This window comes from Kitasatospora azatica KCTC 9699 (genome assembly GCF_000744785.1).
In the GTDB taxonomy this organism is placed as follows: Bacteria; Actinomycetota; Actinomycetes; order Streptomycetales; family Streptomycetaceae; genus Kitasatospora; species Kitasatospora azatica.
The window spans coordinates 2,117,498-2,173,654 of sequence record NZ_JQMO01000003.1; the positions used below are offsets into that span (position 1 = coordinate 2,117,498).

Annotated in this window: 58 protein-coding genes (2 of these 58 only partly in view); 41 read left to right on the top strand and 17 right to left on the bottom strand. The window is 70.8% G+C overall.

Going from position 1 to position 56,157, the window contains the following annotated elements:
• The 6 genes in view from BR98_RS20055 to BR98_RS20080 are tightly spaced (at most 54 nt apart) and all read left to right on the top strand, a layout consistent with a single transcriptional unit that may run on beyond the window.
• Positions 1-454, top strand: the 3' portion of a protein-coding gene (locus BR98_RS20055) for an SCO2524 family protein (protein ID WP_035846545.1). It extends 1,382 nt beyond the left edge of the window; 454 of the gene's 1,836 nt are visible here — the last part of the coding sequence; its start codon lies beyond the left edge, outside the window; the stop codon is at positions 452-454.
• Positions 455-457: 3 nt separating this feature from the next.
• Positions 458-1,378, top strand: a complete 921-nt coding sequence (locus BR98_RS20060) for an SCO2523 family variant P-loop protein (protein ID WP_035846547.1) — start codon at positions 458-460, stop codon at positions 1,376-1,378.
• 29 nt (positions 1,379-1,407) lie between these two features.
• Positions 1,408-2,364, top strand: coding sequence for an SCO2522 family protein (locus tag BR98_RS20065; protein WP_035846549.1), 957 nt, complete (start codon positions 1,408-1,410; stop codon positions 2,362-2,364).
• Positions 2,361-3,335, top strand: a complete 975-nt coding sequence (locus BR98_RS20070) for an SCO2521 family protein (RefSeq protein ID WP_035846551.1) — start codon at positions 2,361-2,363, stop codon at positions 3,333-3,335. The genes BR98_RS20065 and BR98_RS20070 overlap by 4 nt, the downstream gene beginning before the upstream one ends.
• Before the next feature lie 28 nt (positions 3,336-3,363).
• Positions 3,364-4,290 carry a phospholipase D-like domain-containing protein gene (locus tag BR98_RS20075; RefSeq protein WP_035846553.1) on the top strand — a complete coding sequence of 309 codons (927 nt, stop codon included), beginning with the start codon at positions 3,364-3,366 and terminating at the stop codon, positions 4,288-4,290.
• A gap of 54 nt (positions 4,291-4,344) precedes the next feature.
• Positions 4,345-5,628 carry a geranylgeranyl reductase family protein gene (locus tag BR98_RS20080; RefSeq protein ID WP_198042248.1) on the top strand — a complete coding sequence of 428 codons (1,284 nt, stop codon included), beginning with the start codon at positions 4,345-4,347 and terminating at the stop codon, positions 5,626-5,628.
• Between the two features lie 38 nt (positions 5,629-5,666).
• Here BR98_RS20080 and BR98_RS20085 read toward each other — a convergent pair whose 3' ends face one another.
• Both BR98_RS20085 and BR98_RS20090 read right to left on the bottom strand, forming a co-directional pair.
• Complete coding sequence (locus tag BR98_RS20085; protein WP_051969964.1) at positions 5,667-6,449, bottom strand: hypothetical protein; 783 nt, start codon at positions 6,447-6,449, stop codon at positions 5,667-5,669.
• 21 nt (positions 6,450-6,470) lie between these two features.
• Positions 6,471-7,049: a TetR/AcrR family transcriptional regulator gene (locus BR98_RS20090; protein ID WP_035846557.1), complete on the bottom strand. Its 579-nt coding sequence runs from the start codon at positions 7,047-7,049 to the stop codon at positions 6,471-6,473.
• Positions 7,050-7,218: 169 nt separating this feature from the next.
• Between BR98_RS20090 and BR98_RS20095 the strand changes: the two genes are divergently transcribed.
• Entirely contained in the window at positions 7,219-8,661 is a 1,443-nt protein-coding gene (locus tag BR98_RS20095; RefSeq protein ID WP_051969965.1) for an MFS transporter, read from the top strand.
• A gap of 18 nt (positions 8,662-8,679) precedes the next feature.
• Here the strand turns inward: BR98_RS20095 and BR98_RS20100 are convergent, their stop codons facing one another.
• From BR98_RS20100 to BR98_RS20110, 4 genes are all read right to left on the bottom strand, one after another.
• Positions 8,680-9,093, bottom strand: coding sequence for a hypothetical protein (locus BR98_RS20100; RefSeq protein ID WP_051969966.1), 414 nt, complete (start codon positions 9,091-9,093; stop codon positions 8,680-8,682).
• A 130-nt stretch (positions 9,094-9,223) separates the two neighbouring features.
• A complete protein-coding gene (locus BR98_RS42060; RefSeq protein WP_267886080.1) occupies positions 9,224-9,349 on the bottom strand; it encodes a hypothetical protein in 126 nt (41 codons plus the stop codon).
• Positions 9,346-9,552, bottom strand: coding sequence for a hypothetical protein (locus tag BR98_RS20105; protein ID WP_035846559.1), 207 nt, complete (start codon positions 9,550-9,552; stop codon positions 9,346-9,348). Before BR98_RS20105 ends, BR98_RS42060 begins: the two co-directional genes overlap by 4 nt.
• A complete protein-coding gene (locus BR98_RS20110) occupies positions 9,549-9,857 on the bottom strand; it encodes a hypothetical protein (protein WP_157537850.1) in 309 nt (102 codons plus the stop codon). Before BR98_RS20110 ends, BR98_RS20105 begins: the two co-directional genes overlap by 4 nt.
• Before the next feature lie 121 nt (positions 9,858-9,978).
• On the opposite strand from BR98_RS20110, the gene BR98_RS20115 reads away from it, so the two are divergent.
• From BR98_RS20115 to BR98_RS39450, 3 genes are read left to right on the top strand one after another with little or no spacing between them, the layout of a single operon-like run.
• Positions 9,979-10,821, top strand: coding sequence for a helix-turn-helix domain-containing protein (locus BR98_RS20115; RefSeq protein WP_035846563.1), 843 nt, complete (start codon positions 9,979-9,981; stop codon positions 10,819-10,821).
• An 8-nt stretch (positions 10,822-10,829) separates the two neighbouring features.
• Positions 10,830-11,009 carry a DUF397 domain-containing protein gene (locus tag BR98_RS20120; RefSeq protein WP_324606683.1) on the top strand — a complete coding sequence of 60 codons (180 nt, stop codon included), beginning with the start codon at positions 10,830-10,832 and terminating at the stop codon, positions 11,007-11,009.
• 10 nt (positions 11,010-11,019) lie between these two features.
• Positions 11,020-11,190, top strand: a complete 171-nt coding sequence (locus tag BR98_RS39450) for a hypothetical protein (protein ID WP_157537851.1) — start codon at positions 11,020-11,022, stop codon at positions 11,188-11,190.
• A gap of 53 nt (positions 11,191-11,243) precedes the next feature.
• On the opposite strand, the gene BR98_RS20125 is transcribed toward BR98_RS39450, so the two are convergent.
• A complete protein-coding gene (locus BR98_RS20125; protein ID WP_063774811.1) occupies positions 11,244-11,828 on the bottom strand; it encodes a hypothetical protein in 585 nt (194 codons plus the stop codon).
• 180 nt (positions 11,829-12,008) lie between these two features.
• Between BR98_RS20125 and BR98_RS36470 the strand changes: the two genes are divergently transcribed.
• Positions 12,009-12,746, top strand: coding sequence for a hypothetical protein (locus BR98_RS36470; protein WP_051969967.1), 738 nt, complete (start codon positions 12,009-12,011; stop codon positions 12,744-12,746).
• A 243-nt stretch (positions 12,747-12,989) separates the two neighbouring features.
• Entirely contained in the window at positions 12,990-13,349 is a 360-nt protein-coding gene (locus tag BR98_RS20135) for a cupin domain-containing protein (protein WP_035846567.1), read from the top strand.
• Positions 13,350-13,395: 46 nt separating this feature from the next.
• Here BR98_RS20135 and BR98_RS20140 read toward each other — a convergent pair whose 3' ends face one another.
• The 3 genes from BR98_RS20140 to BR98_RS20150 all read right to left on the bottom strand — a co-directional run bounded on the left by BR98_RS20140 (position 13,396) and on the right by BR98_RS20150 (position 15,903).
• Positions 13,396-13,938 carry a hypothetical protein gene (locus BR98_RS20140; RefSeq protein ID WP_035846568.1) on the bottom strand — a complete coding sequence of 181 codons (543 nt, stop codon included), beginning with the start codon at positions 13,936-13,938 and terminating at the stop codon, positions 13,396-13,398.
• The gene (locus BR98_RS20145) at positions 13,935-15,095 is read right to left on the bottom strand and encodes a helix-turn-helix domain-containing protein (RefSeq protein ID WP_035846571.1); all 1,161 of its coding nucleotides are present in this window, start codon (positions 15,093-15,095) and stop codon (positions 13,935-13,937) included. The genes BR98_RS20140 and BR98_RS20145 overlap by 4 nt, the downstream gene beginning before the upstream one ends.
• Before the next feature lie 127 nt (positions 15,096-15,222).
• Positions 15,223-15,903, bottom strand: coding sequence for a peptidylprolyl isomerase (locus BR98_RS20150; protein WP_035846573.1), 681 nt, complete (start codon positions 15,901-15,903; stop codon positions 15,223-15,225).
• A 124-nt stretch (positions 15,904-16,027) separates the two neighbouring features.
• On the opposite strand from BR98_RS20150, the gene BR98_RS20155 reads away from it, so the two are divergent.
• Both BR98_RS20155 and BR98_RS20160 read left to right on the top strand, forming a co-directional pair.
• Entirely contained in the window at positions 16,028-17,323 is a 1,296-nt protein-coding gene (locus BR98_RS20155; protein ID WP_063774812.1) for an MFS transporter, read from the top strand.
• A gap of 56 nt (positions 17,324-17,379) precedes the next feature.
• Positions 17,380-18,315, top strand: coding sequence for a DMT family transporter (locus BR98_RS20160; RefSeq protein ID WP_035846575.1), 936 nt, complete (start codon positions 17,380-17,382; stop codon positions 18,313-18,315).
• A 7-nt stretch (positions 18,316-18,322) separates the two neighbouring features.
• Here the strand turns inward: BR98_RS20160 and BR98_RS20165 are convergent, their stop codons facing one another.
• Positions 18,323-18,730, bottom strand: a complete 408-nt coding sequence (locus tag BR98_RS20165; protein ID WP_035846577.1) for a PIN domain-containing protein — start codon at positions 18,728-18,730, stop codon at positions 18,323-18,325.
• Positions 18,727-18,960 carry a type II toxin-antitoxin system VapB family antitoxin gene (locus BR98_RS20170; RefSeq protein WP_035846580.1) on the bottom strand — a complete coding sequence of 78 codons (234 nt, stop codon included), beginning with the start codon at positions 18,958-18,960 and terminating at the stop codon, positions 18,727-18,729. Before BR98_RS20170 ends, BR98_RS20165 begins: the two co-directional genes overlap by 4 nt.
• 491 nt (positions 18,961-19,451) lie before the next feature.
• On the opposite strand from BR98_RS20170, the gene BR98_RS20175 reads away from it, so the two are divergent.
• The 20 genes from BR98_RS20175 to rarD all read left to right on the top strand — a co-directional run bounded on the left by BR98_RS20175 (position 19,452) and on the right by rarD (position 42,465).
• Complete coding sequence (locus tag BR98_RS20175; protein WP_014137597.1) at positions 19,452-19,811, top strand: NADH-quinone oxidoreductase subunit A; 360 nt, start codon at positions 19,452-19,454, stop codon at positions 19,809-19,811.
• Positions 19,812-19,857: 46 nt separating this feature from the next.
• Entirely contained in the window at positions 19,858-20,412 is a 555-nt protein-coding gene (locus BR98_RS20180) for a NuoB/complex I 20 kDa subunit family protein (RefSeq protein WP_035846582.1), read from the top strand.
• A 35-nt stretch (positions 20,413-20,447) separates the two neighbouring features.
• Complete coding sequence (locus BR98_RS20185) at positions 20,448-21,113, top strand: NADH-quinone oxidoreductase subunit C (RefSeq protein ID WP_407639534.1); 666 nt, start codon at positions 20,448-20,450, stop codon at positions 21,111-21,113.
• Positions 21,113-22,441 (top strand): NADH-quinone oxidoreductase subunit D, encoded by a 1,329-nt coding sequence (locus BR98_RS20190; RefSeq protein WP_157537852.1) that lies wholly within the window; start codon positions 21,113-21,115, stop codon positions 22,439-22,441. The genes BR98_RS20185 and BR98_RS20190 overlap by 1 nt, the downstream gene beginning before the upstream one ends.
• 35 nt (positions 22,442-22,476) lie before the next feature.
• Complete coding sequence (nuoE, locus tag BR98_RS20195) at positions 22,477-23,196, top strand: NADH-quinone oxidoreductase subunit NuoE (protein WP_051969968.1); 720 nt, start codon at positions 22,477-22,479, stop codon at positions 23,194-23,196.
• Positions 23,196-24,560: an NADH-quinone oxidoreductase subunit NuoF gene (nuoF, locus tag BR98_RS20200; protein ID WP_035846591.1), complete on the top strand. Its 1,365-nt coding sequence runs from the start codon at positions 23,196-23,198 to the stop codon at positions 24,558-24,560. The genes nuoE and nuoF overlap by 1 nt, the downstream gene beginning before the upstream one ends.
• Entirely contained in the window at positions 24,557-27,013 is a 2,457-nt protein-coding gene (locus BR98_RS20205) for an NADH-quinone oxidoreductase subunit G (protein ID WP_035846593.1), read from the top strand. Before nuoF ends, BR98_RS20205 begins: the two co-directional genes overlap by 4 nt.
• Complete coding sequence (gene nuoH / locus BR98_RS20210) at positions 27,013-28,398, top strand: NADH-quinone oxidoreductase subunit NuoH (protein ID WP_035846595.1); 1,386 nt, start codon at positions 27,013-27,015, stop codon at positions 28,396-28,398. The genes BR98_RS20205 and nuoH overlap by 1 nt, the downstream gene beginning before the upstream one ends.
• A 6-nt stretch (positions 28,399-28,404) precedes the next feature.
• Positions 28,405-28,995, top strand: a complete 591-nt coding sequence (nuoI, locus tag BR98_RS20215; RefSeq protein WP_035846597.1) for an NADH-quinone oxidoreductase subunit NuoI — start codon at positions 28,405-28,407, stop codon at positions 28,993-28,995.
• Complete coding sequence (locus tag BR98_RS20220; protein ID WP_035846599.1) at positions 28,992-29,840, top strand: NADH-quinone oxidoreductase subunit J; 849 nt, start codon at positions 28,992-28,994, stop codon at positions 29,838-29,840. Before nuoI ends, BR98_RS20220 begins: the two co-directional genes overlap by 4 nt.
• Positions 29,837-30,136, top strand: a complete 300-nt coding sequence (gene nuoK, locus BR98_RS20225) for an NADH-quinone oxidoreductase subunit NuoK (protein ID WP_035846601.1) — start codon at positions 29,837-29,839, stop codon at positions 30,134-30,136. Before BR98_RS20220 ends, nuoK begins: the two co-directional genes overlap by 4 nt.
• A 9-nt stretch (positions 30,137-30,145) precedes the next feature.
• Positions 30,146-32,044 carry an NADH-quinone oxidoreductase subunit L gene (gene nuoL / locus BR98_RS20230; protein WP_035846603.1) on the top strand — a complete coding sequence of 633 codons (1,899 nt, stop codon included), beginning with the start codon at positions 30,146-30,148 and terminating at the stop codon, positions 32,042-32,044.
• Between the two features lie 34 nt (positions 32,045-32,078).
• Positions 32,079-33,722, top strand: coding sequence for an NADH-quinone oxidoreductase subunit M (locus BR98_RS20235; RefSeq protein ID WP_035846605.1), 1,644 nt, complete (start codon positions 32,079-32,081; stop codon positions 33,720-33,722).
• Positions 33,723-33,742: 20 nt separating this feature from the next.
• Positions 33,743-35,362 carry an NADH-quinone oxidoreductase subunit NuoN gene (gene nuoN / locus BR98_RS20240; RefSeq protein ID WP_035853167.1) on the top strand — a complete coding sequence of 540 codons (1,620 nt, stop codon included), beginning with the start codon at positions 33,743-33,745 and terminating at the stop codon, positions 35,360-35,362.
• 153 nt (positions 35,363-35,515) lie between these two features.
• Complete coding sequence (locus tag BR98_RS20245; RefSeq protein WP_035853169.1) at positions 35,516-36,526, top strand: polyprenyl synthetase family protein; 1,011 nt, start codon at positions 35,516-35,518, stop codon at positions 36,524-36,526.
• A 68-nt stretch (positions 36,527-36,594) separates the two neighbouring features.
• Positions 36,595-37,254 (top strand): response regulator transcription factor, encoded by a 660-nt coding sequence (locus BR98_RS20250; protein ID WP_035853170.1) that lies wholly within the window; start codon positions 36,595-36,597, stop codon positions 37,252-37,254.
• 162 nt (positions 37,255-37,416) lie between these two features.
• A complete protein-coding gene (locus BR98_RS20255) occupies positions 37,417-39,372 on the top strand; it encodes a 2-oxoacid:acceptor oxidoreductase subunit alpha (RefSeq protein ID WP_035846607.1) in 1,956 nt (651 codons plus the stop codon).
• Positions 39,372-40,421, top strand: a complete 1,050-nt coding sequence (locus BR98_RS20260; protein WP_035846609.1) for a 2-oxoacid:ferredoxin oxidoreductase subunit beta — start codon at positions 39,372-39,374, stop codon at positions 40,419-40,421. Before BR98_RS20255 ends, BR98_RS20260 begins: the two co-directional genes overlap by 1 nt.
• A gap of 33 nt (positions 40,422-40,454) precedes the next feature.
• Positions 40,455-41,348 carry an RNA polymerase sigma-70 factor gene (locus BR98_RS20265; protein ID WP_035846611.1) on the top strand — a complete coding sequence of 298 codons (894 nt, stop codon included), beginning with the start codon at positions 40,455-40,457 and terminating at the stop codon, positions 41,346-41,348.
• 121 nt (positions 41,349-41,469) lie between these two features.
• On the top strand, positions 41,470-42,465 hold the full coding sequence (gene rarD / locus BR98_RS20270; protein WP_083976754.1) for an EamA family transporter RarD: 996 nt from the start codon (positions 41,470-41,472) through the stop codon (positions 42,463-42,465).
• On the opposite strand, the gene BR98_RS20275 is transcribed toward rarD, so the two are convergent.
• The 3 genes from BR98_RS20275 to BR98_RS20285 are packed head-to-tail and all read right to left on the bottom strand — an operon-like array spanning position 42,455 to position 45,656.
• Positions 42,455-43,336: an ABC transporter permease gene (locus tag BR98_RS20275; RefSeq protein WP_035846613.1), complete on the bottom strand. Its 882-nt coding sequence runs from the start codon at positions 43,334-43,336 to the stop codon at positions 42,455-42,457. The two genes, rarD and BR98_RS20275, sit on opposite strands and share 11 nt — an antisense overlap.
• Positions 43,323-44,321, bottom strand: a complete 999-nt coding sequence (locus BR98_RS20280) for an ABC transporter ATP-binding protein (protein WP_035853172.1) — start codon at positions 44,319-44,321, stop codon at positions 43,323-43,325. Before BR98_RS20280 ends, BR98_RS20275 begins: the two co-directional genes overlap by 14 nt.
• 18 nt (positions 44,322-44,339) lie before the next feature.
• Positions 44,340-45,656, bottom strand: coding sequence for a LolA family protein (locus BR98_RS20285; protein WP_051969969.1), 1,317 nt, complete (start codon positions 45,654-45,656; stop codon positions 44,340-44,342).
• A 262-nt stretch (positions 45,657-45,918) separates the two neighbouring features.
• On the opposite strand from BR98_RS20285, the gene BR98_RS20290 reads away from it, so the two are divergent.
• A complete protein-coding gene (locus tag BR98_RS20290) occupies positions 45,919-48,522 on the top strand; it encodes a bifunctional FO biosynthesis protein CofGH (RefSeq protein WP_267886083.1) in 2,604 nt (867 codons plus the stop codon).
• Here BR98_RS20290 and cpt read toward each other — a convergent pair.
• Positions 48,495-49,037, bottom strand: a complete 543-nt coding sequence (gene cpt / locus BR98_RS20295; RefSeq protein WP_035853174.1) for a chloramphenicol phosphotransferase CPT — start codon at positions 49,035-49,037, stop codon at positions 48,495-48,497. The genes BR98_RS20290 and cpt overlap by 28 nt on opposite strands.
• 224 nt (positions 49,038-49,261) lie before the next feature.
• Here cpt and helR point away from each other — a divergent pair, with 224 nt between their 5' ends.
• Together helR and cutA are read left to right on the top strand one after the other, a co-directional pair.
• Complete coding sequence (gene helR / locus BR98_RS20300) at positions 49,262-51,454, top strand: RNA polymerase recycling motor ATPase HelR (RefSeq protein WP_035846616.1); 2,193 nt, start codon at positions 49,262-49,264, stop codon at positions 51,452-51,454.
• 141 nt (positions 51,455-51,595) lie between these two features.
• The gene (cutA, locus tag BR98_RS20305) at positions 51,596-51,919 is read left to right on the top strand and encodes a divalent-cation tolerance protein CutA (RefSeq protein WP_035846617.1); all 324 of its coding nucleotides are present in this window, start codon (positions 51,596-51,598) and stop codon (positions 51,917-51,919) included.
• A gap of 63 nt (positions 51,920-51,982) precedes the next feature.
• Here cutA and BR98_RS20310 read toward each other — a convergent pair whose 3' ends face one another.
• Positions 51,983-52,747, bottom strand: a complete 765-nt coding sequence (locus BR98_RS20310) for a maleylpyruvate isomerase family mycothiol-dependent enzyme (RefSeq protein WP_035846619.1) — start codon at positions 52,745-52,747, stop codon at positions 51,983-51,985.
• A 97-nt stretch (positions 52,748-52,844) separates the two neighbouring features.
• Here BR98_RS20310 and BR98_RS20315 point away from each other — a divergent pair, with 97 nt between their 5' ends.
• From BR98_RS20315 to aspS, 4 genes are all read left to right on the top strand, one after another.
• Positions 52,845-53,993 carry a low temperature requirement protein A gene (locus BR98_RS20315; RefSeq protein ID WP_198042249.1) on the top strand — a complete coding sequence of 383 codons (1,149 nt, stop codon included), beginning with the start codon at positions 52,845-52,847 and terminating at the stop codon, positions 53,991-53,993.
• 142 nt (positions 53,994-54,135) lie between these two features.
• Positions 54,136-54,552, top strand: coding sequence for a MerR family transcriptional regulator (locus BR98_RS20320; protein WP_035846621.1), 417 nt, complete (start codon positions 54,136-54,138; stop codon positions 54,550-54,552).
• The gene (gene trxA, locus BR98_RS20325; protein WP_035846623.1) at positions 54,545-54,871 is read left to right on the top strand and encodes a thioredoxin; all 327 of its coding nucleotides are present in this window, start codon (positions 54,545-54,547) and stop codon (positions 54,869-54,871) included. The genes BR98_RS20320 and trxA overlap by 8 nt, the downstream gene beginning before the upstream one ends.
• A gap of 292 nt (positions 54,872-55,163) precedes the next feature.
• Positions 55,164-56,157: the 5' portion of an aspartate--tRNA(Asn) ligase gene (gene aspS, locus BR98_RS20330; protein WP_083976758.1), read on the top strand. Its footprint extends 413 nt past the window's final position; the window shows 994 of its 1,407 coding nt (coding positions 1-994); it begins with the start codon at positions 55,164-55,166; its stop codon lies beyond the right edge, outside the window.

Here is a 56,157-nt window from a genome sequence, read left to right on the forward strand (position 1 = left end):
GCGGCTGGCCGAGTCGGTGATGGACCACCTCTGGGAGCGCCGGATCGGCTCCGGGGAGAACGCCAAGCTCTGGGACGACCTGAGCCCGGTCTCGCCGGACGTCGAGGAGCACGGGCAGGTGCTCTCCTGGTCGATGACCGAGCGGATGGTGGAGGCGCTGATCGCGGCCGCCAACCTGATCGAGCAGACCCCGATCCGCAGCTCCCGACTGACCGAGCTGGCCACCGACCTGCTCAGCGAGGCCGACCACCTGTTGGACAAGGAGGTGATGGAGGCCTCCGGCGGCGGGTTCGTCTCGGTCCTCAACACGCTGCGCCAGTCCGAGGCCAGGCTGCAGCGGGCCCGCCGGCTGCTCCGTGACCGGCCGGGCACCGCCTGCACGCTGGCCCTGCAGGTCCTCGCCTCGCTGGACGAGTTGGCCGCGGCGCGCCGCACGGCATCCCGGGGGTACTGAGCCGTGCTGATCTTCGCGACCTCGGACAAGGGCGGCACCGGTCGCTCCGTGACCAGTGCCAACGTCGCCTACCGCCGCGCCCTGGACGGCGACGACGTCTGCTACCTGGACTTCGACTTCGGCTCGCCCACCAGCGCCGCCGTCTTCGACGTGCCGACGGCGCTGCGCGGCGTCGACGAACTCGGCCTGCACTCCTACCTGCGCGGCGAGGTGGCCGAGCCGCGCCGGGTGGACGTCTGGGCCGAGTCGGAGAGCCCGGCGCTGCGCCCGCGCCCGCCCGGCTCCGGCCAGCTGGTGCTGCTGCCCGGCGACCGGGGCGGCGGCGAGTTCGTGCTCGGCCCGGACATGGTGCGCCGCTGCGTGGACCTCTTCCTGCGGCTGGAGGAGGAGTTCGAGATCATCCTGGTCGACCTCAGCGCCGGCCGGTCCTACGCCGCCCAGCTGGCGCTGGAGGCCACCTCGCTGCCGGAGTTGGCCCAACTCACCGCGCGGTGGCTGGTGTTCCACCGCTGGACTCGCCAACACATCATCGCCGCAGCCGGGTTGGTCTACGGCGAGCGGGGAATCATGGCAACCGGGACGTCCCGCGGACACGACGAACAGCAGATGCGGGAGTCCATCCGGTTCGTCAGAGCGGCCGTGCCGGATGCCAGATCGCCGATGTTCACCGACCTGCGCCCGGCCCAGGCGCAGTGGCTGAGCATCTGCCACGACGAGCTGACCAAACTGGCCGCCCAGTACCGCCTGGGGCCCTCCAGGACCCTGGGCACCGTGCCGCTGGACCCGGTGCTGCAGTGGCGCGAGCAGCTGATCACCGACGACGACGTACTGCTCAGCCAGGTCGCCAACCTGGAGACGGCGCAGGCCTTCGCCGACCTCGCCGCCGCGCTGACCGACCAGCCGCGCTGGGAGTCACCGCTGTGAGCTGGGGCTGAGGGGGGGGAGGGACGGCACTGATGGACACCACTTTCCGGGAGGCATCCGCCGACCCGCGCACGACAGCTGTACCACTGGCCCATCTCTCGCTGGAGCTGGGCCACCTCTACATGGACGACTTCGCGGCCGGCCCGGCCCGCCTGCGTGAGCAGTTCGCCCGGGTCCGGCCCTGGGCCGACGCGGCCCGGCTGGCCTGCAGCGCCCCGCCGGGGCGCCGGCCGCGGATCAGCACCTGTTTCCTGGTCGACGACTACTTCACCCGGTTCTCCTCGCCCGCCGAGGTGGTGCCGCAGATCATCGAGCAGGCCGCCGAGTCCGGCCTGGTGATCGACTACCTGGCGCGCGAGTCGGCCTGTGCCGAGGCCGGCCAGGTGCGCCCTGCCCAGCTGGTCGAGGCCCGGCTGGTGCAGTCCCCGCCGCCCGGCAGCAACGGCTCGCGCCCGCCCGCCACCGAGTCCGGCTGGCTCAGCAACGGCGAGCGCTCACCCGCCGACGGCCTGGCCGAGGCGATGATGCCCACCGCCGGCTGGCAGCCGCCGCGCGAGATCGAGGCCCGGCGGCACTCGGTCTTCCTGGACGTCGAGCTCTGGGACGAGCAGCCGGGCCGGCGCACCTGGTCCTGCCCGTTCCTGGCCGCCGTCTGGCAGCTGCTGCGGCTCGGCCTGCTGCGCGACCAGGGGCAGGAGGTGCTGCGCCCGGTGGCGCGCGCCGACGCCTTCCCGGGCTCCTGGGACGAGCTGCCGCCGCTGCTGCGGCTCAACCCGGGCGCCGCGCCGTTCGCCGCCTACCGCACCGTCTCGGTGCTGGCCTCCCGGTTCCTGCCGATCGAGCACGCGGTCAAGGTGATCCTGGACCAGTGGTCGCCGGAGGAGGCGGTGCTCGGCCAACTCGCCGAGCGGGCCCGGCAGGAGGGGGTCAGCCTGCCGGAGGACGTGCGCGAGCGGGTCGGCTACGTCTTCCACGGTCCGTCATGACCGCCGGGCTGCTGCTGGGCGAGGTGCGGACCGGCCTGCTGCAGCACTCCGTGGAGCTGCCGCGCGCCGCCGCGCTGCAGCTGCTGCACCTGCGCCACGGCGAACGGGTGCGCAGCTCCAGCCGGCCGAACAGCCAGGTCCGCTCGGCCGATCTGCTGACCGGTGTGGACTGCCCGCTGCCCACCGGCTCGCGGCGCGCGGTGCGCGGGATCGGCACCGCACTGGCGCACGCCGTGCTCACCGAGGGCCGGGTGCTGCAGGCCTCGGTCCGGGTGCGGATCGGCGGACCTTCCGAGGCGGGCAGCAGCAGTCTGCGGCTGCCCTGGGGCCACTACCTGGCCCGCCCGGGCACGGTGGAGCCGACCGGCCCGTGCGGGCTGGACGACCTGGCCGAGGGGTTCCTGGCCGCCGACGCGCCGTCCGGTTCGCTACTGGACCTCGGTGCGATCGCCGAGCGGCTGCTCACCGACCTGGGCAAGCTGACGGACCTTCAGGGCCGACCGCTGGTGGACCGCCGGGCACCGTTCCGCTCGCGCCGCACCCGGCTGCTCTGGACGGCCGTCGAGGGCAGTCAGGCCGGCGCTCACTTCACCATCGAGGACGGCACCCTGCGCACCCTGCGGCTCACCCTGGAACGGGTGGACCCGGTGGCGGTGGCCGCCTTCTGCGAGGACCTGGCCCTGCACGACTGGCTGCTGACCACCCTGGTCCAGCTGATCGAACGCAGCGGCCTGGGCTCGGCGCCCGGCGCCGAGCCCGTACTGCGGCTGCGTCCGGCCGTGAACCACCTGCTGCACCTGTGGATGCCCGGGGCCCGGGTGGACCGGGCGCTCGCCCCGGTCTGGGGGGACCTGGAAACGAGCCCGGGCTTCTCCCGACAGTGGGCGGTGGCCGTCCAGCGCATCCGCGACCAACTCGCGCTGCAGGCCGTCGGCCTGTCCGCGCACTCCTACCAGGGGACTGATCGATAGTCCGACCAGAAGTACCGGGGGGCTCCACATGGCACACGTACCGCCGCTGCTCCGCAAGATCCTGACCACCACGCTGTCCGGTGGCGCCACACTGACCATCACCCTGCTCAGCAAGCAGCAGACGATCACCAGCATCAACCTGTCCGTACTGGTCGGCGGGGTGGCGCTGCTGATCGAGTTCCTGCTGGAGTTCGAGGCCCGGGTGGCCTCCGTCGAGGCGACCGTGGAGGCCCGCACCAAGGACATGCAGCGGATCGTCGACGAGGGCTTCGTCCGGGTCGGCAAGGCCACCGAGCTGTTCGAACGGCTGCGCAAGTCCCAGCTGGGCAACGGCGCGATGACCCAACTGGTGGACAACGCCTCGGGACTGGGCACCGACAGCCCGGCGATCGTGCTCGGCTTCGCCCAGCGCGAGCTGCTCCGGACCGCCAAGCTGCTGCGCGACCTGCAGACCGACCAGGCCGCCTACGACGGGGAGGACCACGACTGGCTGCTCACCCTCACGCACAGCGCCGGCGAGTCGATCGACGCGATCAGCACCGCCGTGGACATCGGCTTCTGGAGCACCGAGCTGGGCCGCCGCTACTTCGACGCCCAGCGCACCGCGGTCAGCCGCGGGGTGCCGGTGCGCCGGGTCTTCGTGCTGCAGAGCGCCGACGAGCAGACCGTGGACGAGATCCACCGGGTGGCCCACTACCAGGCGAGCCAGGGAGTGAACGTCAAGATCGTGGCGGTGCGCGACCTGCCGACCCAGGCCCGGCGGCCGATGTCCGACTTCATCCTGTTCGACGGCGGGATCAGCTACGAGGTCAGCAGCGACGCGGTGGGCGGCCCGTTCGAACCGATGGTCGCCAGCACCATGCTGGTGCTCAGTCCGCAAACGCTGACCAGCCGCAAGCAGCGCTTCGCCTACCTGTGGGACGTCGCTCAGTCCGTCACCCAGCCCACCCCGTAGACTGCCGAGGACCGTTCAGCTGAGCCTTGGCAAGTGCTTTGGAGTGTGCCCATCGTGACCGAGAACGCCGTCGAGAGCGCTGCCGACGTCATCGTGGTCGGCGCCGGCCCGGCTGGCTCGGCCACCGCGTACTACCTGGCCCAGGCCGGGCTGGACGTACTGCTGCTGGAGAAGACGGAGTTCCCGCGCGAGAAGGTCTGCGGCGACGGTCTGACCCCGCGCGCCACCAAGCAGCTGGTGGACATGGGCATCGACGTGTCCACCGAGAACGGCTGGCTGCACAACAAGGGCCTGCGGATCATCGGCGGCGGGGTCCGGCTGGAGCTGGACTGGCCGGAGCTGTCCTCCTTCCCGGACTACGGACTGGTCCGCAAGCGCGCCGACTTCGACGAGATGCTGGCCCGTCAGGCCGAGAAGGCCGGCGCCCGGCTGTACGAGAAGTGCAACGTCTCCGGCCCGGTGCTGGACGACCGGACCGGCCGGATCACCGGCGTGACCGCCAAGCTCGGCCCCGAGAAGCGCGAAGTCGTCTTCCACGCCCCGCTGGTGGTCGCCGCCGACGGCAACTCCACCCGGCTCTCGCTGGCCATGGGCCTGCACCGGCGCGAGGACCGGCCGATGGGCGTGGCCTACCGCACCTACTTCACCTCGCCCCGGGCCAGTGACGACTACCTGGAGTCCTGGCTCGAGCTGTGGGACACCCGCGGCCGGGAGAAGAAGCTGCTGCCCGGTTACGGCTGGATCTTCGGGATGGGCGACGGCACCTCCAACGTGGGCCTGGGCATCCTGGACTCCTCGCCGGCCTTCGGCGAGCTGGACTGGCGCGAGGTGCTCAAGTCCTGGTGCGCCTCGATGCCCGCGGAGTGGGGCTACACGCCGGAGAACATGACCGACCCGATCCGCGGCGCGGCGCTGCCGATGGCCTTCAACCGGCAGCCGCACTACACCCGCGGCCTGCTGCTGGTCGGCGACGCGGGCGGCATGGTCAACCCGTTCAACGGCGAGGGCATCGCCTATGCGATGGAATCCGGCCAGCTCGCCGCCCGCACCGTCATCCAGGCGCAGGCCCGGGTCACCGCCGGCGGCCGCGAGCGCGCCCTGCAGGCGTACCCCACCGTCCTCAAGGACGTCTACGGCGGCTACTACACGCTCGGCCGCGCCTTCGTGAAGCTGATCGGCAACCCCAGGATCATGCAGATCGCCACCCAGCGCGGCCTGACCCACCCGATGCTGATGCGCTTCACCCTCAAGCTGCTCGCCAACCTGACCGACCCGCAGGGCGGCGACGCGATGGACCGCATCATCAACGGCCTGGCCAAGGTGGCCCCGAACGCCTGATGCCCCGAACGCCTGACCCGCCCGGTCTTTGGTGACCTTCAGCGGCCGGTCGCCGACTCCCAGTAGTTCGGGGTGCGCGGTGGCCGGGTCCGCAGGTCGGCGCGGACCTGCTGGGACAGGCGCAGGGTGTCGCGGCGGTTGAGGTGGGCGCCCAGGGCCGAGCCGAGCAGGAACGGCGCCAGCGAGGGGAGCTTGCGCAGCGAGCCACGGGCCAGTCGCCGGCTGACCTGCACGCGGACCCTGGCGCCCGCGCCCATGGTGAGGACACCGGTGGGCTTGAGCAGGCTGATGCTGTTGATCCCGCGTCGCTGGGCCCAGGCGCCGAGGTAGGCGGTGGTGCGGTCGAGCGTGCTGCCGATGGCGGCCTGGCCGTAGACCTCGTGCAGCTCGGCGATCAGTTTGACCTCGACGGCCGCCACGGCGAGCAGTTCCGCCGCCAGTTCCGCCGTGATCGCGGCGGTGGGGACCACGGCCGCCGCGCCGACTCCGGCGCCGATCGCGGTGGTGGCCCGGGCGGCGCCGGTGACCAGGCGGTCGGCCAGCTCGTCCGGGGTGCGGGCCTTGGGGTGCTGGCGGCGCAGGGTGGCGAGGTCGCGGACGGGGATGCGCGGGGCGGTGGCGAGCAGCCGGTCGGCGAGGAACTGGCCGCCGGCGCTGGTACCGCGCACCGCGCCGTGGGTCAGGGTGCGGGCGAGCCGGCGCACGCCGACCCGGGCCGGGACTTCCGGGCGTTCCTCAGTGGCGAGTTCTCCCGCCAGCTCGGCGAGCTGCTGCTCGGGTTCGACCGGCTCGGTGCGCGTGCGGCTGCGAAGAATTCCCATGGTCACCACTCACCCTCTGGTTCACCTTCTGCTGCGGACCCCGTCCAGGGCGATACCCAGAACCCGGTCACGTTGCCCCTCATCGGGGAACGCGACCGAGCTGATCCCCGATACCAGCCGCAGCAGGTCGTCGATGCCGATGTCGGCCCGGACCTCGCCGGCCTGCTGCGCCCGCTCCAGCAGCGGGGAGCCCGCGTCGTACATCGACTGGCGGCAGGCCAGGAAGACGTCCGTCTCCTCACCGGCCAGCGCGTCGCGGATCGCGCGCTTGGTCTGGGTGTAGGCGACGAACCGGCGCAGCCATTCGGCCAGTGCCGGCCACGGCGGCTGCTCGGACAGCTCGGCGGCGAGCAGGCTCAGCTCGTTGACCTCGTTGGCGTAGACGGTCTCGAAGAGGTGCCGGCGGGTGGGGAAGTTGCGGTAGAGGGTGCCGATGCCGACGCCGGCGCGGCGGGCGATGTCCTCCAGTGAGGCTTCGGCGCCGTGCTCGGCGAAGGCCTCGCGGGCGGCGGCGAGCAGCGCGTCGAAGTTGCGGGCGGCGTCGGCGCGGCGGGGGCGCTGGGCCGCGAGGAACTCGCTGACGACGACCTGTTCCGGCACGGGGACCTCGCTTCGGGTGCTTCCGGTTGAACCGGAGGGATACCTCCGCTAATCTGGAGGCATGCCTCAACTTTAGCAGTGGGGCTCCTTCCTTGCCTCCCGTGCGTCTCTTGCACGCCTGTCTCCGCCTGTCTCCGCGTGTCTCCGTTCCGCGTCCAGAGAAGGTCCGATGAACCGCCAATCAAGCCCGTCCAACCGCCTCACCTTCGGCGTCCTCGCCACCGGTGCGGGGGTCTTCGCCCTGCTCCAGTCGCTGATCACGCCCGCCCTGCCGACCGTCCAGCACGCCATGCACACCTCGCAGGCCACCGTCACCTGGGTGATGACCGCCTACCTGCTCTCCGCCTCGATCTTCACGCCGATCCTCGGCCGGGTCGGTGACCTGGTCGGCAAGAAGCGCACGCTGGTCGCGGCGCTGATCGCGCTGCTGGTCGGCTGCCTGGTCGCCGCCGTCGCCCCCAACATCACCGTGCTGATCGTGGCCCGGGTGATCCAGGGCATCGCGGGCGCGCTCTTCCCGCTCTCCTTCGGCATCATCCGGGACGAGTTCCCCGCCGCCCGGGTGCCCAGCGGGATCAGCAACCTGTCCGCCGTGATCGCGGTGGGCAGTGGCCTCGGCATGGTGCTGGCCGGCCCGATCGTCGCCGCGCTGGACTACCGCTGGCTGTTCTGGTTCCCGGTGATCATCGTCGCGATCACCGCGTTGATCGCCCACCGCTACGTCCCCGAGTCGCCGAGCCGGACCGAAGGAAGCGTCAACTGGCTTGGCGCCGTGCTGCTTTCCGGCTGGCTGGTGGCACTGCTGCTGCCGATCAGCCAGGCCTCGAAGTGGGGTTGGGGCTCCACCGGGGTGCTCGGCCTGCTCGCGGCGGCCGTGCTGCTGTTCGCCCTCTGGGCACTGGTCGAGGCCCGCTCCCGCAACCCGCTGATCGACCTGCGGATCATGCGCCTGCCGGCGGTCTGGACGACCAACACGGCCGCGCTGCTCTTCGGCGGCGGCATGTACGCGGTCTGGGCGTTCCTGCCCGGTTTCGCGCAGACCCCCGCCTCGGCGGGCTACGGCTTCGGCGCGAGCGTGACCGGTGCCGGGCTGCTGATGCTGCCGATGCTGGTCGCCATGTTCGTCTCCGGCGTGCTGAGCGGCCGGCTGGCCGGCCGGTTCCCGGCGAAGGCGCAGCTGGTCAGTGGCGCCGCGTTCGGCGCCCTGGCCTGCTCGATGTTCGCCGCCTGGCACGGCACGCAGTGGCAGGTCGCGCTGGCGGCAGGAGTGTTCGGCCTCGGTATCGGCCTGGCCTTCGCCTCGATGAGCAACCTGATCGTGGGGAGCGTGCCGGCCGCCCAGACCGGTGCGGCCACCGGCATGAACGCCAATATCCGCACCATCGGCGGCTCGATCGGCGCCGCCCTGATGACCAGCCTGGTCACCGGCCACCTGCAGGCCTCCGGCCTGCCCTACGAGTCGGGCTACACCAACGGCTTCACGCTGCTCGCGGTGTTCTGCGTGGCCGCCGCGCTGGCCGCGCTGCTGGTGCCGAACCGTGCCCGCCGGGTCGAGGGCGCCTCGCCGGTCGAGGTCGCGCCGCTCCCGCAGCCGGAGCGCGTCCGCAGCTGAGCCGGCGGGGGGCTGAGGTCAGCCCCCGCCCGCTCGGCCGAGGGCCCGCAGGACGGCGGGCACCTCGTGCGGCATGACGGCGACCAGCGCCGGACCCTCGGCCGAGGCGCACTCCACCACCTTGGCGCCGGGGTTGACCCGCCACCAGTCGCGCGGCGAGGCGGTACGCACGGTGGGCTCGGGCCCGCCCGGGTCGGTGTACAGGACCACGGCGGCGTGGCGCCGGGAGGCCGGCTCCCAGACGACGGTGGGCCCGCCGAGGGCCAGCCGCCCGCGCCGCCAGCGGGGCCGCTGCTGCGACGGCAGCTTGAGCGTGCACCGGACGCTGATCGCGGAGCCCGGCGTGAAGGCGAAGGACTTCACCCGGCGCCGGCCCTGGATCACCCACCCGGCGCCCGCCGCGACGATCGCATACCCCACCAGTTCGAACACAGTCCCATTGAAGCAGCCGGGGCGCCCCGGGGGACGTGCGTGCGCCGTAAGTGTCCGGTAAGCGAGGGGACGGGCACCCCCGTTGAGTGACCGGCTACTCCATGGCGGGCGCCCCAGCTCGCTTCTCTGCTCAGGGGTGGAGGGTGAGGGTGAGGATGATCGCCGTGAAGGGGAGCAGGGCGGCGAGGGAGATCCCGTAGGCGAGGGTGCGTTGGTGGCGCAGGAAGTCGGGGTGGTCGACTTTCTGAGCCTTCACGCTTCCCGGCCGGCGCGGCGGAGCGCCTCGGCGAGCTGCAGGATCTCGACGGGGTGCAACGGGCGGAACTGGGCCATCACCGTACCGGCATTGGTGATCCGCCAACCATTGGAGAGGTCCCCGAGGTCGAGCCCGGCCGCCACCAGGGATTCGGTCAACTCGGCCATGGCGGCGAGGGCTTGGCGGTGCGCTTGGAAGTTCACGCCGGCTTCACCAGCCACTTCGCATCCACGTCCCACTCGGCGCCGCCCCGCTCGGGGCGCAGGTAGACGAGCGAGCGGTAGCGGTCCATCACCACGCCGTGCCGCTGGTTGAGCGTGTCGAAGACCAACTCGCCACGCCGGGTGGGGGAGTGGGGGAGGTCCGGCGGAGTCTGGTGCTCGGAGGGGCGGACGCTGGGGTAGGCGGGCGCGAGGCGCACGCGGAGCTCGGGGCGGCCGCCACAGTCGGCGGGGCAGTCGCACTCGGGGAGGCCGCGCTCCAGGGTTCTGGGCTGATTAGTAGTCATGGCTGGCTCTCTGTCACTTCGGTGGGGGGATCTCACCATCCGTGCATCAAGCGTGGCGCTCTGCAGCTACTCTCGCCAGGGGGGAACGATTCAATCTGGTGGTTGTGAATGAGGAGGGGCGATGCCGGCGCCCAAGGAACTGGATCCGACGACCTCCCTGCCTGCCTATCTCGGCGACCTTGTACGCAGGTTGCGTCAGGCAAAGGGGCTCTCGCAGCGGGAGCTCGGGCAGTTGTGTTTTGTCGCGCACACCCGGATCGCGCAGATCGAGTTGGCGACGGATCCGCCGAACTGGGATCTGGTGAAGCTGATTGACGCGGCGCTTGAGGCGAAGGGGGCGGTGACCAGCCTCTGGGTGCACTTCAACGGGCCCGTCATGGACTATGCCAAGGTGTTCCTGCTCCGGCAGGCGCAGGCCAGGATGATCCAGGAGTATTCCCCGGTCATCCCGGGCCTGGCGCAAACGGAGGCTTACGCGCGGGCGATGCTCACTGCGGGGGAGGGTCTGTTCGGTGATGCCACGGTGGAGGAGACGCTCCCCGGCCGCCTCGCCCGGCAGGAGATCCTCAAAGGTCAGAATCCGCCTTGGTATCGGATCACTTTGCATGAATCGGCTCTGCACCTGAACATCGGTGGCCGCGACGCGATGTGCGGTCAGTTGGCACACCTGCTGAAGCTGAACGAGCGACGCAGGATCGATGTGCAGGTGGTCCCGTTCGGTTCGCTCGATCCCACTGCCGTGAACGGGTCCTTGTGCCTACTCACCATGGAGGATGGTTCTCGAGCCGCTTATACCGAGGGGTTCAACATCGGTCACTACCTTGAGAGGCCGGAGGACGTCACTCGGATGGCCCTCATCTACGATCGGGTGCAGGCTGCCGCGCTTCCCCCGGACTTGTCGGCTGCCTTCATCAAGAACGTGATGGAGGAACGGTACGCATGGGAACTGCCGCCTTTGACCTGAGTCACGCTGTGTGGCGGAAATCGAGCTACAGCGGCTCAGCACCGGACAACTGCGTCGAGATCGCCACCGGCATCCCCCACCTCGCCCCCGTCCGCGACTCCAAGGACCCCGCCGGCCCGGCCCTCCTCTTCCCCGCCCCCGCCTTCGCAGCCTTCCTCGCGGGGCTGAAGACCGGGGACCTGAAATAGCTCATAGCCCGTGGACGACGACGCGGTCACCGCACAGGAGCCTCATGTCTTCCTCGTCGGAGGTGAAGATCGTGACATCTCCATGCTGCCGCAGCGCCACGGCAGCGAGGGCAGCGTCAGCGGCGTACTTGTGCCCGTGAAGGCCGGCTGTCTCCAGGAGGAGTCCTCATACCGACTGTGAGGGCGACCGCTCCTGCGCGATTAATGCACCGCACCTGAAACGGGCGCCCCCGCTCATGCCGCCAACGCGAGCGCCGTCGCTCGTCGGCGGCGGTAGTAGTGCACGGTCAGCACCGCGAGCAGCGGACCCCAGGCGGCCAGGGGCAGGTACGCGAGCCAGAAGGCGACGGTCTGTGCCCCGTGCGTGGTTGCTCCCGTGGAGTGGGTCCCGTCGAGCATCTTGCCCTGCGCGAACATCACCATCGAGTACGGGAGCACCATCAGCACCGTCGCCCCGATCCCCGCCGGGATCACCGCTGCCAGGATCGGTACCCGGCGGCCGGCCAGGCCCGGGACCCAGCGCGGCCAGACCTCGCCCCACCGGCTGACCAGCCCGACCGCGAGGTAGGCGAGCGACTCGCTGACCACGCTGAGCACGATCACGTACCACCACCCGCCCTGGATCAGCTCGGTGCCGTGGCCGGGCGGGGGCGTCGCGTTGTGCTCCACCAGCGGGGCGTCGAAGGTGAAGGCCGCGATCCGCCAGATGCACGAGGGCAACGTGGTCAGGGTGGTGGCGAACGCGGCCCACACCGCCCAGCGGGCTACGCCCGCTGCCGTCCGACCGTGCAGCTTCGCCAGGATGGTTCGAGCGGCCATGGTGTGTCCTCAGGTCCGGTGTCCGTTGTCCGTTGTCCTTTGTTCGGCGGACAGTTGGGCCTGCCCGCCGCCGAATCCAAGGTCCCAGCCACCGCCCTGCCCGCGCGTCCTGCGACAGAACGGACCGCCTCACCCGCACGGGGGAGCCGCGCCAATTGGCGCCCTGGCCCGTAGCCCGGAATGGACACAGTCCTGACGCTCCATCAGCATGGTCAGGTGATCGCGTTGATGACTGCCATCGTTGGGGCGCTCAGCAGCCTGACGGCACTGTGGATCGGTCTCGCGGACCGCCGCCGCACCGTCGCGAAGGAGAAGCGGGACGAGGCCGAAACGGCCAGGCGGGCTGCGGCTGAGGAAGCGGCTGAACAGCAGAGACAGCAGGCGAGCGCGGCGCGCGAGGAGATGGCACAGGCCGCACCGGTACACGCACGCCTGACGCGGCGGCTGGCCGGCGCCGACCCGGCTACTGCTCCAGAGACCTGGCTGGTGAGGGTCTCCAATGACACCTCGCTGCCGATCACGGACGTCCAGGTGATCCACACCGGTGGCGCAACGTCCAGCGCATCGGAGCCTTTCGACTTGCAGGGTCTCAGCAAGCAGGGCGTCGAACTGTTCGTTGCGGGCGCACCGCCACGGCTGGCCGAGCTCGCCATCGAGTTCACCGACGCCGCAGGAAGCCGCTGGCAGCGCCGTCTCACCGGCGGTCTCCACCTGGGCACCGTCCAGGACGACGGCACCTACCAGTGGGACGCCCCCCGCTTCCCAGACCTTGTCCCCGCCCCCGCCCCCGCCTCCGTCCCGCCTGTCCCGTTCGGATTGGGCGGGATGCCGAGTGCCAGGGAAAGCAGCCGCCGCCTCCTTCAGGCCGTCCTGGTCCTCATCGCCGTCGGTTGCCTGCTGTACCTCCTGCGCCGCTGACTCGCCACGAGGAGGGCCGGCCGGCCTGAGGCCTGACGCTGCGTCACAGTCCGCCGCCGCAGCCCGCTCCCTTCAGGCGGTCCGCCTCGCGGGCGCGGATCAGCCGGATGTCCGAGCTTCATTTCCAGCCATCCCTGAGGCCGATCCGTGCCTGTCCAGCAGGCGTATCAGCGGAGTAGGACTGGACGTGCAGAAAGCATCTGCGCTTGACCGAGCCTCGACCATCCAACCTGGGAGGCCCCCATGCCCGAACCCGTGAACCTCGCCGCCGCCCTCGCCACCTTCACCGACCACTGGGCCCAACGCAAGATCGCCGAGGTCAACGACTACGAGATCAAGCTCGCCAAGGTCCAGGGCGAGTTCGTCTGGCACAAGCACGACGACACCGACGAACCCTTCCTGGTGATCAGCGGCCGCCTCACCATCCAACTCCGCGACGGCGACGTCGCCCTCGGCCCCGGCGAGCTCTACGTGGTCCCGCGCGGCGTGGAGCACTGCCCCCGCGCGGACGAGGAGACGGCCATCCTCCTGGTCGAGCCGAAGGGCACCGTCAACACCGGTGACGCGGCGGGCGACCGCACGGTCGGGGTGCGGGAGCTGTAGGTCAGTCGGCGGCCCGGCCGGGCTGGCCTTGGGCCGCACCCGGGACTCAGCGGAGAAGGTCGCCCGGACGAGCAGAGGTTCGATGCAGATGTCGGCCTGCTGCAGCCATGGATTGCAGGAGTTCGTGTCCCTCCGTCGAAGACACCAAGCCTGTTACTGCAGCGATGCACATGAGGTCCATCGTCTCCAGGGTGGTGATCCCCCTGCGGCGGGAGAACTCGGCAGCTGATCGGTCGTCAGTGATCCAAGTGGAGTCATGGAACTCGCCGCGCAAGGTGATGAGCACGCACGTCTGAGCTTCGCCGAGATGTTGGGTGGGACGTGCCTGCTCGCCGCCGAAGACGGCACGACGGATCCGTTCGACCGCCTGCTGCTCCGTCTGGTCCTGGATCTCGATGGGTAAGCCCAGCCAGCCGTCTATCGGGAGAGTTCGGAGCTCGGGGTGGTAGGAAGCCGACTGGGCCGCCTCGTGTGCCACGGCTTCGGTCCAACGGCCGCGGCCGTCGAGGATCTTCTCCAGTAGCCGTAGCCGGTCGACCGCAGCGAAGTTGCACAGGACGGTGTTGTCCGGGAACCACCAAGTGCTCATGGCTGAAAGACCGGCTCCCCTTCCGAGGTCGTGCCGTTCGAGAGGGCGGGCTCGTTGGCAGGGCTCAGAAGATCGTGCAGCTCCTCGACATCTTCCTGAAGAAGAGCGGCGAGCGGACGGAGCGTGGTCTCGCCCTCCTCGTAGGCGCGATAGAGCTGCCGGACAAGCCGAAGAGGGAAGCGCTCCCTGTCGGCGAGGCTGACCCGGCGTAGGTAGCCGTCCATCATCTCGACGGCGATGTGGCACTCGGCTGTGGTCCGCCGTCGGAACGTGTCCCGGGTGACCGAGTCGATCAGCCCGAGCGTATTGAGTCGCGCTGCGAGCGCACTTGGGGATACGCCGAACCGCGTCACCAGCCGCGCGAATCCGTTCTCCGTGAGGTCGCCGGCTGCGGCACGCAGCTCGTCTGCGGGCAGCAGGAAATTCGCAGCGAAGACATTGGCGCGGACTTCAGTCGGTTCGGGCTGTCGACCAGGCGCGACTTTGGAGTCGGCGACGAGCTCCTGCGCATCGCAGGCAAGGATGTGTCCCAGTTCGTGGGCCAGCGTGAAGCGCTGGCGGGTCCAGTTGTCGGTGCGGCGAGTGAGGATCAGACGGAGGCCATCGGCCTGCCAGGCGAGCCCATCGAGCTGCGGGGGTAGATCGGTGACAGCGACGTCAACGCCGAAGGCCCGTTCCCAGGAAGCCACCAGTTCATCGGTCTGTTGCTCGCTGACGGGGCCGGAGCCCTTTCTGGCCAGCTGATCGAGTGCCCACCGGGCGAGTTCGGCGCCTTGGTCCACGTACCCCAGCTCATCGGTGGAGAGCCTGGGTAGGGGCGGCAGCGCGGGCGCGCGGTTGAGGAGCGAGAGCACATCGTAGGCGGCAGTGAAGCGCTGAGTGATGGCCTCGATGGTGTCGCGGTAGGGCGCACCGACTGCGGTCGTCCGGGCGGCGACGGCTGGACGGGTGGCCTGTCGGCCGGTGAGGAGCCAGTCCACGGTGACGTCGGTGGCTTCAGCGATCAGCGCCAGATCGAGGGAGCTGAAACGGCGTACGCCGTTCAGTGACTTGGACAGCTTGTCGGGGGCCAGCCCGACTTGTTCGGCGAACGCAGCTTGGCTTCGGGAGGCTGCGCGGATGACCGCGCGGACACGGTCGGAGACAGTCTCGTCCATGTAGTCAGCCTACTGGGAATTGCGAGAATCGCAAGACGTTGTGCGTGCTGAGCACTCTGTGATCGCTGCTGTTCAGGTAGCCCCCGCCCGGCCCCGTACGGCGGGCGGGGGCAGTATGTGGGGGCCGTCAGCGGGTGAGGCGGACGGACTTGATGTCGACCGGGAGGGTCGGGAAGCCGTCGCCGGGGGCGTTCTGGTCGTCCTCGCCGGCGGCGGCGATCTTCTGGAGCACGTCCATGCCCGCGGTGACCTTGCCGAAGGGGGTGTAGGCGGGGGAGAGCTTGGTGTCCTTCCAGACGAAGAAGAACTGGCTGCCGTTGGTGTTCGGGCCCGCGTTGGCCATGGCGACGGTGCCCGCGGGATAGGTGGCGCCGGTGAGGTTCTCGTCCGGGAAGGAGTAGCCGGGGCCGCCGCTGCCGGTGCCGGTCGGGTCGCCGCACTGCAGGACCCAGAGCCGCTGGGTGGTGAGCCGGTGGCAGTGGCTGCGGTTGAAGTAGTCGTGCTCGGCGAGGAAGCGGAACGAGAAGGTGGTGCACGGCGCGGCGTCGGTCAGCGCCTGGAAGGTGATCGCGCCCTGGCTGGTGCGCAGCGTCGCGTGGTACGGCTTGGCGGCCTTGGCGGCGTCGAAGACCGGGATGCCCTTGAAGTTGTCGGCGGGGACGGCGGGCGTGTAGCCGCAGGTGGCGGGGGCGGCGGTCACCGGCGCGGGTTGGGCGTTCGGTGTGACGGTCGCGGCCGAGGCCGCGCTGGTCGCGCAGAGCGCCAGCGTGGCGGCGGCCGCCGCGACGGTGAGGCGGGTGCGGGGCATCTGACAGCCTTTCGGTCAGGAGGTGACAGTGTGTCATGTGCACAACCTCCTTGCCCAGGAGTGCCCGCACTCATTCCTGCCAACCCCCGTGAGGGGAACGAACGTTCGTGCCAGGATGGGTGCCGTGAGGATAATCAACGGGGACTTCACGCGGCTGTGGAGTGGTCAGGCCATCTCGCTGACCGGGGATTTCGTCTTCGACACCACGCTGACGCTCTGGGTCGGCACGAGCCTGGTGCACGGCGGCGCGGCGCCGCTCGCCGTCTCGGGCCTGCTGGTCACGGTCGCGCTGGCCGCGCTCCTGGTCGCGCCGATCGCCGGTGTCTTCGTGGACCGTTGGGGCGACCACCGCCGCACCATGATGGGCGCCGACCTGGTCCGGGCCGTGCTGATCGGCGTGGTCTCGGTGCTCGCGTTCCTGCCCAAGGGCACCGTGCCGACCACCGTGCTGGTGACCGTGGTCTACCTGGCGGTCTTCCTCAACACGGCCGTCTCGCAGTTCTTCAACCCGGCCCGGTTCGCGATCGTCGCCGAGGTGGTGCCCGAGGAGCAGCGGACCAAGGCCGCGGGGATCGGGCAGACCACTCAGGCGATCGCCGGAATCGTCGGCCCGCCGCTGGCCGCGCCGCTGCTCTTCACGGCTGGCACCCAGTGGGCGCTGCTGATCAACGCGCTCTCCTACGTGGGGTCGTTCCTGCTGGTGCGCGGGGTCAGGGCCACCGTGCCCGCCGCGGCCGCTCCTGGCCAGTCAGCCGGTCTGCCGGCCGAACTGCGCGACGGACTGCGCGAGGCGGCGGGCAACCGTGTGGTCAAGGTCCTGTTGACGGCGATCGTGCTGATCTCGGTCGGCATCGGCGCGCTCAACACCGTCAACCTCTTCTTCGTCACCGACAACCTCGGCGTGGACAAGAGCTTCTACGGCACCCTGGACATGGCGCTCGGCCTGGGAATGCTGGGCGGTGCGGTGCTGGTCACCCCGCTGGCCACCCGCTACGGGCACCGGGTCACCTTCGCCTTGGGCTTGGCGGTGATGGGGCTGCTGCTGCTCGGCTATGCGCGGATGACCTCGTTCTGGCCGGCGGTCGCGCTGATCGCGGCGCTTGGCGTGGCGCTGATCGCGGTCAACGCGGCGGTCGCTCCTTTGGTGATGGGGGCGGTGCCCAAAGAGTTCCTCGGCCGGGTCTTCTCGGCCTTCAACCCGGTGCAGCAGGTCGCCAGCCTGATCGGGATGGCCGCAGCCGGGCCGCTGGCCGCCAACTGGCGCTACAGCCACACCACTCTGGGCGGGCTGCACATCGGCGGCATCGACACCATCCTCACCGGCTCCGCGCTGCTGGTGCTGGCCGGCGGGGTATACGCGGTGCTGGGTCTGCGCGAGCCGGCGACCGCGCCGGTGGAGGCGGTGCCGCAGCCGGACTGAGGCCGAAGCGCCGTAAAGCCGTTGATCACGCCCGGCCGGTACGCGAGGATCCGGCCATGCGAACCCCTTCACAAGCCGCCGCGCCGCGCGGGATCCTCACCGACCTCCCGCTGCTGCTGGTCGCAGTGGTCTGGGGTTCCAGCTTCCTCGCCGTCAAGCACCTGGCCACCCCGCAGACCGTGCTGCCGACGCTGGTGCTGCGGTTCGCACTGGTGCTGCCGCTGCTCGGCGCGGTGGCCGTGCGCCGGCTGCGCGGCCTGAGCCGGGCCGAGTGGACCGGCGGGGCCCTGCTCGGGCTGATCCTGGGCTCGATCTTCCTGCTGGAGACCTTCGGCGCGGTGCACACCTCGGCCACCAACGCCGGGTTGATCATCAGCCTCACGATGATCCTCACCCCGCTCGGCGAGAGCGCCTTGACCCGGACTCCGATCCCGCGCGCCTTCATCGCGGCCGCGGCCACCTCGCTGGTCGGGGTCGGGCTGCTCACCCAGGGCGCCGGCCTACGCGCCCCTTCGCTCGGCGACCTGCTGATCCTCTGCGCGGCCGTGGTGCGTACCGTCCACGTCCTGGTGATGTCCCGCACCCGGGCCACCCGGGAGACCGACTCGCTCGCCCTCACCTGGGTCCAACTCGCCAGCGCGGCGGCGGTCTTCGCGGTCGTGACGCCGTTCACCGGGGCGCCCGCCCCGTGGCACCTGGCCGCGGCCTGGGGTGCGGGGCGGTGGGCGCTGCTGCTCTACCTGGGCCTGTTCTGCACGTTGCTGGCCTTCATCGTCCAGATGTGGGCGGTGCGCGCCACCTCCCCCTCCCGGGTCTCCCTGCTGCTCGGCACCGAGCCGCTCTGGGCCGCCGTCTTCGGCATCGCGCTGGGCGGCGACCGCCTCACGGTGCCGGTCTTCCTCGGCGCCCTGCTGGTCCTGATCGGCACCGAGGCCGGCCGCCGCTCCGCCCTGCCCCGCGCCGCTGAACCGGAGCTGGTGGCAGCGGCCTGAGCGTCTGTCAGCCGCGTAGGTCGCGCTCACGAACCTCGGCGAGAACGCGGGCAACGGTGGCGAAGTCGTCGTCGACATGCAGAACGGTCAGGTCGTGGTGGACTGCCGTGGCGCAGACCAGCAGGTCGATGGCTCCAGCGGAGCGATGCTGACCTTTCTGGGTCAACTTGTACTGGGCACTGTCGACCCACCGCCAGCCTTGCTTCGGTACCGCCGCTGGTCGACACAACGTGTCGATGTCGTCTGTGAGTTCATCGCGGTGAGCGGGCCCGGTGGCCGAGTACAGGAACTCAGTCCGGGTCGGCTCGCACAGATGGAATGCGCCGGCCTCGATCTCCCCCTGCCATGCATCGAGCGCGCCGGGTTCACGGAGCAGGTGCCACAGTGCGGAGGTGTCCAGCAGGTACCCGATCACCCGAGGTGCTCCCGGCGGGCGCGCTTGGCGGCGGAGTGGGCTGCAGCCGCAGCGTCGAACTCACCACGGGCGCCACGCGCAGCGAGCCTCTCGGCGGCTTCGAGGCGTCGGATCCGCTCGACGTACTCGCGCAGCGCGGTGTTGACCGTCTCCTTCTTGGTGGTGGTACCCATCAGCCGCATCGCGGTCGCGAGCGCCTCATCGTCGATGTCGATCTGCGTGATGCTCATCGCCCACCTCGATACCTTGGTGATGTGTAAGAGAAGCATACATCGCAAACATTCGTTCCCGTCGTGAGCTTGTGAACGAAGGGTCAAGCGAGCGACCGGTGGTGGCCACCCGGTCGAGTGAGGCTCCTTAACACGTCAACGTGAAGCCTCGAAATTTGCGGTGGGCGTCGCATAGTTGATATAGGCGCAAGGCGCTGACCTGCCATTTCGCTGATAAATGTGACACTTTGCGACCATCTGAGTCCATTGCGTTCATATCTCGGGACTTGTCACCATGGCTACCGGTCTGTGAGGTGGTGTAGATCACAAAGATCGTCCCGAACTGCGTGTCGCAGGTCACAGGCGGACGGGCATAGGATGCGCTCGATCCGGGCTTTGTGAACTGCCTCACATGAGGTGGATCTCGGGAACCGGATCCCCGGATCACCCCACAGTGACCCGGTGGTTCCGATCTGCAGTCAAGGACGACTGGACGGAGGGAGCGACGGCAGATGAATGCCTACGCGCCGATCCTCGTACTCGGTGCCATCGCGGCGGCGTTCGCGGTCGGCTCCGTCGTGATGGCCTCGCTGACCGGCCCGAAGCGCTACAACCGGGCCAAGTTGGAAGCCTACGAGTGCGGCATCGAACCGACCCCGCAGCCGGTGGGCGGCGGGCGGTTCCCGATCAAGTACTACCTGACGGCGATGCTCTTCATCGTCTTCGACATCGAGATCGTCTTCCTCTACCCGTGGGCGGTCAGCTTCGACGCCCTGGGGATCTTCGGGCTGGTCGAGATGCTCCTCTTCATCGCCACCGTCTTCGTCGCCTACGCGTACGTGTGGCGGCGCGGTGGCCTGGAGTGGGACTAGGGCCCGAGGCAGGCCGACCAGCCAAACCACTGAGAGGGATGGGTAGATGGGAATCGAGGAGAAGCTGCCGAGCGGCTTTCTGCTCACCACGGTGGAGAGCGCCGCGGGGTGGGTGAGGAAGGCCTCGCTCTTCCCGGCCACCTTCGGGCTGGCCTGTTGCGCCATCGAGATGATGACCACCGGGGCGGGCCGTTACGACCTGGCCCGGTTCGGCATGGAGGTCTTCCGCGGCTCGCCGCGGCAGGCCGACCTGATGATCGTGGCAGGCCGGGTGAGTCAGAAGATGGCCCCGGTGCTCCGCCAGGTCTACGACCAGATGGCCAACCCGAAGTGGGTCATCTCGATGGGCGTCTGCGCGTCCTCGGGCGGCATGTTCAACAACTACGCGATCGTCCAGGGCGTGGACCACATCGTCCCCGTGGACATCTACCTGCCGGGGTGCCCACCGCGCCCGGAGATGCTGCTGGACGCGATCATCAAACTGCACGAGAAGATCCAGCACGAGCCGCTCGGCATCAACAGGCGCCGCGCCGAGGAGCTGGCCGAGGAGCTGGCCCTGGAGGCCGTCCCGACCAGCGAGATGCGGGGGCTGCTGAAGTGAGCGACACCGGCAGCGTCCCCGAGGGACGCAAGGAGATCCCGGTCGAGGTGATCGGCAAGCGCCAGGGCATGTTCGGTGCCCACGGCAGCGGCGACACCTCCGGCTTCGGCGGCCTGGCCGCCGCCATCGTGCTGCCGGCCCCGGCCGAACGCCCGTACGGCGGCTGGTTCGACGAGGTCGCCGACGAGCTCGAAGGCGCGCTGGAGGAGCAGGGTCTGACGGTTGGTCAGGTAATCGAGAAGACCGTGGTCGACCGCGGCGAACTCACCTTCCAGATCGCCCGCGAGCACCTGCTGCAGACCATGCGGACCCTGCGCGACGACCCGGCCCTGCGCTTCGAACTCTGCCTCGGGGTCAGCGGGGTGCACTACCCGTCCGAGGTCGGCCGCGAGCTGCACGCCGTCTACCACCTGCGCTCGATCACCCACACCCGGCTGATCCGGGTCGAGGTCACCGCACCGGACGCCGACCCGCGGATCCCCTCGGTGGTCAGTGTCTACCCGACCAACGACTGGCACGAGCGGGAGACCTACGACTTCTTCGGCATCGTCTTCGACGGCCACCCGGGCCTGACCCGGATCATGATGCCGGACGACTGGCTGGGTCACCCGCAGCGCAAGGACTACCCGCTCGGTGGCATCCCCGTCGAGTACAAGGGCGCCCAGATCCCGGCGCCCGACCAGCGGAGGTCGTACAGCTGATGACCACTCACTACGAGGAAGCAGGAGCCCGCGAGACCACCGAGGGCCGGGTCTTCACCGTCACCGGTGGCGACTGGGGCGAGGTGGTGGAGGCCGTCGGGCGCGCCGACGACGAGCGCATCATCGTCAACATGGGACCCCAGCACCCTTCCACCCACGGGGTGTTGCGGCTGATCCTGGAGATCGACGGCGAGACGGTGACCGAGGCCCGGTGCGGCATCGGCTACCTGCACACCGGCATCGAGAAGAACATGGAGTTCCGCTCCTGGGTCCAGGGCACCACCTTCGTGACCCGGATGGACTACCTGACCCCGCTGTTCAACGAGACCGCCTACTGCCTGGCGGTGGAGAAGCTGCTCGGCATCACCGATCAGATCCCGGACCGGGCCACCGTCATCCGGGTCCTGATGATGGAGCTCAACCGGATCTCCTCGCACCTGGTCTGCCTGGCCACCGGCGGTATGGAGATCGGCTCCACCACACTGATGATCTACGGCTTCCGGGACCGCGAACTGATCCTGGACGTCTTCGAGTTGGTCACCGGCCTGCGGATGAACCACGCCTACGTCCGGCCCGGCGGCCTGGCCCAGGACCTGCCCCCGGGCGCGGTCGACCAGATCCGCGAGGCGGTCAAGCTGTTCCGCTCCCGGATGCACGAGTACGACAAGCTGGCCACCGGCAACCCGATCTTCAAGGCCCGGCTGGTCGACGTCGGCTTCCTCGACCTGGCCGGCTGCCTGGCGCTCGGCGCCACCGGCCCGATCCTGCGGGCCACCGGCCTGCCGCACGACCTGCGCAAGTCCGAGCCCTACTGCGGCTACGAGACCTACGACTTCGACGTCGCGGTGGCCGACACCGCCGACTCCTACGGGCGGTTCCTGATCCGCCTGGAGGAGATGAAGCAGTCGCTGCGGATCGTCGAGCAGTGCCTGGACCGGCTCAAGCCCGGCCCGGTCATGGTGGCGGACAAGAAGATCGCCTGGCCCGCCCAACTGGCCGTCGGCCCGGACGGGATGGGCAACTCGCTGGACCACATCCGGCAGATCATGGGCACCTCGATGGAGGCCCTGATCCACCACTTCAAGCTGGTCACCGAGGGCTTCCGGGTCCCGGTCGGCCAGGCGTACACGGCGGTCGAGTCGCCCAAGGGCGAACTCGGCGTGCACGTGGTGAGCGACGGTGGGACCCGCCCGTACCGGGTGCACTTCCGCGACCCCTCGTTCACCAACCTGCAGTCGATGGCGGCAATGTGCGAGGGCGGTCAGGTGGCCGACGTGATCGTCGCGGTGGCCGGGATCGACCCGGTGATGGGAGGAGTGGACCGGTGAGCCCCAACGCTCAATCAAGCACGGTAGGACTCGGTTTGCCGGCACTGCCGGCCAAGCCCTATCCGCAGGAGGTGCACGAGCGACTGGCGGCGGACGCCAGGGAGCTGGTCTCCCGCTACCCGCAGTCCCGTTCGGCCCTGCTCCCGCTGCTGCACCTGGTCCAGGCCGAGGAGGGCTTCGTCAGCGCGACCGGGATCCGGTTCTGCGCCGAGCAGTTGGAGCTCACCACGGCCGAGGTCACGGCCGTCGCGACCTTCTACACCATGTACCGCCGCAAGCCCGCCGGGCAGTACCACGTCGGGGTCTGCACCAACACGCTCTGCGCGGTGCTCGGCGGCGACCAGATCTTCGCCGAACTGCAGCAGCACCTCGGGATCTCCAACAACGAGACCACCGAGGACGGCGAGATCTCGATCGAGCACATCGAGTGCAACGCGGCCTGCGACTACGCCCCCGTGGTGATGGTCAACTGGGAGTTCTTCGACAACCAGACCCCGGCCAGCGCCAAGCAGCTGGTGGACGACCTGCGCGCGGGCACCGAGGTGCGCCCCACCCGGGGCGCCAAGCTCTGCTCCTTCAAGGAGACCGCGCGGATCCTGGCCGGCTTCCCGGACGAGCGCGCGGGCGCCAACGACGAGTCCGGCGCCGGCGGCGCCCCCTCGATGGCCGGCCTGCGCCTCGCCAAGGGCGAGCCGCTGCCCGGTGCCCCGGGCGCCAGGGTGGTCTCCCCGCGAGGCGAAGGGACGGAAGCGTGATGACCTCCACCGAGCCGGCCGAGAAGCTGCTCAGCCCGGTGCTCTCCGCCTCCTGGGACGACCACCGGCCGTGGACCCTGGAGACCTACCAGCGCCACGACGGCTACCAGGGCCTGCGCAACGCCCTGGAGATGGACCCGGACGCCCTGATCGCCCTGGTCAAGGACGCCGGACTGCGCGGGCGCGGCGGCGCCGGCTTCCCCACCGGGATGAAGTGGCAGTTCATCCCGCAGAACGACGGCAAGCCGCACTACCTGGTGGTCAACGCCGACGAGTCGGAGCCCGGGACCTGCAAGGACATCCCGCTGCTCTTCGCCAACCCGCACTCGCTGATCGAGGGCATGGTGATCGCGTCCTACGCGATCCGCTGCGAGCACGCCTTCATCTATCTGCGCGGCGAGGTGGTCCCGGTGCTGCGCCGGCTGCACGCGGCGGTGGCCGAGGCCTACCAGGCCGGCTACCTCGGCCAGGACATCCTCGGCAGCGGCTTCAACCTGGACATCACCGTGCACGCCGGCGCCGGCGCCTACATCTGCGGCGAGGAGACGGCGCTGCTCGACTCGCTGGAGGGCCGCCGCGGCCAACCCCGGCTGCGCCCGCCGTTCCCGGCCATCGCGGGCCTGTACGCCTGCCCGACCGTGGTCAACAACGTCGAGTCGATCGCCTCGGTGCCACCGATCCTGGTCCGCGGCAAGGAGTGGTTCACCTCGCTGGGCACCGAGAAGTCGCCCGGCTTCACCCTCTACTCGCTCTCCGGGCACGTCACCAACCCCGGCCAGTACGAGGCCCCGCTCGGCGTGACGCTGCGTCAGCTGCTCGACATCAGCGGCGGCGTGCGGGCCGGGCACCGGCTCAAGTTCTGGACCCCGGGCGGCAGTTCCACCCCGATGTTCACCGAGGAGCACCTCGACGTGCCGCTCGACTACGAGGGCGTGGGCGCCGCCGGATCGATGCTCGGCACCAAGGCGCTGCAGATCTTCGACGAGACCACCTGCGTGGTCCGCGCGGTCACCCGGTGGACCGAGTTCTATGCCCACGAGTCCTGCGGCAAGTGCACCCCGTGCCGCGAAGGCACCTACTGGCTGGTCCAGTTGCTCAAGCGGATCGAGGCCGGCGAAGGCCAGGCCGGGGACCTGGAGAAGCTGCTGGACATCGCCGACAACATCAACGGCAAGTCCTTCTGCGCCCTCGGCGACGGTGCGGCCAGCCCGATCGTCTCCTCGCTGCAGCACTTCCGCGCCGAGTACGAGCAGCACCTCACCGAGCGCCGCTGCCCGTTCGACCCGGCCGCCGCCACCGTCTGGGCCGACGGCCACCGCGCCAAGGCCCCCAAGCCCGCCACCGAGAGGGAGGTGCACGCGTGACCATCACGGAGCCTGCGAAAACCGCCGTCGAGCTCGTCACGCTCACCATCGACGGCGTCGAAGTCCAGGTCCCCAAGGGCACCTTGGTGATCCGGGCGGCCGAACAGATCGGCACCCAGGTGCCGCGCTTCTGCGACCACCCGCTGCTCGACCCGGCCGGCGCCTGCCGCCAGTGCATCGTGGAGATCGAGGGCCAGCGCAAGCCGGTCGCCTCCTGCACCATCCCGGTGGCCGAGGGCATGGTGGTCCGCACCCAACTCAGCTCCCCGGTGGCCGAGAAGGCCCAACGCGGTGTGATGGAGCTGCTGCTGATCAACCACCCGCTGGACTGCCCGGTCTGCGACAAGGGCGGCGAATGCCCGCTGCAGAACCAGGCGATGTCCAACGGCCAGGCCGAGACCCGCTTCGACGGGATGAAGCGCACCTACCAGAAGCCGGTGCCGATCAGCAGCCAGGTGCTGCTGGACCGCGAGCGCTGCGTGCTCTGCGCCCGCTGCACCCGGTTCTCCCAGCAGATCGCCGGCGACCCGTTCATCGACCTGGTCGAGCGCGGCGCGCTGCAGCAGGTCGGCACCGGCGAGGGCGACGACTTCGAGTCCTACTTCTCCGGCAACACCATCCAGATCTGCCCGGTCGGGGCGCTCACCTCGGCCGCCTACCGGTTCCGCTCCCGCCCGTTCGACCTGGTCTCCTCGCCCAGCGTCTGCGAGCACTGCTCCTCGGGCTGCTCGCTGCGCACCGACCACCGGCGCGGCAAGGTGCTGCGCCGACTGGCCGGCGAGGAGCCGGAGGTCAACGAGGAGTGGAACTGCGACAAGGGCCGGTTCGCCTTCCGCTACGCCCAGCAGCGCGACCGGCTGAGCAGCCCGCTGGTCCGCGACCAGGCCACCGGCGAACTGGTCGCCACCTCCTGGCCGCAGGCACTGCGCGCGGCCGCCGAGGGCCTGACCGGCGCCCGCACCGCGGTGCTGACCGGCGGTCGGGTGACTGTCGAGGACGCCTACGGCTACGCCAAGTTCGCCCGAGTGGTGCTCGGCACCAATGACGTGGACTTCCGGTCCCGCCCGCACAGCGCCGAGGAGGCCGACTTCCTGGCCGCCACCGTCGCCGGGCGCGGCATCGACCTGGACGGCAGCGGAGTCACCTACCGCTCGCTGGAGGCCGCACCGGCCGTGCTGCTCGCGGGCCTCGAGCCCGAGGAGGAGTCGCCGATCGTCTTCCTGCGGCTGCGCAAGGCGAGCCGCACCGGCCTCAAGGTCTACGCGATCGCCGACCACCGCTCGCGCGGCCTGACCAAGCTCGGCGGCATGCTGCTGCCCGCCGCGCCCGGCACCGAGGCCGAGTGGCTGGGCGCGCTGGCCGCCGAGGAACCGCTCAGCGACGAGGCCGGCACCGCCGCCGCACAGCTGCGCCGCCCCGGCGCGGTGATCCTGGTCGGCGAGCGGCTGGCGCAGATCAGCGGCGCGCTCACCGCGGCGCTGCGACTGGCCCACGCCACCGGCGCCCAGCTCGCCTGGGTGCCGCGCCGGGCCGGCGAACGCGGGGCGCTGGAGGCCGGCGCGCTGCCCGGCCTGCTGCCGGGCGGCCGACCGGTCACCGTCCCCGCCGCGCGCGCCGAGGCCGCCGCCGCCTGGGGCGTTGCCGAGCTGCCGGCCCGCCTCGGCCGCGACACCGGCCAGATCCTGGCCGCCGCCGCGCACGGCGACCTGGACGCCCTGGTGGTCGGCGGCCTCGACCTGGACGACCTGCCCGACCCGCAGCTCGCCGAGGAGGCGCTCACCCGGGTCGGCTTCGTGATCTCGCTGGAGCTGCGGCCCTCGGCCGTCACCGAGCAGGCCGACGTGGTCTTCCCGGTCGCCGCCGTGGCCGAGAAGGCCGGCACCTTCCTGGACTGGGAGGGCCGGGTCCGGCTCTTCGAGGCCGCACTGAAGCCCGACCAGCTGATGGGTCGTCACCTGCACTCGGACGTCCGGGTGTTGAACATGCTGGCGGACGCGCTCGGGCACCGGCTCGACCTGCCGGACGTCACCGCGGCCCGCCGCGAGCTGAACGCCTTCACCCCGTGGACCAGCGACCGCCCGGCGGCCCCCGCCGGCCACCCGGCCCCGCTGCCCCGCCCGGCCACCGGCCAGGCGGTGCTGGCGGGTTGGCGACTGCTGCTGGACCGCGGCACGCTCCAGCAGGGTGACGAGCACCTGGCCGGCACCCGGCACGCCGCCGTCGCCCGACTCTCGCCCGGCACCGCCGCGGAGATCGGGTCGACCGGCACCGGCGGCCGACTGCGGGTCACCGGCCCGGCCGGCTCGCTGGTGCTGCCGCTGCAGATCACCCCCGAGCTGCCCGACCGCACGGTCTGGCTCCCGCTCAACTCGAGTGAGGGCGGCGTCTACCGCTCCCTCGGCACCACCGTCGGTCACCTGGTGACCATCGCACCGGCAGGAGAGGAGGAGTGATGGCGAACGTCCCACTCGCCGCCGCCTACGAGACGCTCGGCTTCTTCGGCCGCGACCCGTGGTGGCTGGTCCTGCTCAAGGCGGTATTCTGCTTCGCCTTCCTGCTGATCACCGTGCTGATCTCGATCGTCTGGGAACGCAAGGTCGTCGCCTGGATGCAGCTGCGGATCGGCCCCAACCGGCACGGCCCCTGGGGCCTGCTGCAGTCGCTGGCCGACGGCGTGAAGCTGGCGCTCAAGGAAGACCTGGTGGTCGCCAAGGCCGACAAGGTGGTCTACATCCTGGCGCCGGTGGTCTGCGCGATCCCCGCCTTCATGGCCTTCGCGGTGATCCCGTTCGGCCCCGCCGACAACGAGATCTCGATCTTCGGCACCCGCACCCCGATGCAGCTCACCGACCTGCCGGTGGCCCTGCTCTACATCCTGGCCACCGCCTCGATCGGGATCTACGGCATCGTGCTGGCCGGCTGGTCCTCCGGCTCCACCTACCCGCTGCTCGGCGGCCTGCGCTCCTCGGCGCAGATGATCTCCTACGAGATCGCGATGGGCCTGTCCTTCGCCGCCGTCTTCATCTACTCCGGCTCGATGTCGACCTCGCAGATCGTCAGCTCGCAACAGCCGACCTGGTTCGCGGTGCTGCTACCGGTCTCCTTCATCGTCTACATCATCGCGATGGTCGGCGAGACCAACCGGGCGCCGTTCGACCTGCCGGAGGCCGAGGGCGAGCTGGTCGGCGGCTTCAACACCGAGTACAGCTCGCTGAAGTTCGCGATGTTCATGCTGGCCGAGTACGTCAACATGGTCACCGTCTCGGCGGTCGCCTCCACCCTGTTCCTGGGCGGCTGGCGGGCCCCGTGGCCGATCTCCACCTTCTGGGCCGGCGCCAACCACGGCTGGTGGCCGCTGCTCTGGATCGTGATCAAGATCCAGCTGCTGCTCTTCTTCTTCATCTGGCTGCGCGGCACGCTGCCCCGACTGCGCTACGACCAGTTCATGAAGCTCGGCTGGAAGGTGCTGATCCCGGTCTCGCTGGTCTGGCTGGTGATGGTGGCCAGCGTCCGGGCGCTGCGCAACGAGGGCCACGGCTTCGGCCAGGTGGTGCTCTACGTGGGCGCGCCGGTCTGCGGGGTGCTGCTGCTCTCGCTGCTCTGGGACTTCTTCCGCAAGAAGGAGAAGGACCAGCCGCAACTCGGTGGCGCCGCGGCACAGCAGAGCACGCCGCCCACCGAGTTCGACCCGACGGCGGGCGGGTACCCCGTGCCGCCGCTGCCCGGCCAGCAACTCCCGCCGGTGCCGCGTCGCCGCAGCCGGGTCCCCCAGGTCCAGCCGCCCGCTGAACCGCTGCAGGACGCGCTCAACGGCGCCAACCAGTCCGAAGGGAGCTGAACCGAGATGTCCGAGTCCGACGACAAGCCGTCACTGCTGGGACCGGCCGCAGGCTTCGGCGTGACCTTCACGGCCATGTTCAAGAAGCGGCTGACCGAGCAGTACCCGGAGCAGAAGAAGCCCACCGCCCCCCGCTTCCACGGCCGCCACCAGCTCAACCGGCACCCCGACGGCCTGGAGAAGTGCGTCGGCTGCGAGCTCTGCGCCTGGGCCTGCCCGGCCGACGCGATCTACGTGGAGGGCGCCGACAACACCGAGGAGGAGCGCTACTCCCCGGGTGAGCGGTACGGCGCGGTCTACCAGATCAACTACGCCCGCTGCATCCTGTGCGGCCTGTGCATCGAGGCCTGCCCGACCCGCGCGCTCACCATGACCAACGAGTACGAGCTGGCCGACTCCTCGCGCAAGGACCTGATCTTCACCAAGGAGCAGCTGCTGTCCGGCCTCACCGAGGGCATGGTGGCGCCGCCGCACACGATGTTCCCCGGCACCGACGAGGGCGCCTACTACCGCGGCGAGGTCACCGAGGCCGCGCCCGGGACGGTCACCCAGCCCCAGCACAATCAGGACGTGCAGGAAAGGGAGGCGACCTCATGACCTCCACCGGCGAAGCGGTCCAGTTCTGGGTACTCGCGGTGATCGCGGTCGGCGGAGCCCTGGGCATGCTGACCATGCGCAAGGCGGTGCACAGCGCACTCTGCCTGGCCGCCACCATGCTTGCGCTGGCGGTCTGTTACCTGGCCCAGGGCGCGGTCTTCCTGGGCGTGGTGCAGATCGTCGTCTACACCGGCGCGATCATGATGCTCTTCCTCTTCGTGGTGATGCTGGTCGGCGTGACCAGCGCCGACTCGCTGAAGGAGCAGCTCAAGGGCCAGCGGGTGGCCGCCGTGCTCTGCGGCCTCGGTTTCGGGGTGCTGCTGATCGCGGGCATCGCCAACGCCAAGCTCAAGCACTTCACCGGGCTGGCCGAGGCCAACGCCGAGGGCAATGTGCAGGGCCTGGCCCGACTGATCTTCACCAAGTACGTCTGGTCCTTCGAGGTCACCGGCGCGCTGCTGATCACCGCGGCGATCGGCGCCATGGTGCTGACCCACCGCGAGCACGTGACGGCGCCGAAGACCCAGCGCGAGCTGGCCGCCCAGCGGATCAAGGACAACGTCCAGGTCCCGCCGCTGCCGGCTCCCGGCGTCTACGCCCGGCACAACGCGGTGGACATCCCCGGCCTGCTGCCGGACGGCACCATCGCCGAGGACTCGGTGATGTCGACGCTGCGCGAACGCGGCCAGATCCGCGACGTCAGCCAGGACATGCTGCACCGGATGGCCGAGCTGGAGGCCAGCACGGCCGACTGGCTGGGCCGGCCGCCGTCCGCCCGTCCGCCGGTCACCACCCCGGCCCCGCGCACCGCGTTGGAGTCCGCACCCAAGGAGGAGACGGAGTGAACCCGGTCAACTACCTCTACCTGGCAGCCCTGTTGTTCACCATCGGGGCCGCCGGGGTGCTGATCCGGCGCAACGCCATCGTGCTGTTCATGTGCGTGGAGCTGATGCTCAACGCCTCCAACCTGGCACTGGTCACCTTCTCCCGACTGCACGGCAACCTGGACGGCCAGATCCTGGCCTTCTTCACCATGGTGGTCGCGGCGGCCGAGGTCGTGGTGGGCCTGGCCATCATCGTGAGCATCTTCCGGACCAGGCACTCGGCTTCGGTCGACGACAGCAACCTGATGAAGCTGTAGGGGCCCCAGGTGAACTCTCTCATCCCGCTGCTCGTCGCAGCGCCGTTGGCCGGTGCTGTCCTGCTGCTGCTCGGCGGGCGCGCCCTCGACCGGTTCGGCCACTGGCTGGGCACGCTCGCCGCCGCGCTCTCCTTCGCCTTCGGGCTGGCCCTCTTCTTCGAGATGCTGGGCCGGCCCACCGACCAACGGGCCGTGCACGTCAAGCTGTTCAGCTGGATCCCAGTGGCGGGCTTCAAGGCCGACGTCGCCTTCCAACTGGACCAGCTGTCGATCACCTTCGTGCTGCTGATCACCGGCGTCGGCACCCTGATCCACCTCTACTCGGTGGGCTACATGGCGCACGACGAGCGCCGCCGCCGCTTCTTCGGCTACCTCAACCTCTTCCTGGCCGCCATGCTGCTGCTGGTGCTGGCCGACAACTACCTGTTGCTGTACGTCGGTTGGGAGGGCGTCGGGCTCGCCTCCTACCTGCTGATCGGCTTCTGGCAGCACAAGCCGAGCGCGGCCACCGCCGCCAAGAAGGCCTTCATCGTCAACCGGGTCGGCGACATGGGCCTGTCGATCGCGATCATGCTGATGTTCCTCGAGTTCGGCAGCTTCTCCTTCGGCCCGGTCTTCGGCACCGCGCAGCAGGCGAGCGAGGGCAAGCTGACCGCGATCGGCCTGATGCTGCTGCTCGCGGCCTGCGGCAAGTCGGCCCAGGTACCGCTGCAGAGCTGGCTCGGCGACGCGATGGAGGGCCCGACCCCGGTCTCCGCCCTGATCCACGCGGCCACCATGGTGACCGCCGGCGTCTACCTGATCACCCGCTCCAGCGCGATCTTCAACCTGGCGCCCACCGCGCAGACCGCGGTGGTCTGCGTCGGCGCGGTCACCCTCCTCTACGGTGCGATCGTCGGTTGCGCCAAGGACGACATCAAGAAGGCGCTGGCCGGCTCGACCATGTCGCAGATCGGCTACATGATCCTGGCGGCCGGACTGGGCCCGATCGGCTACGTCTTCGCGATCATGCACCTGGTCACCCACGGCTTCTTCAAGGCCGGGCTCTTCCTCGGCGCCGGGTCGGTCATGCACGGCATGGACGACGAGGTGAACATGCGTCACTACGGCGGCCTGCGCAAGTACATGCCGATCACCTTCGTCACCTTCGGGCTCGGCTACCTGGCGATCATCGGCTTCCCCGGACTGTCCGGCTTCTTCTCCAAGGACAAGATCATCGAGGCCGCCTTCGCCAAGGGCGGCACCGAGGGCTGGATCCTCGGCGCGGTCACCCTGATCGGCGCCGCGGTCACCGCGTTCTACATGACCCGGGTGATGATCCTGACCTTCTTCGGCGAGAAGCGTTGGCAGCCCAGTGCCGAGACCGGGCACGAGCCGCACCCGCACGAGTCGCCGAAGACCATGACGGTGCCGATGATCCTGCTGGCCGTCGGATCGGTCTTCGCCGGTGGCCTGTTGAGCATCAACAGCTCCTTCCTGAACTGGCTGGAGCCGGTCACCGGGCACAGCGAGGGCGACTCGCCGCTCCAGCCGATCGTGGTCACCCTGCTCACCGGCGCCTGCATGCTGGTCGGCGTCGGCGTCTCCTACCTGGTGTACGGCCGCAACCCGGTGCCGGTCACCCCGCCGGTCGGCTCGGCGCTCACCCGGGCGGCCCGCCGCGACCTGTACCAGGACGAGATCAACCACGCCGTCCTGGTCCGCCCCGGCTCCGCCCTGACGGCCGCGCTGGTCTACTTCGACAGCAAGGGCCTGGACGGCTTCGTCAACGGCCTGGCCGCCACCATCGGCGGGATCTCCAGCCGACTGCGCCGGGTGCAGAACGGCTACGTCCGCTCCTACGCCCTCTCCATGTTCGGCGGCACGCTGGTGCTGGTCGCCACCACTCTCCTGATGAGGTCGGTATGAGTCATCTGATGCTGCGTCAGGAAGGGGGACTGTCGTGACTGCTCTGCTCACCGCCACCTGCGCCGTCCCGGCCGCCGGGGCGATCCTCACCGCCGCGCTGCCGGCCGGTACGAGCGATGCCCGGCGGCGCACCACCAAGACCGTGGCGCTCGGCGTCTCGGCGGCCACGCTGGCGCTGACCGCCGTGGTCGCGGCCCGGTTCAAGGCCGGCGGCCCGCGCTACCAGCTGACCGAGCACTACAGCTGGATCCGCTCCTTCGGGATCAGCTTCTCGCTCGGCGTGGACGGCATCGGCGCGGTCCTGGTGCTGCTCACCGCGGTGCTGGTACCGCTGGTGATGCTGGCCTCCTGGCACGACGCCGACCCAGCACCGGCCCCCGAGGGCACCCTCGACAGCAACACCTTTGAGGGGCGCCGGCGGACCCAGGGCTTCTTCGCCCTGATCCTGTCCGTCGAGGCGATGGTGATCGTCTCCTTCCTGGCCACCGACGTCTTCCTGTTCTACGTCTTCTTCGAAGCCATGCTGATCCCGATGTACTTCCTGATCGGCGGCTTCGGCGACCGGGCCGGCGGTCCGGACGCGGCTCGCCAGCGGTCCTACGCGGCGGTCAAGTTCCTGCTCTACAACCTGCTCGGCGGCCTGGTGATGCTGGCCGCGGTGATCGGGCTGTACGTGATCGCGCAGGACCAGGGCTTCGGCAGCTTCGACCTGCAGACCCTCACCGGGGCGATCGCCGACGGCAAGCTGACCATCGACCCGACCGCGCAGCGCGCGCTCTTCCTCGGCTTCTTCTTCGCCTTCGCGGTGAAGGCCCCGCTCTGGCCGCTGCACACCTGGCTGCCGAACGCGATGGGCGAGGCCACCGCCGGGACCGCGGTGCTGATCACCGCGGTGGTCGACAAGGTCGGCACCTTCGCGATGCTGCGGTTCTGCCTGGGCCTGTTCCCGGACGCCTCGAAGTTCTTCGCCCCGGCGATCCTGGTCCTCTCGGTGATCGGGATCATCTACGGCGCGCTGCTGGCGGTGGGTCAGAAGGACATCAAGCGGCTGGTGGCCTACGCCTCGATCTCGCACTTCGGCTTCATCATCCTGGGCATCTTCGCGATGACCAGCCAGGGCCAGAGCGGTGCCACCCTCTACATGGTCAACCACGGCATCTCGACCGCCCTGCTGATGCTGATCGCCGGCTTCCTGATCTCCCGCCGCGGCTCGCGCCTGATCGCCGACTTCGGCGGGGTGCAGAAGGTCGCGCCGGTGCTGGCCGGCACCTTCCTGATCGGCGGCCTGGCCACCCTCTCGCTGCCCGGCCTGGCCCCGTTCGTCAGCGAGTTCCTGGTCCTGGTCGGCACCTTCACCCGCTACCCGGTGCTCGGCATCATCGCCACCCTGGGCATCGTGCTGGCCGCGCTCTACGTGCTGGTGCTCTACCAGCGCACCATGACCGGGCCGGTCAAGGCGGGGATCAGCGGCATGGCCGACCTGAAGGTGCGTGAGCTGCTGGTGGTCAGTCCGCTGATCGCGCTGACCATCGTGCTCGGCGTCTACCCGAAGCCGCTCACCGACCTGGTGAACCCGGCGGTGGCCGACACCCTCTCCCAGGTCCACCAGACCGATCCCAAGCCCGCCCACCCGGTGGCGTTCTTCTCCTACGCACCGCTCGGAGGTGAGCAGAAGTGAGCACTGTCCACAGCCTGTGGATGGAAGCCGCGGGTGGCAACACCCCGAGCATCCCGGCACCGCAGATCGAGTACGGCCAGCTCTCCCCGATGCTGATCGTCTTCGGCACCGCCGTGGCCGGCATCCTGGCCGAGGCCTTCCTGCCCCGGCGCTGGCGGTACGCCACCCAGGTGACGCTGGCGCTGGGCGGCCTGGCCGCCGCCTTCGTCGCCGTCCTGGTGCTCGCCACCCAGGGCTACGGCACCACCAAGAGCGGACTGCTGGCGATGGGCTCGGTGGCGCTGGACGGCCCCGCGCTCTTCCTGCAGGGCGTCATCCTGCTGGCCGCCGTGCTGGCCGTGCTGCTCTACGCCGAGCGCCGGCTCGACCCCAAGGTGGACGGCGTCCCGCTGGACGCCTTCACCGCGCAGGGCTCCGCCACCCCCGGCGGTGAGCAGGAGAAGCAGGCCACCAGGGCCGGCTTCGCCGCCACCGAGGTCTACCCGCTGACCCTGTTCGCGGTCGGCGGCATGCTGCTCTTCCCGGCCGCCAACGACCTGCTGACCATGTTCGTGGCGCTGGAGGTCTTCTCGCTGCCGCTCTACCTGCTCTGCGCGCTGGCCCGGCGCCGCCGGCTGCTCTCCCAGGAGGCGGCGGTCAAGTACTTCCTGCTCGGCTCCTTCGCCTCCGCGTTCTTCCTCTTCGGCAGCGCGCTGCTGTACGGGTACGCGGGCAGCTTCCGGCTGCCGGAGATCGCCGACGTCATCTCGGGCGTGGCCCCCGCCACCCCCGCGCTGGCCACCACCACGCAGAACGACGCGCTGCTGCTGATCGGCCTGGCGATGCTCGCGGTCGGCCTGCTCTTCAAGGTCGGCGCGGTGCCGTTCCACGCCTGGACCCCGGACGTCTACCAGGGCGCCCCGACCCCGGTCACCGGCTTCATGGCGGCCGCCACCAAGGTCGCCGCGTTCGGCGCCCTGCTGCGCCTGTTCTACGTGGCCTTCCCCGGGCTGCGCTGGGACTGGCGGCCGGTGATGTGGGGCGTGGCGATCCTCACCATGGTGGTCGGCGCGATCCTGGCGGTCACCCAGCAGGACGTGAAGCGACTGCTCGCCTACTCCTCGATCGCGCACGCCGGGTTCATCCTGACCGGCGTGATCGCCACCAACCGGCAGGGCCTGAGCGCGGTGCTCTTCTACCTGCTCGCGTACTCCTTCGTGACGCTGGGCGCCTTCGCCGTGGTCACCCTGGTGCGCGACTCCAAGGGCGAGGCCACCCACCTGTCCAGCTGGGCCGGTCTCGGCCGGCGCTCGCCGCTGCTGGCCGCGGTCTTCGCGCTCTTCCTGCTCTCCTTCGCCGGGATCCCGCTGACCAGCGGGTTCACCGGGAAGTTCGCGGTCTTCCAGGCCGCGGCGGCGGGCGGCGCCACCCCGCTGGTGATCGTCGGTGTGCTGAGCTCGGCGGTGGCCGCGTTCTTCTACATCCGGGTGATCGTGCTGATGTTCTTCTCCGACCCGCAGCCGAACGGCCCGGCGGTGGCGATCCCCAGCGCGTTCACCGCGACCGCGATCTCGCTCGGCGTGATCGTCACCCTCGGGCTGGGGCTGCTGCCGCAGTACTTCCTGGACCTCGCGTCCAAGGCCGCGCTCTTCGTGCGGTGAAAATTGGCCCTCCTGGCGGGTACGGCGCCATCTTCGGCGCCGTACCCGCACGCCCGTACAGTGATCCACTCGTGACCGGATACGCTGCTGTGGATGGCAGCGGCCGCAACAGGGACCGGACCGCATGATCGACCGGCGACAGGAGTGGTCTTCGTGACCGTCGTGGGACCCTTCGGGCTCAGCGTGCAGGACCGCGATCTGACCCGTGACGTCCAGGCCGGGATGCAGGCGGTGGAGGCCGCGCTGGCCGAGGCCGTCAAGAGTGACGTCCCCTTCATCACCATCACCGCCAGCCACCTGAGCAAGGCCGGCGGCAAGCGCTTCCGCCCGCTGCTGGTGATGCTGGCCGCCCAGTTCGGCGACCCGACCGCGCCCGGCGTGGTGCCGGCCGCCGTGGTGGTCGAGCTGACCCACATGGCCACGCTGTACCACGACGACGTGATGGACGAAGCCCCCGTACGGCGCGGCGTGCCCACCGCCAACGCCCGCTGGGACAACTCGGTGGCCATCCTGACCGGCGACTTCCTCTTCTCCCGGGCCTCCCAGGTGCTGGCCGACCTCGGCCCCGAAGCGGTGCGGATCCAGGCCGACGCCTTCGAACGGCTGGTCACCGGCCAGATCCTGGAGACCGCCGGCCCCCGTCCCGGCGACGACCAGCTGACCCACTACCTCGAGGTGATCTCCGGCAAGACCGGTTCGCTGGTCGCGGTCTCCTGCCGGTTCGGCGCGCTGATGGCCGGCGCCGAGCCCTGGATGGTGGAGCTGGTCACCGAGTACGGCGAGAAGATGGGCACCGCCTTCCAGCTCGCCGACGACGTGCTGGACATCGCCAGCGACGGCCACGAGTCCGGCAAGACGCCCGGCACCGACCTGCGCGAGGGCGTCCCCACCCTGCCGGTGCTGCTGCTCCAGGCGATGCCGGTGGACGAGTCCGACCCCGAGGACATCCGCCTGCGCGAACTCCTCCAGCAGGACCTGACGGACGATCAGCGGCACGCCGAGGCGCTGCGCCTGCTGCGCCGTCACCCCGCGCTGGAGCGGGCCCGCCGGGAGACCCTGCGCTACGCCGAGGAGGCCCGCGCGCTGCTGGCCGCGCTGCCGGAGTGCCCGGCCAAGGCGGCTCTGCAGGGGCTCTGCGACGCGGTGGCGATCCGTACCATGTGAGACCGGTCCGCACCTTCTGCGGGCTCCGCACGTCCTGCGGGCGGGAAACTGGGGGAAGGTCGCACATGCTGCGTGTCGTCATCGCCGAGGACTCGGTCCTGCTCCGGGAGGGCCTGACCCGGCTGCTCACCGACCGCGGCCTGGAGGTGGTGGCCGGGGTCGGGGACGGCGAGTCGCTGCTCAAGACCATCCACGACCTGGCGAGCGCCGGCACGCTGCCCGACGTGGTGGTGGCCGACGTCCGGATGCCGCCCACCCACACCGACGAGGGCGTGCGGGCCTGCGTGACGCTGCGCGGCCTCTACCCCGAGCTCGGGGTGCTGGTGCTCTCCCAGTACGTCGAGCAGCAGTACGCCGCCGAGCTGCTGGCCGGCTCCACCCGGGGGATCGGCTACCTGCTCAAGGACCGGGTGGCGGAGGTGCGCGAGTTCGTCGACGCGGTGGTCCGGGTGGCCGGCGGCGGCACCGCGCTGGACCCCGAGGTGGTGCAGCAACTGCTCAGCCGAAGCCGGCGCGGCGACGTGCTGGCCGGGCTGACCCCGCGCGAGCGCGAGGTGCTCGCGCTGATGGCCGAGGGCCGGACCAACGCCGCGGTGGCCAAGCAGCTGGTGGTCTCGGACGGCGCGGTGGAGAAGCACGTCTCCAACATCTTCCAGAAACTGGGCCTGGGGCAGAGCCAGGAGGACCACCGCCGGGTGCTCGCGGTGCTCACCTACCTCAACTCCTGAAGCCTGCGCCGTCCGGTGGACAGCGGAAATAGCCAGAGTCGAATTATTGCTTTAGCTACCGCCTAGGGATTCTCTACCCGCATAGGATGCGATCGGTGCACCAGGCGGACGGGGCACACGGCTCGCGCCCGCTGCTGGTACCCCTGAGGGAGGTCCGCGGCAGTGACCAGCGAGGTCGATCAGGCAGAAGCAGCGAGCGAGCGCCCGGGAGGCCCGGGAAGCCGCACGGCACCCGGCGCGCCCCGTGGGGCCAAGCCGATCCGCCGGGTGGACCGGGTGATCATCCGGTTCGCCGGTGACTCGGGCGACGGGATGCAGCTCACCGGGGACCGCTTCACCTCGGAGACCGCCTCCTTCGGCAACGACCTGTCCACCCTGCCGAACTTCCCTGCCGAGATCCGGGCACCGCAGGGCACCCTGCCGGGTGTGTCCAGCTTCCAGCTGCACTTCGCCGACCACGACATCCTCACCCCCGGCGACGCGCCGAACGTGCTGGTCGCGATGAACCCGGCCGCGCTCAAGGCCAACCTGGCCGACCTGCCGCGCGGCGCCGAGATCATCGTCGACACCGACGAGTTCACCAAGCGGGCGCTGGCCAAGGTCGGTTACCCGGCCGACCCGCTGCAGGACGGCTCGCTGAGCGCCTACCACCTGCACAAGGTGCCGCTCACCACGCTCACCCTCGAGGCGCTCAAGGACAGCGGGCTGGCGCGCAAGGACGCCGAGCGGGCGAAGAACATGTTCGCGCTCGGCCTGCTCTCCTGGATGTACCACCGGCCCACCAAGGGCACCGAATCGTTCCTGCGCACCAAGTTCGCCAAGAAGCCGGCCATCGCCGAGGCCAACATCCAGGCCTTCAGGGCTGGTTGGAACTTCGGCGAGACCACCGAGGACTTCGCGGTCTCCTACGAGGTGCCGCCGGCCAAGCTGCCGGCCGGCCGCTACCGCAACATCTCCGGCAACCTGGCGCTCTCCTACGGCCTGATCGCCGCCGCCGAGCGCTCCGGCCTGCCGCTCTTCCTCGGCTCGTACCCGATCACCCCGGCCTCCGACATCCTGCACGAGCTGTCCAAGCACAAGAACTTCGGCGTGCGGACCTTCCAGGCCGAGGACGAGATCGCCGGCATCGGCGCGGCGCTGGGCGCGGCCTTCGGCGGGGCGCTCGGGGTGACCACCACCTCGGGCCCCGGGGTGGCGCTCAAGTCCGAGACCATCGGCCTGGCCGTCTCGCTGGAACTGCCGCTGCTGGTGATCGACATCCAGCGCGGCGGCCCGTCCACCGGTCTGCCGACCAAGACCGAGCAGGCCGACCTGCTGCAGGCGATGTTCGGGCGCAACGGCGAGGCGCCGGTGCCGATCGTGGCCCCCGCCACCCCGGCCGAGTGCTTCGACGCGGCCCTGGAGGCGGCCCGGATCGCGGTCACCTACCGGACCCCGGTGCTGCTCCTGTCGGACGGCTACCTGGCCAACGGCTCGGAGCCGTGGAAGATCCCCGAGGTGGACGAACTCCCGCAGATCGAGCCGGACTTCGCCACCGGCCCGAACCAGCTGCTGGAGGACGGCAGCGAGGCCTTCTGGCCCTACAAGCGCGACCCGCAGACCCTGGCCCGCCCCTGGGCGGTGCCCGGCACGGCCGGCCTGGAACACCGGATCGGCGGCATCGAGAAGCAGGACGGCACCGGCAACATCTCCTACGACCCGGCCAACCACGACCTGATGGTCCGCACCCGGCAGGCCAAGGTGGACGGCGTCACCGTGCCGCCGCTGCAGGTGGACGACCCGGACGGCGAGGCGCGGGTGCTGGTGATCGGCTGGGGCTCCACCTACGGTCCGATCACCGCGGCGGTGCGCCGGGTGCGCGCCGACGGCGGGAAGATCGCCCAGACCCACCTGCGCCACCTGAACCCCTTCCCCGCCAACCTCGGCCAGGTGCTGGGAAGTTACGAGAAGGTCATCGTGCCGGAAATGAACCTCGGCCAACTCGCCCTGCTACTGCGCGGCACCTACCTGGTGGACGCCGAGTCCTACAACCAGGTGCGCGGACTGCCCTTCAAGGCAGCCCAGTTGGCGGATGTGCTGTGGGCGGCGATCGGGACGCTGGACGGGAGCGAGAACTGATGAGTGAGCAGGGCTTTCCTTCGCTGAAGCTGGTCCCGAAGAGCGACGAGCCGCAGTCGGCCAAGGACTTCAAGACCGACCAGGAGGTGCGCTGGTGCCCCGGCTGCGGGGACTACGTGATCCTCAACGCGGTCCAGGCCTTCATGCCCGAACTGGGCATCCGCCGGGAGAACACCGTCTTCGTCTCCGGCATCGGCTGCTCCTCCCGCTTCCCGTACTACATGAACACCTACGGGGTGCACTCGATCCACGGCCGCGCCCCGGCCATCGCCACCGGACTCGCCACCTCCCGGCGGGACTTGAGCGTCTGGGTGGTCACCGGCGACGGCGATGCGCTGTCCATCGGCGGCAACCACCTGATCCACGCGCTGCGCCGCAACGTCAACCTGAAGATCCTGCTCTTCAACAACCGGATCTACGGCCTGACGAAGGGTCAGTACTCGCCCACCTCGGAGCTGGGCAAGATCACCAAGTCCACCCCGATGGGCTCGCTGGACGCGCCGTTCAACCCGGTCTCGCTGGCGCTCGGCGCCGAGGCGACCTTCGTGGCCCGGGCCATCGACTCCGACCGCAAGACGCTGACCTCGGTGCTGCGGGCCGCCGCCGAACACCAGGGCACGGCGCTGGTGGAGATCTACCAGAACTGCAACATCTTCAACGACGGCGCCTTCGAGATCCTGAAGGACCCGGAGTCGGCCGACCAGGCGCTGATCCGCCTGGAGCACGGGCAGCCGATCACCTTCGCCGGCAAGGGCGTCTTCCGCGACCGCGACAGCGGCGAGTTGGTGATCCGCGAGCTGACCGCCGCCAACCAGGCCGAGGTGCTGGTCCACGACGCCCACGCGGCCGGCCCCGTGACGGCCTTCGCGCTCTCCCGCCTCGCCGACAACGACACCCTGCACCACACCCCGATCGGGGTGTTCCGCAGCGTCGAGCGGCCGGTCTACGACACTTTGATGGCAGAGCAGTTGGAGACGGCGGTGGCCCAGAAGGGGGCCGGTGACCTGGCCGCGCTGCTGGCCGGCCCGGACACCTGGACGGTGGCCTGACCAAGGGCGCCGGACAGGCCCTAGGCTGATGGAATGATCAAGGAGCTGGAGGACCCGTTCCTCGAACACCGGCGGCTGCTCTTCGGCACCGCCTACCGGATGCTGGGCAGCGTCGCCGACGCCGAGGACATCCTGCAGGACGCCTGGCTCAAGTGGGCCGACGTCGACCACGCCACGGTGCAGAACCCGAAGGCGTACCTGGTGCGGACGGTCACCAACCTCTCGCTCAACCGGCTGACCTCCGCCCAGGTGCGCCGCGAGTCCTACGTCGGCCCGTGGCTGCCCGAGCCGCTGCTCACCACCCCCGACGTCGCCGAGCAGGCCGAACTCGCCGAGTCCGTCTCGCTCGCGCTGTTGGTGGTGCTGGAGACGCTGAGCCCGCTGGAGCGCGCGGTCTTCGTGCTGCGCGAGGTCTTCGGCTACGGCAACGCCGAGATCGCCGAGGCGCTGGGCAAGTCCGAGGCGGCTGTGCGGCAGACCGCGCACCGGGCCAAGGCCCATGTGGAGGCCCGGCGGCCGCGGTTCGACACCGACACCGCCGAGCGCCGCAAGGTCACCGAGCGGTTCATGGCCGCCTGCGCGACCGGTGAGGCGAGCGCGGTGATGGAGCTGCTGGCCCCCGAGGTCACCTCCTGGTCGGACGGCGGCGGTGTGGTGCGCGCGGCCCGGCGGCCGCTCTACGGGCCGGACCACGTGGCGCGCTGGCTGCTCGGGGTGCTGGCCAAGCCGGAGATGGTCGGGGCCACCGCCGAGTACGCCTGGATCAACGGCGAGGAGGGCTTGGTCTTCGTGCGGGACGGGGCGGTCCTCGGCTCGCTCAGCTTCGACATCCGGGACGGGGTCATCGTCGGCCTGCGGGCCCAGGTCAACCCCGAGAAGCTCGGCGGGCTGCGGCTGGCCGAGCCCTGGGGCGCACCCGTGTCCTGAGCCGCGCGGTGCCGGGCCGCGTGTCCGTGTCATGAGCTAAATACACCTATGGAGATGACAGCCACCTCCTTCGCCCGCTACGGTCAGCTCGACCGTGTGCCGGGTGAAGGAGAGTGCAGTCATGCCGCAGACAGCCCGGAGCGAGGCCGGCAAGGGCCTCTGGTACGGACTCGCCGCCTACGGCATGTGGGGACTCTTCCCGCTCTACTGGCCGCTGCTGGAACCCAGCGGCGCCACCGAGATCCTGGCCAACCGGATGGTCTGGTCGCTGCTCGCGGCGGTCGCGATCCTCGCCGCCCGCCGGCACTGGGGCTGGCTGCGGCCGCTGCTGCGCGAACCGCGCCGCCTGGCGCTGAGCGCCCTGGCCGCCACCGTGATCGGCGTGAACTGGGGCGTCTACATCTGGGGCGTGAACTCCGGACACGTGGTGGAGACCAGCCTCGGCTACTTCATCAACCCGCTGGTCACCATCGCCTTCGGGGTCCTGCTGCTGCGCGAGCGGCTGCGCCGGGCCCAGTGGGCGGCGGTCGGCATCGGAGCGGTCGCCGTCGTGGTGCTGACCCTGGGCTACGGGCGGCTGCCGTGGATCGCGCTCACCCTGGCGCTCAGCTTCGGCTGCTACGGGCTGCTGAAGAAGAAGGTCGCGCTCGGCGGGCTGGAGAGCTTCGCGCTGGAAGCAGCCTTCCTCTTCCCGTTCGCCCTCGGCTACCTGGTCTACCTCGCGCTGACCGGCCACTCCAGCTTCGGCCACAGCGCCGGCCACGCCACCCTGCTCGCGCTGACCGGCCCGATCACCGCCGTCCCGCTGCTCTGCTTCGGCGCCTCGGCGATCCGGCTGCCGCTGTCCACCATGGGCCTGATGCAGTACCTGGCGCCGACCTTCCAGTTCCTGATCGGCATCGCCTACTTCCACGAGTCGATGCCGCCGGCCCGCTGGGCGGGCTTCGCGCTGGTCTGGTCCGCGCTGGTGGTGCTCTCCTGGGACGCGCTGCGCCGGATGCGGGCCGACCGCCGGCCGCTGCCGCAGGCCGCGCCCGTCGGTCGGACACCCGGCGACCTGACACCCGGCGACCGGACACCTGCTGACCGGACACCCGCCGACCCGGTCAGGCCGTGATGTCCCGGCTGGTGAACCGCGCCCAGGCCGCGGCCCCGAAGACCGCCACGTAGAGCGCCTGCAGCCCGAGGTTCTGCCAGACGCCGTCCCAGTACATGGGCTGGCGCAGCAGGTCCCCGAAGGTCAGCCAGTGGTGGGTGAACAGCCACGGCTGGATCGCGTGCAGCTGCGGGAAGGCGTCCAGCACCTGCACGATGATCACCAGACCGACGGTGCTCGCCATCGCGGCGATCCCGCTGCCGGTCAGGGTGGAGATGAACAGCCCGATCGCCACCAGCCCCGACAGCGAGAGCGCCACCACGCCCGAGATCAGCACCACCCGCAGCAGCGCCGCGCCGAGCCCGATGGTGTCGCCGGAGAGCAGCGTGACGTCGCCCACCGGGAACAGGATCGAGCCGATCACCAGCGCCGACAGCGCCACCGCCAGGGTCGCCGCCACACAGAAGGCGATCGCGGCCGCGAACTTGGCGGCCAGCAGCCTGGTCCGCCCGGCCGGGGCCACCAGCAGGTAGCGCAGCGTGCCGGAGGTGGCCTCGCCGGCCACCGAGTCGCCGGCCACCACGCCCACGGTCATCGGCAGGAAGATCGGCAGCGAGGTGGCCAGCGCGGTGAAGGTCAGGAAGACCCCGTTCTGGGTGACCTGCGCCAGGAAGGCCGGACCGCTGTCGCGGCCGTGCATGTCGCCGGTCTCGATCCGCACCACCACGCCGATCAGGATCGGCACCAGGGCCAGCACCCCGAGCAGCGCGATGGTGCGCAGCCGGCGGAAGGTCAGGCCCAGCTCGCTGAGGAACAGGGCCAGGAAGCCCGGCACCGTCTGCCGGCGCGGGCCCGCCGCGACCGCCCGTGCGGCCGTCTCAACCTGCGACATCGAATCCCTCTCCGGTCAGCGCCACGAAGGCGTCCTCCAGCGTCCCGCGCTCCACGCCGAAGCCGCGCACCCGCACCCCGGCCGCGACCAGGGCGGCGCACAGCCGGGGGAGCAGCTCCTCGTCCTCGGCGGAGGCGAGCTCGCCGTCCACCCGGCCCTCGGAGATCCGCAGGTCCGTCACCTGGTGCTCGGTCAGCAGCTTCGCCGCCTGCTCGGTGTCGACCGTGCGGACCACCAGCCGGCCCTGGGCCCGGGCGGCCAGCTCGGCCACCGTGCCCTGGACGATCAGCCGGCCCTTGGACATCACCGCGGCGTGCGTGCAGACCTGCTCGATCTCGTCCAGCAGGTGGGAGGAGAGGAAGACCGTGGTGCCCTCGGCCGCGACCTCGCGCACCAGCGCGCGGATCTCCCGCATGCCCTGCGGGTCCAGGCCGTTGGTCGGCTCGTCCAGCACCAGCAGCTCGCGCGGCTGGAGCAGGGCCGAGGCCAGGCCCAGGCGCTGCTTCATGCCCAGCGAGTAGGCCCGGGCCTTCTTGCCGGCCGCCGCGCCCAACCCGACCCGGTCCAGCGCCTCGCCGACCCGGCGGGCCCGGGTGCGGGGGTCGGAGGTGGGGTCGGCCGCGTCGAACCGGACCAGGTTGTCGCGGCCGGACAGGAAGCCGTACAGCGCCGGGCCCTCGATCAGCGCGCCGACCCGGGGCAGCACGCTGCCCACCGACTGCGGCATCGACTGGCCGAGCACCGTGGCCACGCCGGAGGTCGGCGCGATCAGGCCCATCAGCATCCGGATGGTGGTGGTCTTGCCCGAGCCGTTCGGTCCGAGGAACCCGAAGACGCTGCCGCGCGGCACGGTGAGGTCGAGCCCGTCCACGGCCAGCTGGCCGCCGCGGAAACGCTTGGTCAGGCCCTGGGTGCGGATGACCGGAGCACCGCCGACGGGGGCCGAAGCCGCCTTGGCGGTCCGGCCCCCTTCCGCGGTCTCCAGCGTCGGAGACTGGGTCACTTACTTCACCCCGGCCGCAGCCTGCAGGACCGACGGGGTGACCGCGCCCGCGTAGACGTGGCCGTCGTCGGTGATCAGCACGTTGATCACCTTGGTGCTGATCAGGGTGCCGCCGGCCACCGGCTTGCCGAGCGACTTGGCCAGGCCCACGGCGTCGGGGAAGCCGTTCCCGGTGCCCTTGCGGCCCTGTGCGGTGTTCGACCGCGCCCGGCCGGCCTCGCCCTGGCCGCTGGGCAGCTGGGCGGACAGGACGGCGGTCCAGTCGGAGCCGATCACCTTGGAGTCGTTCTTGCCCGGGCCGTTCTTGCCGAGCGGCGCGGCGTCGAAGTTGGAGCCCTGGGCGTCCCCGGGCTTCGCGGCCTGCTCCGTGACCTTCGCGCCCTTCGGCGGGGCGAAGTCGAAGGTCTTGGCGTCCGGCTTGGCGAACGACACGTCCGAGAAGTGCACGTCCAGCACCGTGGCACCGGAGGTGGAGGTGGCCACCACCGCGAGCGGGGTGCCGGTGGCCGAGTCGACCGCGATCTTCACCTCGGCGATGGTCGAGCCGGACTGCTTGGGCTTGACGCTCAGCTGGTAGGCGCTGCGTCCGGCCACCGAGGCGGTGCCCGCGACGGTGACCTCCGAGCTGTTCGCGGTGCCGGCCAGGAACTTCTGCGCGGCCTGCTGCGGCGTGGTGACATCACCGAGCTGCGGCGGCGCCTGCTTGGCCGCGCCGCTCCTGCCGGTCTTGTCGGTCAGGTGCACCGCCTGGTTGCTGGCGCTGTCGTAGGCCCAGGCCTGGTCGCCGTTGTGGATCAGGTCGTACTCGGCCAGGCTGTCGATCAGCGCCACCCGCTGCCGGTCCGGGCCGTCGGCCGCGATCCGCAGCGTGTGCTCCCCGGCCAGCAGCTCGGTCAGCTTGGCGGTCGGATCGGCCTGGCTGCCGCCGGCCCCCTCCTTGGCCTGCCCGGAGCCGCCCGCGGCCGCCGCCGATCCGCCCACGGCCGAGGCGACGCTGCCGTGCCCCACCATGGAGAGCAGCTGGCTCGGGATGCCCAGGTCGGTGGAGACCTTGACCGTCCCGCTCAGTGCCTGGGTCTGGTTCGCCAACACCTTGGTGACCAGCTGCTCGGCCGTCACCTGAGGCAGCGTCGGCGCGCTGTCGCTGGCCAGCGCCGGCACCACGGCCACACCGGTGGCCGCGATCGCCGCGATCGCCACCGGCACCAGCACGCGTACCGCAGTGCGCCGGCGCGCCTGGTAGGCCCGGCCGATCGGCTGGTCCCCGGCCGGTTGCTCCGCGCCGTGCTGCTCCTCGAATCCTGCGTCCTGCGTCATCGGTTCAGCCCCTCCGTCATGAAGCGTGATGACATCCATTAGAGCCCGGGGAGTGCTCGACGGCATCGCCCCGCAGGGCCAAAGCCGGATACATCCCACGATGCAGTCGACCCTGAGACGGCATCAGGGTTCGGCCCGGCAGCTGGTCCTCCTGCTGGCGTAGGGTCGGGCCATGGACGCCACGCCTGCCGCAGCCCCGAACGGGATCTCTCCGACGGGGTCCTCCCCGACCGTGTCCTCGACGCCCGTGTCCTCCCCGACCGTGTCCTCAACGCCCGGGGCCGGTCCGACCCGGTCCGCTCCGACCGAGTCCTCGATGCGCCGGGCCCTGCGCCGGGCCAGGGACGGGGTGGCGCTGGACCGGGCGGAGGCCGCCGTGCTGCTCCAGGCCCGCGGCGAGGACCTGCGGGACCTGTGCGCGACGGCCGCCCGCCTGCGCGACGCCGGACTGGCCGAGGCCGGCCGGCCCGGGATCATCACCTACTCCAAGAAGGTCTTCATCCCGCTCACCCGGCTCTGCCGGGACCGCTGCCACTACTGCACCTTCGTCACCGTCCCCGGCAAGCTGCGGCGCGACGGCCACGGGCTCTACCTGGGACCGGACGAGGTACTGGAGATCGCCCGCCAGGGCGCCGCGCTGGGCTGCAAGGAGGCGCTGTTCACCCTCGGCGACCGCCCCGAGGACCGCTGGCCCGAGGCCCGCGAGTGGCTGGACGCGCACGGCTACGACGACACGCTGTCGTACGTCCGGGCGATGGCGATCCGGGTGCTGGAGGAGACCGGTCTGCTGCCGCACCTCAACCCGGGCGTGCTGAGCTGGACCGACTTCCAGCGGCTCAAGCCGGTCTCCCCCTCCATGGGGATGATGCTGGAGACCACCGCCACCCGGCTCTGGTCCGAGCCCGACGGCCCGCACTACGGCTCGCCCGACAAGGAGCCCGCCGTCCGGCTGCGGGTGCTGGAGGACGCCGGGCGCAGCTCCGTCCCGTTCACCACCGGGATCCTGATCGGCATCGGCGAGAGCTACGAGGAGCGGGCCGACTCGCTCTTCGCGATCCGCACGGTGGCCCGGCAGTACCACGGCATCCAGGAAGTGATCATCCAGAACTTCCGCGCCAAGCCCGACACCGCGATGCGGGCGATGCCGGACGCCGAGCTGGAGGAGCTGGCCGCCGCCATCGCGGTGGCCCGGGTGGTCCTCGGCCCGTCCGCCCGGATCCAGGCGCCGCCGAACCTGGTGGACTCCGAATACCGGCTGATCATCGACGCGGGCATCGACGACTGGGGCGGGGTCTCGCCGCTGACGCCCGATCACGTCAACCCCGAGCGCCCCTGGCCGCAGATCGAGGAGCTGGCGGCCCGGACCGCCGGGGTGGGCTTCGAGCTGCGCGAGCGGCTGACGGCCCATCCGGAGTACCTGCTGCACGGCGAACCGTGGCTCGACCCGCGCCTGCTGCCGCACGTCAGGGCCCTGATGGACCCGGCCACCGGGCTGGCTCTTCCCGACGCCCCGGTCGTCGGCCGCCCCTGGCAGGAGCCCGAGGACCTGCCCGCCCCGTCCGGCCGCACCGACCTGCACCGCACCATCGACACCGAGGGCCGCAGCGGGGACCGGCGGGCCGACTTCGAGGACGTGTACGGCGACTGGACGGCGCTGCGCGAGCAGGCGGCGACGCTCGGGACGGTGCCGGTGGCGCGGCTGGACGGGGAGGTGCGGTCCGCCCTCGCGGTGGCCGCCGACGACCCGCAGCGGCTCACCGACGAGCAAGCGCTTGCTCTGTTCTCGGCCGACGGACCGGCGCTGGACGCGCTCTGCGCCATCGCGGACGCCGTGCGGCGCGATGCGGTCGGAGACACCGTCACCTACTGCGTCACCAGGAACATCAACTTCACCAACGTCTGCTACACCGGCTGCCGCTTCTGCGCCTTCGCCCAGCGGCGCACCGACGCCGACGCCTACACCCTCTCGCTGGAGCAGGTCGCCGACCGCGCCGCCCAGGCCTGGGAGGTCGGCGCCACCGAGGTCTGCATGCAGGGCGGCATCCACCCCGACCTGCCCGGCACGGCGTACTTCGACATCGCGCGAGCCGTGAAGGAGCGGGTGCCGGGGATGCACGTGCACGCGTTCTCGCCGATGGAGGTGGTCAACGGGGCGACCAGGACCGGGCTCTCGATCCGGGACTGGCTGACCCGGGCCCGCGCCGCCGGGCTCGACACGATCCCCGGAACGGCCGCGGAGATCCTGGACGACGAGGTGCGCTGGGTCCTCACCAAGGGCAAGCTGCCGGCCGCCACCTGGGTGGAAGTGGTCACCACCGCCCACGAGTTGGGCATCCGCTCGTCCTCCACCATGATGTACGGGCACGTGGACGCCCCCGCGCACTGGCTGGGCCACCTGCGACTGCTTGCCGAGATCCAGCAACGCACCGGCGGCTTCACGGAGTTCGTCACGCTCCCGTTCATCCACACCAACGCCCCGGTCTACCTGGCCGGGATCTCCCGCCCCGGCCCGACGCGCCGCGACAACCGCGCGGTGGTGGCGATGGCCCGCCTGCTGCTGCACCCGCACATCCCCAACATCCAGACCAGCTGGGTCAAGTTGGGCGCCGAGGGCGCCGCCGAGATGCTCCGCAGCGGCGCCAACGACCTGGGCGGCACCCTGATGGAGGAGACCATCTCGCGGATGGCCGGCTCGGCGTACGGCAGTTACAAGTCCATCCGCGACCTGGAGGCGATCGCCGAGGCGGCCGGCCGGCCGTCACGGCAGCGGACGACGACGTACGGGGAGGTGCCGGCCGAACGGCGAGCGGCGGCGCTGGCCTCGGACGGGCACCTGCCTCAGCTGCTGCCGGTGCTGGAGAGGTAGCGCCTGACGGTCAGCGCGCACTCCGCCGGGTCCGCGTGGGTGGTGTCCAGTTCCAGGTCGTAGCGCACCCCTTGGTGGACGAGCCCGGCCTGGGACGCCGCCATGCCCGGAGCCCGGTCACCGCGCGCCGTCTCCCGACCCGCGGCCACCTCGGCGTCGCACCGGACCGCGACCCAGCACACCCGCACCCCGTCCAGCGCCGCCAACCAGCGCTGCTGCGAGGCGCCGCCGCCCAGGAACACCTCGTCCACGATGACCCGGGCACCCGCCCGGACCATCGCCGCGATCCCCTGGATCCACGCGTCCTCCAGCTCCCGGAACACCTCCCCGACCGCCACCTCGCCGTCGCCCTCGACGGAGATCCCGCCCTCACCCTCGCCCTCCAACAACGCGGCGGGCATGCCCTCGATCAAGGTGTCCACCCCGAAGGTCAACCACGGGTCGGGCAGCACCGCCTGCAACTGCCGGGCGAGGGTGGACTTGCCGGAACTGGAGGCACCGTTCAGCACGATCATCTGCGTCATCACCCGAGCCACGGTAGGCGCACCCCCACAGCGCGCCAAGGGCTCCAGCTTCCCCATGCGAGGCTCGCTCAGTGGTGGTGGCCTCGGGATGGCCAAAGAGGGACAGCCCACCTCTTGCCACTATCAATCTATAGCGCGCAGGGGGGCTTGCGGCAAGGCCCCCGGTGTGGCGCAGAATCGCAGGCCGACGCCGGAACCTGCGGAAATGAGATGTCTTGAATCCCTTGACCACCAGCGCGTTCGAGCTTCCCGATCGCCTCGCCCCGAAGGCCGACCCGGCGCTGATCGCCGGGGACGAGCAGCACTTCGCGGCGATTGCGGAGAGCCTCGAGCAGACGATCGCCGAACTGTCCGAGCGCCTCGATGCCGAGCGCAGGGCGCCCGGTGGCAGTGGTCGGGAGGCGATGGACCGGGATGTGGAGATCCATCGGTTGACCGGTCGCCTGCGTGCGTTGCGTCGTTTCGGGTTGGACCTGTGCCTCGGGCACATCGTCAGTGCGGACCGCCCCGAGCCCGTGTACATCGGACGCCTCGGCCTCACCGACAGCACGGGGCGGCGGCTGCTGCTCGACTGGCGTTCACCTGCGGCCGAGCCGTTCTTCGCCGCGACCCACGCCAACCCGATGGGTCTGGCGAGCCGCCGCCGGTACCGCTGGACCCGTGGCCGGATCAGCGACTACTGGGACGAGGTGTTCACCACTGACGGGCTCGACGGGCACGCGGCACTTGACGACCAGTCGGCCTTCATCGCGAGTCTGGGCAGCAACCGGTCGCCCCGGATGCGGGACGTGCTCGCCACCATCCAGGCCGACCAGGACGCCATCGTGCGGGCGGGGTCCCGTGGCGCCCTCGTGGTCGACGGCGGCCCGGGTACGGGGAAGACCGTCGTGGCGCTGCACCGCTCCGCCTACCTCCTCTACGCCGACCCGCGCCTCGGTCACCGTCGGGGCGGCGTGCTGTTCGTCGGCCCGCACCAGCCCTATCTGGCCTATGTCGCCGACGTCCTGCCCAGCCTCGGCGAGGAGGGCGTGCGGACCTGCACCGTGCGGGACCTGGTCGCCGAGGGAGCCGGGGCGTCGGTCGAGACCGACCCGGAGGTGGCCCGCCTGAAGTCCTCCGTGGACATGGTGAAGGCGATCGAGAAGGCCGTCCGGTTCTACGAGGAGCCGCCCGCCGAGGGGATGACGGTCACCACCCACTGGTCCGACATCTGGCTGAGCGCCGACGACTGGGCCGAGGCCTTCGACGCAGCGGAACCGGGTACGCCGCACAACGAGGCGCGCGAGCAGATCTGGGCGGAGCTGGTCACGATCCTGCTGGACAAGCACCGCGGCGAGGAGGTCACGCCCGAGCTGTTCCGCAGGTCGCTGCTGCAGGACGAAGAGCTGGTCACGACCCTCAACCGCGCCTGGCCGCTGCTCGAAGCGGCCGACCTCGTCTCGGACCTCTGGTCGGTGCCCGCCTACCTGCGGATGTGCGCTCCCTGGCTCAGCCCCGACGAGGTCCGCAGGCTGCGGCGCGCGGAGCCCCAGACCTGGACCGTCTCCGACCTGCCGCTGCTGGACGCGGCACGGCAGCGGCTCGGCGACCCGGAGGCGGCGCGACGCCAGCAGCGGCGGCGGGCCGCGGTGGCCGCCCAACGGGAGGAGATGTCGCGCGTCATCGACCACCTGATCGAGAGCGACGACTCCGAGATGCAGGTGATGTCGATGCTGCGCGGGCAGGACCTGCAGGGCAGCCTGGTGGACGAGTCGGCCCTGGCCGGCGCCGACCCGGACGTGCTCGCCGGCCCGTTCGCGCACGTCGTGGTGGACGAGGCCCAGGAACTGACCGACGCGGAGTGGCAGATGCTGCTGCTGCGCTGCCCGTCCCGGAGCTTCACCATCGTCGGGGACCGCGCCCAGGCCCGGCACGGGTTCATCGAGTCGTGGCAGGAACGGCTCGAGCGGATCGGGCTCGACCGCAGCGTCGTCGCCTCGCTGAGCATCAACTACCGGACCCCGGAGGAGGTCATGGCGGAAGCCGAACCGGCCATCCGGTCCGTGCTCCCGGACGCCAACGTGCCGACGTCCATCCGCAGCAGCGGCGTTCCCGTCACGCACGGATCCGTCACGGAGCTGGACTCGATCCTCGACACCTGGCTCGCCGCCCACGCCGAGGGGACCGCCTGCGTCATCGGCACCGGTGACATCGAACACGGGACGTTCCAGGCGACGTCCCGCGTCCAGTCGCTGACCCCGGAGCTGTCCAAGGGCCTCGAGTTCGACCTGGTCGTCCTCGTCGACCCGGAGGCGTTCGGCACGGGCATCGAAGGAGCGGTCGACCGCTACGTCGCGATGACCCGAGCGACCCGCCAGCTCGTCATCCTCACCAGCCCTGACGCTGCGCCAAGTCAGGCCGCACGATAATCAGTTGGCGGTTGTCCGAGTGCTACGGATACTGACTCGTGCTCTCGGACGTCGATGCCGCCGCGCTCTACGACCTGCTGAGTCCGCGAGCCGCGAGATCATCACGATCGCCCGCCGGGCGTAGGCGCCTACGCTCGCTCCATGACGAACCGTGACTTCCTGGTGGTGACCACCACGCACGAGGGCGAGGAGCAGGCACGTGCGCTCGCCACCGCCGTGGTGGGTGAGCGGTTGGCCGCCTGCGCGCAGGTGTACCCGGTCAACTCCGTGTACTGGTGGGACGGTGAGGTGCAGGCGGCGCCGGAGTGGCGGATCGACTTCAAGACCCGCGCCGAGCTCGCGGACCGGCTGGCGGCGTTCATCGGTGAGCAGCACAGCTACCAGACCCCCGAGGTGATCGCCGTCCCGGTGGTCACGGGCAGCACGGCCTACCTGGACTGGATCAACGCCGAGACGGCCGGATGACGGCCGGCCCAGCTCAGCCCGGGTTGGCCCAGCCCAGTCCAGGTTGGCCCGGGCCGGCCCAGGTCAGTCCAGGTCGGGCCAGCTGAGCAGGCGCTCCAGGACGGACCGGTCACCCTCGGTGCGCAGCCGGTCCAGGGGGAGGCGGCCGTGCAGCACCAGCAGCAGGTCGCTCGCCGGGCCGTGCAGGCCGGCGTCCTCCTCCTGAGCGTCAGCCTTCTCGGTGCCGGCGACCGCGCCCAGCTCCAGGACCCAGGACTCGCCCTCCTCGGCGTGCAGGCCGACCCGGACCGGCTGGTGCGGCCAGGGGCCGGCGGTGCCGTGGCTGACGCCGATGAACTCGCCGATCCCGTCGAGGGCGACAAGCTCCGGCAGGGGTTCGGGAGTTCCGGCGGTCAGCTGGGCGTCGAAGGCGTGTACGGCGGCCTCCTGAACCTGGTGGCGGGCGACGGCGCCACTGGTCATCGGCACCTCGGACCCGGCCCACCAAGTCCAGCAGCCCAGCTCGGGGCCGGCCGCCCGCAGGGTGGCGATCAGCTCCTCGGTGGCGGTGGCCGAACGGGCCAGCAGGCCGGCTGACAGGGCGTCATCGACCGGCTTCACCGCCGGTGGCTGCTCGCTCGGCCCGGCCGCGACCGCCGCCGTCCAGAACCGGTGCACCTCGGTGAGGTGTTCGACCAGTTCGCGCAGCGACCAGTCCGGGCAACTGGGGACGCGGGCGTCCAGGTCGGGCGAGGCGGCGACGGCGGCGCGCAGGGCCGCTGAGCGGTCCTCGATCAGGCTCAGCACGTTCGCGAAAGCTAGGGTCTCGAAGGACGGTGTCGGGGTCATCCCCGCTTCGTATCATCCGCCGCTGACAGTCGGTCAGAAACGAGGCGGCGGCGCTGCCGTCCGGCGGCCGCCCACCGGCGCTGGAACAATGCCGCTCGTGACCCCGACCCCCGCCGCGACCCCCGAATCCGAGGAGGTCCGCCCGCTCGAGCTCTTCTTCGACCTGGTCTTCGTCTTCACGATCACCCAGATCGCCTCGGTCCTCGCCGCCGAGCCGAGTGCGGCGAGCCTCGGGCGGGCGGCCGTGCTGCTGACCATCACCTGGTGGATGTACGGCGGGTACGCGTGGCTGACCAATGCGCTGGACCTGGACCGGACCGGGCCGCGGCTGTTGCTGCTGACCGGGACGGCCGGGTTCTTCGTGATGTCGCTGGCGGTGCCGCGGGCGGCGCGGCCGGGGCCGTGGGGCTTGGTGTTCGGGGCCGCCTACCTGGCGGTGGTGGTGGTGCACACGGTGGGGTTCATCGGGACCTCGGGGCATCGCGGGATCGCCCGGATCGGGCCGGTCAACCTGGTCAGCGCGTTGCTGGTGCTGGTGGCGGGGCTGCTGCCGGCCCACCAGCGGCCGTGGGTGTGGGCGCTGGCCTGCCTGCTGGAGTGGGTGACGCCGTTCCTGGTCGGGGTCGGCGGCTTCAGCGTCGGGGTCGGGCACTTCGTGGAGCGTCACGGGCTGGCGGTGATCATCGTGCTCGGCGAGTCGATCACCGAGGTCGGGGCGGCGTCCGGGCACCTGGACGAGCCGGGGACGCTGCTCGGCGGGGCGCTGCTGGCGCTGGCCTCGAGCGCGGCCATGTGGTGGCTCTACTTCGACCGGGAGGAGCGCGACAGCGCGATGCTGCTGGAGCGGGTGCCGGAGCTGCGGCGCCCACGGGTCGCGGTGTACTCCTTCGGCTACGCGTACCTGGTGATGGTCTTCGGCATCGCGGTCGCCGCGGTCGGGATGCAGGAGGCGATCGTCTCCTTCGGCGAGCCGCTGCACGGCACCGCCGCCGGGCTGCTCCCGCTCGGCAGCGCGCTCTTCCTGGTCGGCCTGGCCTGCTTCCGGCGTTCGCTCTCCGGCAACTGGCCGACCGCTCGGCTGGTCGCGGCGGTCGGCGTCGCGGGGGCGGGCCTGGCCGCCGCGCAGTGGGCCGGCGGCGCGGCGCTGCTGGCGGTGAACGGCGTGCTGCTGCTCGGGTTGATCCTCTGGGAGCGGTACCGGACGTGGGAGCAGGACCGGACGAGCCTGACCGGGACGCCGGTCTGACCGGAACGCCGGTCTGAACGGAACGCCGGTCCGGTCAGGACACTGGCCGGATCAGGACACTGGTCCGAACGGAATGGGCTGGCCTTGACGTCAGCGTCAAGGTCTACCGTCGAGTCGAACGAGCGGGCAGGAGGCCGAGGTCATGCGGATCGGGGAGCTGGCGGAGCGCGCGGGGACGACCACCCGGACGCTGCGGTACTACGAGGCGCGCGGGCTGCTGAGCGCCCGGCGCAACGGGAACGGGTACCGGGCGTACGGCGAGGAGGACCTGCAGCTGGTCCGGCAGATCCGGCTGCTGCAGGACTTCGGCTTCGAGCTGGAGGACACCCGGCCGTTCGTGGAGTGCCTGCAGGCGGGGCATCCGGCGGGGGACTCCTGCCCGGCCTCGCTGGAGGTGTACCGGCGCAAGCTGGCGGAGCTGGATGCCTGTCTGGCCCGCCTCGGCGAGGTGCGCGAGCAGGTGGCGGGGCAACTGGCCCGGGCCGAGCTGACGGCCGCGAGCGCCGGCGACCCGCGCTGTGAACTGACCGACGAGTGGAGGGGCAAGGAAGATGGCTGACAAGTTGGCAGCGGTGACCGACCAGACCTTCGCCGATGAGGTGCTCGGCAGCGAGCTCCCGGTGCTGGTGGACTTCACCGCGGACTGGTGCCCGCCGTGCCGGATGATCGCCCCGGTGCTGGAGGCGGTGGCGGCGGAGGAGGCACACCGTCTCAAGGTGGTGTCTCTGAATGTGGACACCAACCCGGAGACCCAGGCCGCGTACGGGGTGCTGTCGATGCCGACGCTGATCGTCTTCCGCAACGGTGAGCCGGTGAAGTCGATGGTCGGCGCGCGGGCCAAGGCGAAGCTGCTGCGCGAGCTGGCCGAGGTGGTCTGAGCCGACGTGGTGCGTGTACCGGGAAACCGGGTTGCGAGGGGTTCCGGGGCGTACCTATCCTCATTGATCAACGCGACGACGGAGACAAGTAGCCGCGGGTGTTCGCGAGCCGAGAGAGCCGCCGGCAGCTGTGAAGGCGGACTCGCGCCCCGTGGTGAAGACACTCTCGAGCGTTGACGCAGTGCAATGAGGCCGCCGCCCTCCAGGCGTCGGCGAAAGCGCGGTGGCACCGCGAGTCACCCTTCTCGCCCGCGCTTCCAAGGGATCAGCCGAGGTCCGTCGGAGGACAGCGATGATCCACCCCACCGAACACACCCCTGCAGCCGAACACACCCCTGCAGCTCAGCGCGTTCCGGCAGCTCAGGACAGCCCCGCAGCTCAGCACAGCCCCGCAGCCGAGCGCACCCTGGTCGCGCAGCTGGCCGAGGCGGTCGGACGGACCGTCACCGTCTGCGGCTGGGTGCAGACCTCCCGCCTGCAGAGCGTGATGCAGTTCGTCCTGGTCCGCGACCACACCGGTACCGTCCAGGTCACCCACCGCCGCGACGGCGGCGAGCTGGAGGCCGCGCTCGACGGCCTGAGCACCGAGTCGGCGGTTCGGATCACCGGCCGGGTGGTGGCGAACCCGGTGGTCAAACTGGGCGGCCTGGAGCTGCTGCCGGAGGCGGTCGAGCTGCTCGGCCGGGCCGAGGGCCCGCTGCCGATCGACGAGCAGTCGGGGCCCGAGCACCGCTCGGACTGGCGCTTCCTCGACATCCGCCGCCGGCCCGCCGCGCAGCTGCTGTTCGCCGTGCAGACCGCCTTCGAGGCGGGCCTGCGCGAGTACGCCTACGCGCACGGGTGCACCGAGCTGCACACGCCCAAGCTGATGGGCACCGCCTCCGAGTCCGGCGCCGAGGTCTTCAAGCTCGGCTACTTCGGCGGCGACGCGTACCTCGCCCAGTCGCCGCAGTTCTACAAGCAGATGGCGATCGCCTCCGGCATCGACCGGGTCTTCGAGATCGGCCCGGTCTTCCGCGCCGAGCCCTCCTTCACCTCCCGCCACGCCACCGAGTTCACCGGCGTGGACGTCGAACTGGGCTGGACCCGGGACGTCGAGGACGTGCAGGCCTTCGAGGAGGGCATGATCGCGCACGCGCTGGGCCTGGTGGCCGAGCGGTACGGCCAGTGGATCCGCGAGGAGCTCGGCGTCGAGGTAAAGGTCCCGACCACCCCGTTCCCGCGGATCACCATGGCGGACGCCCAGCAGCTGCTGCGCGCCCGCGGGTGGGACCCGGAGGGCGCCA

Bases quoted from the DNA above. Each gene is read 5' to 3' on its own strand.
- BR98_RS20070 (WP_035846551.1), top strand. From the start codon at position 2,361: ATGACCGCCGGGCTGCTGCTGGGCGAGGTGCGGACCGGCCTGCTGCAG.
- BR98_RS20075 (WP_035846553.1), top strand. From the start codon at position 3,364: ATGGCACACGTACCGCCGCTGCTCCGCAAGATCCTGACCACCACGCTG.
- BR98_RS20085 (WP_051969964.1), bottom strand. From the start codon at position 6,449: ATGGGAATTCTTCGCAGCCGCACGCGCACCGAGCCGGTCGAACCCGAG.
- BR98_RS20095 (WP_051969965.1), top strand. From the start codon at position 7,219: ATGAACCGCCAATCAAGCCCGTCCAACCGCCTCACCTTCGGCGTCCTC.
- BR98_RS20110 (WP_157537850.1), bottom strand. From the start codon at position 9,857: ATGACTACTAATCAGCCCAGAACCCTGGAGCGCGGCCTCCCCGAGTGC.
- BR98_RS20115 (WP_035846563.1), top strand. From the start codon at position 9,979: ATGCCGGCGCCCAAGGAACTGGATCCGACGACCTCCCTGCCTGCCTAT.
- BR98_RS20125 (WP_063774811.1), bottom strand. From the start codon at position 11,828: ATGGCCGCTCGAACCATCCTGGCGAAGCTGCACGGTCGGACGGCAGCG.
- BR98_RS36470 (WP_051969967.1), top strand. From the start codon at position 12,009: ATGGACACAGTCCTGACGCTCCATCAGCATGGTCAGGTGATCGCGTTG.
- BR98_RS20135 (WP_035846567.1), top strand. From the start codon at position 12,990: ATGCCCGAACCCGTGAACCTCGCCGCCGCCCTCGCCACCTTCACCGAC.
- BR98_RS20140 (WP_035846568.1), bottom strand. From the start codon at position 13,938: ATGAGCACTTGGTGGTTCCCGGACAACACCGTCCTGTGCAACTTCGCT.
- BR98_RS20145 (WP_035846571.1), bottom strand. From the start codon at position 15,095: ATGGACGAGACTGTCTCCGACCGTGTCCGCGCGGTCATCCGCGCAGCC.
- BR98_RS20150 (WP_035846573.1), bottom strand. From the start codon at position 15,903: ATGCCCCGCACCCGCCTCACCGTCGCGGCGGCCGCCGCCACGCTGGCG.
- BR98_RS20160 (WP_035846575.1), top strand. From the start codon at position 17,380: ATGCGAACCCCTTCACAAGCCGCCGCGCCGCGCGGGATCCTCACCGAC.
- BR98_RS20170 (WP_035846580.1), bottom strand. From the start codon at position 18,960: ATGAGCATCACGCAGATCGACATCGACGATGAGGCGCTCGCGACCGCG.
- BR98_RS20175 (WP_014137597.1), top strand. From the start codon at position 19,452: ATGAATGCCTACGCGCCGATCCTCGTACTCGGTGCCATCGCGGCGGCG.
- BR98_RS20180 (WP_035846582.1), top strand. From the start codon at position 19,858: ATGGGAATCGAGGAGAAGCTGCCGAGCGGCTTTCTGCTCACCACGGTG.
- BR98_RS20190 (WP_157537852.1), top strand. From the start codon at position 21,113: ATGACCACTCACTACGAGGAAGCAGGAGCCCGCGAGACCACCGAGGGC.
- nuoF (WP_035846591.1), top strand. From the start codon at position 23,196: ATGACCTCCACCGAGCCGGCCGAGAAGCTGCTCAGCCCGGTGCTCTCC.
- nuoH (WP_035846595.1), top strand. From the start codon at position 27,013: ATGGCGAACGTCCCACTCGCCGCCGCCTACGAGACGCTCGGCTTCTTC.
- nuoI (WP_035846597.1), top strand. From the start codon at position 28,405: ATGTCCGAGTCCGACGACAAGCCGTCACTGCTGGGACCGGCCGCAGGC.
- BR98_RS20220 (WP_035846599.1), top strand. From the start codon at position 28,992: ATGACCTCCACCGGCGAAGCGGTCCAGTTCTGGGTACTCGCGGTGATC.
- nuoN (WP_035853167.1), top strand. From the start codon at position 33,743: ATGGAAGCCGCGGGTGGCAACACCCCGAGCATCCCGGCACCGCAGATC.
- BR98_RS20260 (WP_035846609.1), top strand. From the start codon at position 39,372: ATGAGTGAGCAGGGCTTTCCTTCGCTGAAGCTGGTCCCGAAGAGCGAC.
- BR98_RS20265 (WP_035846611.1), top strand. From the start codon at position 40,455: ATGATCAAGGAGCTGGAGGACCCGTTCCTCGAACACCGGCGGCTGCTC.
- rarD (WP_083976754.1), top strand. From the start codon at position 41,470: ATGCCGCAGACAGCCCGGAGCGAGGCCGGCAAGGGCCTCTGGTACGGA.
- BR98_RS20275 (WP_035846613.1), bottom strand. From the start codon at position 43,336: ATGTCGCAGGTTGAGACGGCCGCACGGGCGGTCGCGGCGGGCCCGCGC.
- BR98_RS20285 (WP_051969969.1), bottom strand. From the start codon at position 45,656: ATGACGCAGGACGCAGGATTCGAGGAGCAGCACGGCGCGGAGCAACCG.
- cpt (WP_035853174.1), bottom strand. From the start codon at position 49,037: ATGATCGTGCTGAACGGTGCCTCCAGTTCCGGCAAGTCCACCCTCGCC.
- cutA (WP_035846617.1), top strand. From the start codon at position 51,596: ATGACGAACCGTGACTTCCTGGTGGTGACCACCACGCACGAGGGCGAG.
- BR98_RS20310 (WP_035846619.1), bottom strand. From the start codon at position 52,747: ATGACCCCGACACCGTCCTTCGAGACCCTAGCTTTCGCGAACGTGCTG.
- BR98_RS20320 (WP_035846621.1), top strand. From the start codon at position 54,136: ATGCGGATCGGGGAGCTGGCGGAGCGCGCGGGGACGACCACCCGGACG.
- trxA (WP_035846623.1), top strand. From the start codon at position 54,545: ATGGCTGACAAGTTGGCAGCGGTGACCGACCAGACCTTCGCCGATGAG.